This is a genomic window from Aquitalea sp. (assembly GCF_030150775.1).
Taxonomy (GTDB): domain Bacteria; phylum Pseudomonadota; class Gammaproteobacteria; order Burkholderiales; family Chromobacteriaceae; genus Aquitalea; species Aquitalea denitrificans.
Genome location: NZ_JASLFG010000057.1, coordinates 55,401 through 111,385, shown reverse-complemented (window position 1 = coordinate 111,385; position 55,985 = coordinate 55,401). Strand labels below are relative to the sequence as shown.

56 protein-coding genes and 1 riboswitch (1 of these 57 only partly in view) are annotated in these 55,985 nt (G+C 59.8%); of the genes, 17 read left to right on the top strand and 39 right to left on the bottom strand.

What is annotated here, in order from left to right; all coding sequences use genetic code 11:
- Positions 1–978, top strand: the 3' portion of a protein-coding gene (locus QVF59_RS19610) for an SLC13 family permease (RefSeq protein ID WP_287882078.1). The gene continues 147 nt to the left of window position 1, outside the view; the window shows 978 of its 1,125 coding nt (coding positions 148–1,125); its start codon lies beyond the left edge, outside the window; the stop codon is at positions 976–978.
- Between the two features lie 59 nt (positions 979–1,037).
- Here QVF59_RS19610 and QVF59_RS19605 read toward each other — a convergent pair whose 3' ends face one another.
- The 9 genes from QVF59_RS19605 to hutC all read right to left on the bottom strand — a co-directional run bounded on the left by QVF59_RS19605 (position 1,038) and on the right by hutC (position 12,424).
- Positions 1,038–1,868: a phytanoyl-CoA dioxygenase family protein gene (locus QVF59_RS19605; protein WP_287882076.1), complete on the bottom strand. Its 831-nt coding sequence runs from the start codon at positions 1,866–1,868 to the stop codon at positions 1,038–1,040.
- A 24-nt stretch (positions 1,869–1,892) separates the two neighbouring features.
- Positions 1,893–3,236, bottom strand: coding sequence for an MFS transporter (locus QVF59_RS19600; RefSeq protein WP_287882074.1), 1,344 nt, complete (start codon positions 3,234–3,236; stop codon positions 1,893–1,895).
- 44 nt (positions 3,237–3,280) lie between these two features.
- Entirely contained in the window at positions 3,281–4,459 is a 1,179-nt protein-coding gene (locus tag QVF59_RS19595; RefSeq protein WP_287882072.1) for a M20 aminoacylase family protein, read from the bottom strand.
- 180 nt (positions 4,460–4,639) lie between these two features.
- Positions 4,640–6,172, bottom strand: coding sequence for a histidine ammonia-lyase (gene hutH, locus QVF59_RS19590; RefSeq protein WP_287882070.1), 1,533 nt, complete (start codon positions 6,170–6,172; stop codon positions 4,640–4,642).
- Positions 6,173–6,395: 223 nt separating this feature from the next.
- Complete coding sequence (hutU, locus tag QVF59_RS19585) at positions 6,396–8,078, bottom strand: urocanate hydratase (RefSeq protein WP_287882068.1); 1,683 nt, start codon at positions 8,076–8,078, stop codon at positions 6,396–6,398.
- A 131-nt stretch (positions 8,079–8,209) separates the two neighbouring features.
- Complete coding sequence (gene hutG, locus QVF59_RS19580) at positions 8,210–9,145, bottom strand: formimidoylglutamase (RefSeq protein WP_287882066.1); 936 nt, start codon at positions 9,143–9,145, stop codon at positions 8,210–8,212.
- A complete protein-coding gene (gene hutI, locus QVF59_RS19575) occupies positions 9,142–10,392 on the bottom strand; it encodes an imidazolonepropionase (protein WP_287882064.1) in 1,251 nt (416 codons plus the stop codon). Before hutI ends, hutG begins: the two co-directional genes overlap by 4 nt.
- 198 nt (positions 10,393–10,590) lie before the next feature.
- On the bottom strand, positions 10,591–11,415 hold the full coding sequence (locus tag QVF59_RS19570) for an undecaprenyl-diphosphate phosphatase (protein ID WP_159880581.1): 825 nt from the start codon (positions 11,413–11,415) through the stop codon (positions 10,591–10,593).
- A gap of 292 nt (positions 11,416–11,707) precedes the next feature.
- A complete protein-coding gene (gene hutC, locus QVF59_RS19565) occupies positions 11,708–12,424 on the bottom strand; it encodes a histidine utilization transcriptional repressor HutC (RefSeq protein ID WP_240902553.1) in 717 nt (238 codons plus the stop codon).
- A 209-nt stretch (positions 12,425–12,633) separates the two neighbouring features.
- On the opposite strand from hutC, the gene QVF59_RS19560 reads away from it, so the two are divergent.
- Positions 12,634–13,479, top strand: coding sequence for a D-hexose-6-phosphate mutarotase (locus QVF59_RS19560; protein ID WP_287882061.1), 846 nt, complete (start codon positions 12,634–12,636; stop codon positions 13,477–13,479).
- An 85-nt stretch (positions 13,480–13,564) separates the two neighbouring features.
- A complete protein-coding gene (locus tag QVF59_RS19555; protein WP_287882059.1) occupies positions 13,565–14,140 on the top strand; it encodes a hypothetical protein in 576 nt (191 codons plus the stop codon).
- A 414-nt stretch (positions 14,141–14,554) separates the two neighbouring features.
- Here QVF59_RS19555 and QVF59_RS19550 read toward each other — a convergent pair whose 3' ends face one another.
- Positions 14,555–15,283, bottom strand: a complete 729-nt coding sequence (locus QVF59_RS19550; protein ID WP_287882057.1) for a 16S rRNA (uracil(1498)-N(3))-methyltransferase — start codon at positions 15,281–15,283, stop codon at positions 14,555–14,557.
- A gap of 254 nt (positions 15,284–15,537) precedes the next feature.
- Here QVF59_RS19550 and QVF59_RS19545 point away from each other — a divergent pair, with 254 nt between their 5' ends.
- Positions 15,538–16,329, top strand: a complete 792-nt coding sequence (locus QVF59_RS19545; RefSeq protein ID WP_502866818.1) for an inositol monophosphatase family protein — start codon at positions 15,538–15,540, stop codon at positions 16,327–16,329.
- Between the two features lie 69 nt (positions 16,330–16,398).
- On the opposite strand, the gene gmhA is transcribed toward QVF59_RS19545, so the two are convergent.
- The 7 genes from gmhA to rarD all read right to left on the bottom strand — a co-directional run bounded on the left by gmhA (position 16,399) and on the right by rarD (position 21,695).
- Positions 16,399–16,983 carry a D-sedoheptulose 7-phosphate isomerase gene (gmhA, locus tag QVF59_RS19540; RefSeq protein WP_062788943.1) on the bottom strand — a complete coding sequence of 195 codons (585 nt, stop codon included), beginning with the start codon at positions 16,981–16,983 and terminating at the stop codon, positions 16,399–16,401.
- Between the two features lie 129 nt (positions 16,984–17,112).
- Positions 17,113–18,000 (bottom strand): DMT family transporter, encoded by an 888-nt coding sequence (locus tag QVF59_RS19535; protein WP_287882054.1) that lies wholly within the window; start codon positions 17,998–18,000, stop codon positions 17,113–17,115.
- 56 nt (positions 18,001–18,056) lie between these two features.
- Complete coding sequence (locus QVF59_RS19530; protein WP_287882052.1) at positions 18,057–18,452, bottom strand: GFA family protein; 396 nt, start codon at positions 18,450–18,452, stop codon at positions 18,057–18,059.
- Positions 18,446–19,099 (bottom strand): alanyl-tRNA editing protein, encoded by a 654-nt coding sequence (locus QVF59_RS19525; protein WP_287882050.1) that lies wholly within the window; start codon positions 19,097–19,099, stop codon positions 18,446–18,448. Before QVF59_RS19525 ends, QVF59_RS19530 begins: the two co-directional genes overlap by 7 nt.
- Entirely contained in the window at positions 19,096–20,028 is a 933-nt protein-coding gene (locus QVF59_RS19520) for a class I SAM-dependent methyltransferase (RefSeq protein ID WP_159880572.1), read from the bottom strand. Before QVF59_RS19520 ends, QVF59_RS19525 begins: the two co-directional genes overlap by 4 nt.
- Positions 20,029–20,030: 2 nt before the next feature.
- On the bottom strand, positions 20,031–20,498 hold the full coding sequence (locus QVF59_RS19515; protein ID WP_287882048.1) for a GNAT family N-acetyltransferase: 468 nt from the start codon (positions 20,496–20,498) through the stop codon (positions 20,031–20,033).
- A 282-nt stretch (positions 20,499–20,780) separates the two neighbouring features.
- Positions 20,781–21,695, bottom strand: a complete 915-nt coding sequence (rarD, locus tag QVF59_RS19510; protein ID WP_287882046.1) for an EamA family transporter RarD — start codon at positions 21,693–21,695, stop codon at positions 20,781–20,783.
- 391 nt (positions 21,696–22,086) lie between these two features.
- Between rarD and QVF59_RS19505 the strand changes: the two genes are divergently transcribed.
- Positions 22,087–25,563 carry an indolepyruvate ferredoxin oxidoreductase family protein gene (locus QVF59_RS19505; RefSeq protein WP_287882044.1) on the top strand — a complete coding sequence of 1,159 codons (3,477 nt, stop codon included), beginning with the start codon at positions 22,087–22,089 and terminating at the stop codon, positions 25,561–25,563.
- A gap of 150 nt (positions 25,564–25,713) precedes the next feature.
- On the opposite strand, the gene QVF59_RS19500 is transcribed toward QVF59_RS19505, so the two are convergent.
- Complete coding sequence (locus QVF59_RS19500) at positions 25,714–25,953, bottom strand: hypothetical protein (protein WP_045845953.1); 240 nt, start codon at positions 25,951–25,953, stop codon at positions 25,714–25,716.
- 173 nt (positions 25,954–26,126) lie between these two features.
- Between QVF59_RS19500 and QVF59_RS19495 the strand changes: the two genes are divergently transcribed.
- Entirely contained in the window at positions 26,127–27,035 is a 909-nt protein-coding gene (locus QVF59_RS19495; protein WP_287882040.1) for an NYN domain-containing protein, read from the top strand.
- A 60-nt stretch (positions 27,036–27,095) separates the two neighbouring features.
- Entirely contained in the window at positions 27,096–27,608 is a 513-nt protein-coding gene (locus QVF59_RS19490; protein ID WP_287882038.1) for a GNAT family N-acetyltransferase, read from the top strand.
- Between the two features lie 123 nt (positions 27,609–27,731).
- Here QVF59_RS19490 and pyrI read toward each other — a convergent pair whose 3' ends face one another.
- From pyrI to QVF59_RS19465, 5 genes are all read right to left on the bottom strand, one after another.
- Positions 27,732–28,190, bottom strand: coding sequence for an aspartate carbamoyltransferase regulatory subunit (gene pyrI, locus QVF59_RS19485; RefSeq protein WP_089082426.1), 459 nt, complete (start codon positions 28,188–28,190; stop codon positions 27,732–27,734).
- 18 nt (positions 28,191–28,208) lie between these two features.
- Positions 28,209–29,129, bottom strand: coding sequence for an aspartate carbamoyltransferase (gene pyrB, locus QVF59_RS19480; protein ID WP_287882035.1), 921 nt, complete (start codon positions 29,127–29,129; stop codon positions 28,209–28,211).
- Positions 29,130–29,429: 300 nt separating this feature from the next.
- Entirely contained in the window at positions 29,430–30,032 is a 603-nt protein-coding gene (locus tag QVF59_RS19475; RefSeq protein ID WP_287882033.1) for a LysE family translocator, read from the bottom strand.
- 99 nt (positions 30,033–30,131) lie between these two features.
- Entirely contained in the window at positions 30,132–32,207 is a 2,076-nt protein-coding gene (locus QVF59_RS19470) for a methyl-accepting chemotaxis protein (RefSeq protein ID WP_287882032.1), read from the bottom strand.
- A gap of 194 nt (positions 32,208–32,401) precedes the next feature.
- Entirely contained in the window at positions 32,402–32,656 is a 255-nt protein-coding gene (locus QVF59_RS19465; protein WP_287882030.1) for a YkgJ family cysteine cluster protein, read from the bottom strand.
- 178 nt (positions 32,657–32,834) lie between these two features.
- On the opposite strand from QVF59_RS19465, the gene QVF59_RS19460 reads away from it, so the two are divergent.
- Positions 32,835–34,049: a cyclic di-GMP phosphodiesterase gene (locus QVF59_RS19460; RefSeq protein WP_159880563.1), complete on the top strand. Its 1,215-nt coding sequence runs from the start codon at positions 32,835–32,837 to the stop codon at positions 34,047–34,049.
- Between the two features lie 236 nt (positions 34,050–34,285).
- Here QVF59_RS19460 and QVF59_RS19455 read toward each other — a convergent pair whose 3' ends face one another.
- The 5 genes from QVF59_RS19455 to QVF59_RS19435 all read right to left on the bottom strand — a co-directional run bounded on the left by QVF59_RS19455 (position 34,286) and on the right by QVF59_RS19435 (position 37,467).
- Complete coding sequence (locus QVF59_RS19455) at positions 34,286–35,089, bottom strand: mechanosensitive ion channel family protein (protein WP_205677469.1); 804 nt, start codon at positions 35,087–35,089, stop codon at positions 34,286–34,288.
- 93 nt (positions 35,090–35,182) lie between these two features.
- Positions 35,183–35,917: an NAD-dependent protein deacylase gene (locus QVF59_RS19450; RefSeq protein ID WP_287882027.1), complete on the bottom strand. Its 735-nt coding sequence runs from the start codon at positions 35,915–35,917 to the stop codon at positions 35,183–35,185.
- Positions 35,918–36,009: 92 nt separating this feature from the next.
- Positions 36,010–36,363, bottom strand: a complete 354-nt coding sequence (locus tag QVF59_RS19445; protein WP_287882025.1) for a nucleotide pyrophosphohydrolase — start codon at positions 36,361–36,363, stop codon at positions 36,010–36,012.
- 103 nt (positions 36,364–36,466) lie between these two features.
- The gene (gene gstA, locus QVF59_RS19440; protein ID WP_287882023.1) at positions 36,467–37,078 is read right to left on the bottom strand and encodes a glutathione transferase GstA; all 612 of its coding nucleotides are present in this window, start codon (positions 37,076–37,078) and stop codon (positions 36,467–36,469) included.
- Between the two features lie 110 nt (positions 37,079–37,188).
- Positions 37,189–37,467, bottom strand: a complete 279-nt coding sequence (locus tag QVF59_RS19435; protein WP_159880558.1) for a VF530 family protein — start codon at positions 37,465–37,467, stop codon at positions 37,189–37,191.
- Between the two features lie 214 nt (positions 37,468–37,681).
- Between QVF59_RS19435 and QVF59_RS19430 the strand changes: the two genes are divergently transcribed.
- The 3 genes from QVF59_RS19430 to QVF59_RS19420 all read left to right on the top strand — a co-directional run bounded on the left by QVF59_RS19430 (position 37,682) and on the right by QVF59_RS19420 (position 39,155).
- Positions 37,682–38,182: a Spy/CpxP family protein refolding chaperone gene (locus tag QVF59_RS19430; protein ID WP_287882021.1), complete on the top strand. Its 501-nt coding sequence runs from the start codon at positions 37,682–37,684 to the stop codon at positions 38,180–38,182.
- A 72-nt stretch (positions 38,183–38,254) separates the two neighbouring features.
- Positions 38,255–38,680 carry a hypothetical protein gene (locus QVF59_RS19425; protein WP_159880556.1) on the top strand — a complete coding sequence of 142 codons (426 nt, stop codon included), beginning with the start codon at positions 38,255–38,257 and terminating at the stop codon, positions 38,678–38,680.
- A 16-nt stretch (positions 38,681–38,696) separates the two neighbouring features.
- Positions 38,697–39,155, top strand: coding sequence for a glycine zipper family protein (locus QVF59_RS19420; RefSeq protein ID WP_159880555.1), 459 nt, complete (start codon positions 38,697–38,699; stop codon positions 39,153–39,155).
- Between the two features lie 85 nt (positions 39,156–39,240).
- Here the strand turns inward: QVF59_RS19420 and QVF59_RS19415 are convergent, their stop codons facing one another.
- From QVF59_RS19415 to QVF59_RS19400, 4 genes are all read right to left on the bottom strand, one after another.
- A complete protein-coding gene (locus tag QVF59_RS19415; RefSeq protein WP_287882019.1) occupies positions 39,241–39,705 on the bottom strand; it encodes a DMT family transporter in 465 nt (154 codons plus the stop codon).
- 52 nt (positions 39,706–39,757) lie between these two features.
- Positions 39,758–40,171 carry a YkgJ family cysteine cluster protein gene (locus QVF59_RS19410; RefSeq protein WP_159880553.1) on the bottom strand — a complete coding sequence of 138 codons (414 nt, stop codon included), beginning with the start codon at positions 40,169–40,171 and terminating at the stop codon, positions 39,758–39,760.
- Between the two features lie 10 nt (positions 40,172–40,181).
- Positions 40,182–42,158, bottom strand: a complete 1,977-nt coding sequence (locus QVF59_RS19405; protein ID WP_287882017.1) for a peptidase U32 family protein — start codon at positions 42,156–42,158, stop codon at positions 40,182–40,184.
- A gap of 245 nt (positions 42,159–42,403) precedes the next feature.
- On the bottom strand, positions 42,404–42,637 hold the full coding sequence (locus QVF59_RS19400) for a DUF2789 domain-containing protein (protein ID WP_159880551.1): 234 nt from the start codon (positions 42,635–42,637) through the stop codon (positions 42,404–42,406).
- Positions 42,638–42,843: 206 nt separating this feature from the next.
- Here QVF59_RS19400 and QVF59_RS19395 point away from each other — a divergent pair, with 206 nt between their 5' ends.
- Positions 42,844–44,055 carry a winged helix-turn-helix domain-containing protein gene (locus QVF59_RS19395; RefSeq protein WP_287882015.1) on the top strand — a complete coding sequence of 404 codons (1,212 nt, stop codon included), beginning with the start codon at positions 42,844–42,846 and terminating at the stop codon, positions 44,053–44,055.
- On the opposite strand, the gene QVF59_RS19390 is transcribed toward QVF59_RS19395, so the two are convergent.
- The 3 genes from QVF59_RS19390 to thiC all read right to left on the bottom strand — a co-directional run bounded on the left by QVF59_RS19390 (position 44,052) and on the right by thiC (position 47,249).
- Positions 44,052–44,366 (bottom strand): EthD family reductase, encoded by a 315-nt coding sequence (locus QVF59_RS19390; protein WP_287882013.1) that lies wholly within the window; start codon positions 44,364–44,366, stop codon positions 44,052–44,054. The two genes, QVF59_RS19395 and QVF59_RS19390, sit on opposite strands and share 4 nt — an antisense overlap.
- 161 nt (positions 44,367–44,527) lie before the next feature.
- Entirely contained in the window at positions 44,528–44,980 is a 453-nt protein-coding gene (locus tag QVF59_RS19385; protein ID WP_287882012.1) for a GNAT family N-acetyltransferase, read from the bottom strand.
- A gap of 358 nt (positions 44,981–45,338) precedes the next feature.
- Complete coding sequence (thiC, locus tag QVF59_RS19380; RefSeq protein WP_287882010.1) at positions 45,339–47,249, bottom strand: phosphomethylpyrimidine synthase ThiC; 1,911 nt, start codon at positions 47,247–47,249, stop codon at positions 45,339–45,341.
- 72 nt (positions 47,250–47,321) lie between these two features.
- Positions 47,322–47,469: riboswitch (TPP riboswitch) on the bottom strand.
- Positions 47,470–47,587: 118 nt separating this feature from the next.
- On the opposite strand from thiC, the gene QVF59_RS19375 reads away from it, so the two are divergent.
- The 4 genes from QVF59_RS19375 (at position 47,588) to QVF59_RS19360 (ending at position 50,863) form a co-directional block, all read left to right on the top strand.
- Complete coding sequence (locus tag QVF59_RS19375; protein ID WP_287882008.1) at positions 47,588–48,247, top strand: protein-L-isoaspartate O-methyltransferase family protein; 660 nt, start codon at positions 47,588–47,590, stop codon at positions 48,245–48,247.
- A complete protein-coding gene (locus tag QVF59_RS19370; RefSeq protein WP_287882007.1) occupies positions 48,247–48,573 on the top strand; it encodes a rhodanese-like domain-containing protein in 327 nt (108 codons plus the stop codon). Before QVF59_RS19375 ends, QVF59_RS19370 begins: the two co-directional genes overlap by 1 nt.
- Positions 48,574–48,701: 128 nt before the next feature.
- Complete coding sequence (ung, locus tag QVF59_RS19365; RefSeq protein WP_287882005.1) at positions 48,702–49,430, top strand: uracil-DNA glycosylase; 729 nt, start codon at positions 48,702–48,704, stop codon at positions 49,428–49,430.
- A gap of 113 nt (positions 49,431–49,543) precedes the next feature.
- Positions 49,544–50,863 carry a hemolysin family protein gene (locus tag QVF59_RS19360; RefSeq protein ID WP_287882003.1) on the top strand — a complete coding sequence of 440 codons (1,320 nt, stop codon included), beginning with the start codon at positions 49,544–49,546 and terminating at the stop codon, positions 50,861–50,863.
- A 35-nt stretch (positions 50,864–50,898) separates the two neighbouring features.
- Here QVF59_RS19360 and QVF59_RS19355 read toward each other — a convergent pair whose 3' ends face one another.
- Positions 50,899–52,125 (bottom strand): cation:proton antiporter domain-containing protein, encoded by a 1,227-nt coding sequence (locus QVF59_RS19355; RefSeq protein ID WP_287882001.1) that lies wholly within the window; start codon positions 52,123–52,125, stop codon positions 50,899–50,901.
- 387 nt (positions 52,126–52,512) lie between these two features.
- Here QVF59_RS19355 and QVF59_RS19350 point away from each other — a divergent pair, with 387 nt between their 5' ends.
- Positions 52,513–53,193, top strand: coding sequence for a hypothetical protein (locus tag QVF59_RS19350; RefSeq protein ID WP_287881999.1), 681 nt, complete (start codon positions 52,513–52,515; stop codon positions 53,191–53,193).
- Between the two features lie 15 nt (positions 53,194–53,208).
- On the opposite strand, the gene QVF59_RS19345 is transcribed toward QVF59_RS19350, so the two are convergent.
- The 3 genes from QVF59_RS19345 to QVF59_RS19335 form a co-directional block, all read right to left on the bottom strand.
- A complete protein-coding gene (locus QVF59_RS19345) occupies positions 53,209–53,715 on the bottom strand; it encodes a GNAT family N-acetyltransferase (RefSeq protein WP_287881998.1) in 507 nt (168 codons plus the stop codon).
- 162 nt (positions 53,716–53,877) lie between these two features.
- The gene (locus QVF59_RS19340) at positions 53,878–54,855 is read right to left on the bottom strand and encodes an NAD-dependent epimerase (protein WP_287881996.1); all 978 of its coding nucleotides are present in this window, start codon (positions 54,853–54,855) and stop codon (positions 53,878–53,880) included.
- Positions 54,852–55,610 carry a glycosyltransferase family 2 protein gene (locus tag QVF59_RS19335; RefSeq protein WP_287881994.1) on the bottom strand — a complete coding sequence of 253 codons (759 nt, stop codon included), beginning with the start codon at positions 55,608–55,610 and terminating at the stop codon, positions 54,852–54,854. Before QVF59_RS19335 ends, QVF59_RS19340 begins: the two co-directional genes overlap by 4 nt.
- Positions 55,611–55,985: the final 375 nt, after the last annotated feature.

Here is a 55,985-nt window from a genome sequence, read left to right as displayed (position 1 = left end):
TGGCCCACCATCACCACCCTGTCCGGCCTGCTGTTGCTGACCAAGGGCGTGGAAGCAAGCGGCTATCTGGCCCATCTGGGCCGCCTCATCATCAACCGGCTGGCGCGGGAAAGAACGCTGGCGCTGTTTCTGGTGGGCATGTCCGCCCTGCTGTCCACCGTGCTCACCAATGATGTGGCGCTGTTCATCGTGGTGCCGCTTACCCTCAGCCTGCGTGGCATTGCCGGGCTGCCCATTGGCCGGCTGGTGATATTCGAAGCGCTGGCAGTAAATGCCGGCTCGCTGCTCACGCCGATCGGCAACCCGCAGAACATCTTGCTGTGGCAGCTGTCCGGCCAGTCCTTTACTGCGTTTACCTGGCAAATGGCCCCGCTGGCACTGGGCAGCATGGTGCTGCTGCTACTGGCCACGGCACTGGCGTTTCCCGGTCAGCGCATTCATGCCGAACTGCACGACGACGCCAGCGGCTATCAGCCCGGTCTGCTGTGGAGCTGCGCCTTGTTGTACATCGGCTTTATCGTGGCGCTGGAATCCGGCCATGCCCTGTGGGGTCTGGCTGCAGTGCTGGCCGGTATTGCCCTGTTGCGTCCGGCCCTGCTGCTGGCGGTGGACTGGAGCCTGATTGCCGTGTTCATGCTGATGTTTGTCGACATCCGTCTGCTGACCCAGCTGCCGCTGGTGCGCCACTGGACCGATGCCGTGGCCGGGCTGAGTAGCGGCGGCCTGTACCTGACCGCCCTGCTGGGTTCGCAGCTGATCAGCAATGTGCCCGCCACCATCCTGCTGGTGAAATACAGCAGCGCCTACAAGGTGCTGGCCTATGCGGTGAATGCAGGTGGCTTTGGCTGTGTGCTGGGCTCGCTGGCCAACCTGATTGCCCTGCGCATGGCGGGCGAGCGCGGCATCTGGCTGCGTTTTCATTTGTATTCCCTGCCCGCGCTGCTGCTGGCAGGCGTGCTGGGCTACGTTCTGCTGTAAATCCCCACGAGCCCAAAAGCCCGTTCACCTCACGGTGAGCAGGCTGCAGGCCCTGGCCATCAAGTGGCTTCGGTCGGGAACAACAGCGGGAATAGCGGGTGATCAAGCGGCGCGCCAGCAGGCAAATCGGCGCTCAAGCCCGGGAACTCGGGCGAAGTCACCCAGGGACGTGGCGCATGGCGCATGTCATCCCCCAGAAAACGCACCGAAAATACCCGTCGCCGCTGCGCACCCACACCGGCCGCAGCATGCAGGGTCAACATGTGGAAGAACACGGCATCGCCCGGCTCCAGCGCCCAGCCCAGGATGAGTAGGCTGGTACGCTGGGCCTCGATGTCCGGTAGATCAACCAAGCTGCCTTCGGGAAACCACTTGGCCTGCTTGTCCATGAAACTGCGCGGCATCAGCCAGGGGCCGCAGTGTGAACCGGCGACAAACTCCAGCGTGGCGGCGCGTGGGATGGGATCAATAGGCAGCCACATGCTGCAGTTCTGCATGCCGTCCACATTGTAATAAGGCTGGTCCTGATGCCAAGGGGTCTGTTGCCGGGTATTCGGTTCTTTGACCAGCAAATGATCGTGATACAAGCGAGCCTGGCGCGAGGACATCAGTTGTGCCGCCACCTGACCCAACCGTGGCGTGAAAATCAGCGCACGGTAGGCAGGGTTTTGCTGCCAATTGCAGAAGTCCTCAAAGAACCAGCCAGGATCATCCGGCTGGCTGGCTACCTTGGCGCGCGGGCTGGGCTGCTGCAGATTGGCCTCGATGCCTTCGGCCAAGACAGCCAGCTCGGCCGGACTGAACAATTGTCGGATACAAACTGCACCATCACGCTGAAAGGCTTGGATGGTTTCTTCGGGCAGGCAGATGGAAGATGATGCTTTTTGCATGATTTCTCCTGGTATTGGCCACGGTTAGGACTGCGTTGGCAGGTCCATATCCTCGCCGGTACGGTCGCGGATGCCCAACAAGGCAAGGCTGGAAATGGCTACCGTCACCATCATGGTCCAGGCCGGCGCATAGGGGCTGGCAGTCTGTTGAATCAGCCAAGTGACAAAAAACTGGGCAAAACCACCAAACACCGATACGCCCAATCCATACGCCACCGACATACCGGTCGTCCTGACCGCCTTGGGAAACAGCTCGGGCAGCATGGTGATGCCCGGCACTACCTGCATCACCAACAATACCGACAGCAGGCTGATCACCACCAGCAGGTTGCCGACCGTAGGTGTATGGATCAGCAACAGATAACAAGGCAGGATGGCCAGCAGCATCAGCAACCGCGACCACAGGATGACTGGCTTGCGCCCTACCCGGTCTGCCAGCATGCCCACAAACGGTGCCAGCACGAAACCAATCCCGCCCACCAGCACGCTGGCCAGCAGACTCATGCCAGTGGGCAAGCCCAACTCACGCGCGGCAAAGGACGGCATGTAAAAAGCAATGATCTGGGTACACACCACGATGCTGAGCAAAAGCAGCACGCTGAGCAGCAACTGGCGACGGTAATGTCGCAACAGCATGCGCAGCGGCTGCTGGCTGGCTGCTTGTCTGGCCAGTTGCTGCTGCGCTTCCAGTGTCGGAGCCAGGATCAGGCTTTCCTCCAGATGTCGCCGCACATACAGGCCTACCGGCACTGTCAGCATGCCGATGACGAAAGGTACGCGCCACCCCCATTCTGCCATGTCCTGCACCGGCAACCAGGCGACCAGTCCCATCACCGCCAAGGCTCCCAGCATGACCCCTAGGTTCTGGCTACCCGGCTGCCAGCTTGAGTAATAGCCACGCTGGGCCGGTGCCGCCTGCTCCACCAGCAAGGTGGTGGAGGCACCAACCTCTCCACCGGCGGCAAAGCCCTGTATCAAGCGTGCCAGCACCACGATGCATGGCGCAGCCACCCCGATCTGGGCATAGCTGGGTACCACGGCCAGTATGCCGCAGCCCAGCCCCATCAGTACTAGGGTCAGGGTGAGCGCAGCACGGCGGCCATGGCGGTCGGCATAAGAACCAATCAGCATGCCGCCCACCGGGCGCATCAGGAATCCGACGCCAAAGGTGGCGGTGATCAGCAGCAACTTGCCATACTCACTGGCTGTCGGGAAAAACACCGGCCCCAGAAACAGCATCAGAAAGCTGAATACGGTGAAATCGAAGAACTCCAGCGCATTACCTATGGTGCTGCCAATGATCAGTCTTTGCTTGGCCTGACGGGAAACCAGGCGCTGCGAAGTGACACTGCTTGCCACGCTATTCATTGCCGACCTCTCTTTGCTTGGGATTGCGCTTGCGCGCCTGCAGATCAGTGCAGATAGGCGACAACTAGACGCTGCCAGTATTCAGCGGCATAAGGCAGCGCCTGGTCATTGAAGTCGTATGCCGGGTTGTGCAGCATGCAGCCGCCTTCCAACGGGCCATTACCCAACAACAGATAGCAGCCTGGACAGTGTTGCAGCATGAAGGCAAAGTCTTCGCTGCCGGTCAGGGGTTTGACCTGGCTGTAAATGCCCTGCTCCCCCAGCCAGTCCAGCACCACCTGGCGGGCAAAAGCAGTGTGCTCGGCATGATTGAGCAGCACAGGAAAGTGGCAGGGATCCACCGTGACTTCGGCACTGGCACCAAAGCTGGCCGCCTGTTGCTGTGCCAGCTGGGTGATGCGCGCCAGCAGCATGTCGCGCACCCCCTGACACATGGCCCGGACCGTCAGCGCCATTTCCAGCTGATCGGGAATCACCGAAGACAGGCTGCCGGCATGTACCGAACCCACGGTAATCACCGCCACATCCAGCGGGTCGACATTGCGTGCCACCACACTTTGCAAGGCCAAGGTGAGGGCCGCACCAGCCAGGATGGGGTCGACCGACAGATGCGGCATGGCACCGTGGCCACCACGACCGTGAATGCGGATGTGCACGGTATCAGTGGAGGCCATCAGCGGACCTTCCAGAAAGCCGAACTGACCCACTGGAATGCCAGGCCAGTTATGCAGGGCAAAGATGGCGTCACAGGGAAAACGCTCAAACAGGCCTTGTTCAATCATGGCCTTGGCACCAGACTGCTGGCATTCTTCGGCCGGCTGGAATATCAGGCGCAAGGTCCCATTGAAGCTATGTGGTGCCGACAGCAGCCTGGCAGCGGCCAGCAACGCCGCACAGTGGCCATCATGTCCACAGGCATGCATCACCCCCGGCTGGCGGCTGGCATGTGGGCGGTCGGCTTCTTCCTGAATCGGCAGCGCATCCATATCGGCGCGTAGCCCCAGTATCTTGTTGCCATCGCCTTGCTTGAGCGTGCCGACGACCCCGGTGCCTGCCAGACCGTGTTCAACTTGATATCCCCATTGCTCCAGCCTGGAGGCAATCAGCGTACTGGTCTGCAATTCGGCGTAGCCCAGTTCGGGGTTTGCATGCAAGTGCTGACGCAAGGCGGTCATTTCGGGCTGTACTTGCTGGATGGCTGCTGAAAAGACTGATCTGCTCACGATGACCTCGCTACTGTTTGGTTTATTTGCATATACAATAAAGTCATTTGTATATACATACATCTGGCATTGTCGGCAGGTTTGCAACAAGCAGTGGCATACAAAAAAGCCCGGCTACCGTGAGGTAGCCGGGCAATGTGTCACCCTGACCGGGTTACTGAATCGCGTGCAGGAAGGCGTTTACAAGGACGGCAGCAAACCTGCAGCCACAAAGCGGTTGTAACTGCCGCTGGCTACCAGGGTGGCCGCCTTTTCGATGTCCGGCGCGAAGTAGCGGTCCTTGTCGTAGAAGCTCACTTGTTCGCGCAGTTCGGCCTTGGCTTCTTCCAGCTTGGCGCTGGCCTTGTGCGGGGCGCGGAAGTCCACACCCTGGCAGGCGGCCAGCAGCTCCACCGCCAGAATGCCGGCGGTGTTACCCGCCATGTCACGCAGACGGCGGCCGGCGAAAGTGGCCATCGACACGTGGTCTTCCTGGTTGGCCGAGGTCGGCAGGCTGTCCACCGAAGCCGGGTGCGCCAGCGATTTGTTTTCCGAGGCCAGTGCCGCGCCGGTGACCTGGGCAATCATGAAGCCGGAGTTCACCCCGCCATTGTTCACCAGGAAGGGCGGCAGCTTGGACAGGTTGCTGTCGATCAGCAGTGCCATGCGGCGCTCGGACAGCGAGCCGATTTCGGCAATGGCCAGCGCCAGATTGTCGGCGGCAAAGGCCACCGGCTCGGCGTGGAAGTTGCCGCCGGACAGGATGTCGTTGTCGTCGGCAAACACCAGCGGGTTGTCCGATACCGAGTTGGCTTCCACTTGCAGCACGCTGGCGGAGTGACGGATCTGCGTCAGGCAGGCACCCATCACCTGCGGCTGGCAGCGCAGGCTGTACGGGTCCTGCACCTTGCCGCAGTTTTCGTGCGAGTGTTCGATTTCGCTGTGTTCCAGCAGCGCGCGGTAGGCGCTGGCGGCGTCGATCTGGCCGGCATGGCCGCGCACGGCGTGGATGCGCGCATCAAACGGGGTGCGGCTGCCTTGTGCCGCTTCCACCGACATGGAACCCGCCACCACGGCGGAGGCAAACAGGTCTTCCGCGGCAAACAGGCCTTCCAGGGCAAAGGCAGTGGAGGCCTGCGTGCCGTTGAGCAGGGCCAGGCCTTCTTTCGGGGCTAGGGTGATGGGCTGCAGACCGGCAGCCTGCATGGCTTCACGGCCATGTACGCGCTGGCCATTGACGAAGGCTTCGCCCTCGCCGATCAGCACTGCGCTCATGTGCGACAGCGGGGCCAGGTCGCCGGAAGCGCCCACCGAACCCTTTTGCGGAATCACCGGGTAGATGCCGTGGTTGAACAGCGTCACCAGCGCCTCGATCACCTGACGGCGGATGCCGGAGAAACCACGCGCCAGCGAGTTGATTTTCAGTGCCATTACCAGACGCACGGTGGAATCATCCATCGGCGCGCCGATACCGGCAGCGTGCGACAGGACGATGGAGCGTTGCAGCAGTTCCAGCTCTTCCGGGGCGATGCGGGTATTGGCCAGCAGACCAAAACCGGTGTTGATGCCGTAGGCGGTGCGGCCTTCGGACAGCACGCGCGCTACGGTGGCGGCGGAGGCATCGATGCCGGCGTGGCAGGATGCGTCCAGTTGCAGCTTGAGGCCGGTTTCACGTGAAACGCGGCGCAGGTCGGCCAGCGTCAGTTGGCCCGGTACGATATTGAGAATGCTCATGGTTTCAGTCTCTATTGATTGTCAGCTGGCCTCACGCCCGCAGGCTGGACCGGATATGTTCTTGTTGTAGTGCATGCCCTGCCAAAGCAGGCAGGGTGATGGCACTAAATAGCGTGATGCCTGCACAGAGAATGGCCGAGTCAAGGCACGCCGACGCAGACAGTACATGGAGTACGGCAAGGAGGCGCAACGCAGGATCGGGCATTCTCTATCCGGCCCCGGCTTATTTCAGCATCGGCAGGTCCAGGCCCTGCTCGCGGGCGCAGTTCTTGGCAATGTCGTAACCGGCATCGGCATGACGCATCACGCCGGTACCCGGGTCGTTGCGCAGCACGCGGCTGACGCGCTTGGCCGCTTCGTCCGTGCCATCACACACGATCACCACGCCGGAGTGCTGCGAGAAGCCCATGCCCACGCCACCACCGTGGTGCAAGGACACCCAGGTGGCACCGCCAGCGGTGTTCAGCAAGGCATTGAGCAGCGGCCAGTCGGACACGGCATCCGAACCATCCAGCATGGATTCGGTTTCGCGGTTGGGCGAAGCCACCGAGCCGGAGTCCAGATGGTCGCGGCCAATCACGATCGGTGCCTTGAGTTCGCCATTCTTCACCATTTCGTTGAAAGCTGCACCCAAACGGGCGCGGTCTTTCAGGCCCACCCAGCAGATACGTGCCGGCAAACCCTGGAAGCTGATGCGCTCACGCGCCATGTCCAGCCAGTTGTGCAGGTGCGGGTCATCCGGAATCAGTTCCTTCACCTTGGCGTCGGTCTTATAGATGTCTTCCGGGTCGCCGGACAGCGCCACCCAGCGGAAGGGGCCGATGCCTTCGCAGAACAGCGGGCGTACATAGGCCGGGACAAAGCCGGGGAAGTCGAAGGCATTCTGTACGCCCTCTTCCAGCGCCATCTGGCGGATGTTGTTGCCGTAGTCCAGCGTGGCGGCACCGCGCTCCTGCAAGGCCAGCATGGCGCGCACCTGTACGGCCATGGACTTTTTGGCAGCAGCGGTGATTTCAGCGGCGTCGGTTTTTTGCTTGGCGCGCCATTGTTCCACCGTCCAGCCTTGCGGCAGATAGCCGTGTACCGGGTCGTGAGCGGAGGTCTGGTCGGTCACCACATCCGGGGTGATGCCACGGTTCACCAGCTCGGTGAATACGTCGGCGGCATTGCCCAGCAGGCCGACGGACACCGCCTTGCCGCTTTGCTTGGCGTCTTCGATGATGGCCAGCGCCTCGTCAAGCGATGTGGCCTTGCGGTCCACGTAACGGGTTTTCAGGCGGAAATCGATACGGGTTTCATCACATTCCACGGCGATCATGCTGAAACCGGCCATGGTGGCGGCCAGCGGCTGGGCGCCACCCATGCCACCCAGACCACCGGTCAGGATCCAGCGGCCTTGCGGCTTGCCGTCAAAGTGCTGGTTGGCCACGGCAAAGAAGGTTTCGTAAGTCCCCTGCACGATGCCTTGCGAGCCGATGTAGATCCAGGAGCCGGCGGTCATCTGGCCGTACATCATCAGGCCCTTCTTATCCAGCTCGTTGAAGTGCTCCCAGTTGGCCCAGTGCGGTACCAGGTTGGAGTTGGCAATCAGCACGCGCGGCGCGTCGGCATGGGTGTTGAACACGCCCACCGGCTTGCCGGACTGGATCAGCAGGGTCTGGTCGTCTTCCAGACGCTTGAGCACATCGAGGATGGTGTCGAAACATTCCCAGTTGCGGGCGGCGCGGCCAATGCCGCCGTATACCACCAGGCTTTGCGGATGCTCGGCCACTTCCGGGTCCAGATTGTTCTGGATCATGCGGTAGACGGCTTCGGTCAGCCAGCTTTTGCAGGAAAGTTCGGTGCCACGCGGGGCGCGGATCACACGGCTGGGGTCGAAACGGCTGTCTTGTGGTGCTGCGCTCATTGTTGTCTCCTAGGTACTGCCATGTTGTCGGGCAACTGCCCTGAATTCCTTACCGGGAACCGATAACAAAACCCCGCTCCAGCGTTGCGCCGCCTTGGCCCGGGTTCGCTACGCGATTTGCTTAGCAGTTCTTACTGCGAGGCCAGATGACGGGTAATACTCCACGCCAGCCGGGCCGCCGTCTTCGCGCCGTGGCTGTCGATATCGAATTGCGGGTTCAGCTCCACCAGGTCTGCCCCGGCCAGCTTGCCGCTGGCGGCAATGGCGGTGACCAGTGCTTCCACCACCGGCAGCTCCACTCCCATGGCGGCAGGGGCCGACACGGCAGGCATCACGCTGGCGGGCAGCACATCCAGATCAATGGTGAGATAAACGATGTCCACCTGGTCGATGAAGTCCTGCACCGCATGCTGGGCACTGGCAAGGCCAGCCTGGTGCAGTGCGCTGTCCAGCAGCCACTGCACGCCCAGCTGCCCGGCACGGGCAAACAGCGCCTGGGTGTTGGATGGCTCGGCCACGCCCAGACACAGGTAATGGAAGGGACGGCCAGTCGCGGCACAGTCGGCGGCAATCTGCGCGAACGGCGTGCCGGAAGTGGCCTCGGCTGCCTCGCGGATGTCGAAGTGGGCGTCGAAATTGATGATGCCGATTGCCTTGTCCGGATGCGCTGCGGCGAGGCCGCGCCAGGTGCCGTAGGCGGTTTCGTGGCCACCACCCAGCACCAGCGGAAAGTGCCCGGCACGCGCCAGTTGCTCCACCGCCGCAGCCAGCCGCAGGTGGGCGGCGTCCAGATCGCCATCGCTACAGGCCACATCGCCGATATCACACAGCGGATAGGCCTGATGCCAGGCCAGATTGGCCAGTGCCTTGCGGATGACAGCCGGTGCTGCCGCCGCACCAACACGGCCCTGATTGCGCCGCACGCCTTCGTCGCAGGCAAAACCGGCAATGCCGATGCCTGCCGGCAGACCGGGTGCAAACGGCGTGGCCAGCTGGTGCCAGCGGCGCGCCAGCTCGCCTTCACCGGCGTCCACGCGGCCGGTCCACAGCTTCATGTCTGGAGTCATTGTGTTGTTTCCTTGCCCGGACGCTGGCCACGGAATACCCGTTCGGCCAGCGGATTGACGCCGAGTCCGTAGACGATTTCGGCAGGGTGTTCGATATCCCACAGCAGCAGGTCGGCGACATGCTCCAGCGCCAGCTTGCCGTGACTGTGGCCACGGCCCAGCGCCTGGGCGGCATGGCGGGTAGTACCGGCCAGTGCCTCTTCCGGCGACAGGCCGAACAGCACGCAGGCCTGGTTCATCGCCAGCCGGATGGAGGCAAACGGGCTGGTGCCGGGGTTCAGATCGGTGGACACCGCCATCGGCACACCGGCCGCACGCAGCAGTTCGACTGGCGGCTTTTGTGTTTCGCGCAGGAAGTAAAATGCGCCGGGCAGCAATACCGCTACCGTGCCGGCCGCGCGCATGGCCTCCACACCGGCAGCGTCCAGGTATTCGATATGGTCGGCCGACAAGCCACCAAATTCGGCCACCAGCGCCGCACCCTGCAGATTGGACAGCTGCTCGACATGGCCCTTCACCCGCAGGCCGTGCTGCTGGGCGGCTTCGAACACGCGGCGGGTTTGCGCCGGGGAAAAACCCACGCTTTCGCAAAACACATCCACCGCTTCTGCCAGTTGCTGTTCCGCCACGGCCGGCAGAATGTCGCGGATGACATGTTCGATATAGCCATCGGCATCGCCGGCAAATTCCGGCGGCAGCGCATGGGCGGACAGCAAGGTGGGGGCAATCTCCACCGGCTGGCTGTCACCCAGTTGGCGGGCCACACGCAGCTGCTTGATTTCGTCGTCCAGGTTCAGGCCATAGCCGGACTTGGATTCCAGCGTGGTGACGCCCTCGGCCATCAGCGCCTGCAAGCGCGGCAGGCTGGCAGCAGCCAGTTGCGCCTGGCTCAGTGCACGGGTGGCGCGCACGGTGGAGACAATGCCACCGCCCTGGGCGGCAATCTGCTGATACGGCACGCCCAGCAAGCGCTGTTCCCATTCCGCCGCCCGGTTGCCGCCATACACCAGATGAGTGTGGCAATCGATAAAGCCGGGGGTGATCCAGCGGCCAGCCACGTCCACCACCTCGCCATCAAAGCTGGCCGGGTTCAGCTGACCTTGCGGCAGGATGGTGGCAATACGGCCATGCTCCACCACCAGCACGTGGTCGTGCAGCGCGCCGTAGGGCGCGGGGTGCTGCGTATCCATGGTGGCCAGCCGGGCATTGAGCCACAGGCTGCGGGTGCGGTTGATTGGCGTGCTCATATTTGCTCCTGATTTGTATATACAAATAAACCCTGAACCTGCACTTGTCAACCATGGCTTTATATTGCATACAACATGCAGTTTTATAAATATTGTTATTTATCAGCGACTTGTGCAAATAAAAAAGGGAGCCAACGGCTCCCTTCGTGCATCAAAAATCCAACAGTATTTGTATAGTCAATTGCCTGACGGCTTCTTTCAGCTATCCACCCAGTTCACCCAGCCGTACTGCCAGGTCAGCAATACGATGATGCCGAACACGATGCGATACCAGGCAAACACCATGAAACTGTGGCTGGAAATGAAGCGCAGCAGCCAGCGCACGCAGAAGAAGGCCGAGACAAAGGAAAACAGCAGGCCCACCGCCCAGATGCCCAGGTCATCCGCCGCCAGCAGCGCACGGTCTTTATACAGCGAATACAGCGAGGCAATGATCAGCGTGGGAATGGCCAGGAAGAAGGAAAACTCGGTGGCCGCCTTGCGCGACAGGCCAAACAGCATGCCGCCGATGATGGTGGCACCGGAACGCGAAGTCCCCGGCACCAGCGCAAAGGCCTGGGCGCAACCCACCTTGAGCGCATCCAGCGGGCTCATTTCTTCTACTGTCTGCACCCGGATGCTGTGCTGGCGGCGCTCGGCCCACATGATGACCAGCGCACCGATGATGAACATGCTGGCCACCACCGGGGCGTTGAACAAATGGGCCTTGATGGCCTTGCTGAACAGGAAGCCCAGTGCAGCAGCCGGGCAGAAGGCAATCGCCAGATTGAGAATGAAGCGGCGGGCAGCGGCATCGTGTGTGGCTCCGCCCAGCACAGTAGCGATACGGGCACGGTATTCCCAGATCACCGCCAGGATGGCACCGGACTGGATGACGATTTCAAACAGCTTGCCGCGTTCATCGTTGAACTTGAGCAGCTCCCCGGCCAGGATCAGGTGACCGGTGGACGAGATGGGCAAAAATTCGGTCAGCCCCTCGACAATGCCGAGAATGGCTGCCTTGAGCAAAAGCAGTGTGTCCATGATGTTGTTGACTGTGTGGGCGGGTTGGTAAAAATGACATTGAAATTCTGCGACAGCATAGCCGACATGGATGACAGAATCACGGCAAACTGCGGCTTTTCCATCCAGAAACAAGAAGCTGCTGGCCAGCACGCATGAAAACGGCGGTCGGTTAACACCGCCGCCGCACATGCCTGCCCCCTCCCCAAGCTTGACTGACCCGCACCAGGCAGGCCTTGATCAAGCAAGGCTGATAAAACACGCAGAACAGTAAACCCCGGTATTGCAGGACAGGGTTTGTCAGTCACTGCTGTTATTTCTTGACCCGGCTTTGCGAGCGCAGCTTGTAACGGCCACCCGGATGCACCAGCCGGGCAAAGGTCACCAGATTCTTGTACGACCAGGTACGACGCAGCACCAGCAGGCATGGTTCCCCGGCAGCAATATCCAGCATGGCCAGCTCGCGCGCATCCGGCAAAATGGCCTCCACGCTGTGCTCGATATCGGTCAGCGGGCAGGTTTCCATCAGGTATTCATTGGGCGTGCGGCGGGTGAAGTCCTGCAGGATGTAGTCCGGTGCCCAGGCCGGATTGACATAGCGGTCTTCCAGTTGAATGGGCAAGCCGTCTTCACGGTGTACCAGGATGGAGTGATAGATGGGCGTACCCACCTTCACCCCCAGTTGCAGGGCAATCTCCTCGCCGGCGGCGATGGTTTCCAGCTGATGCACGTCGGCACTGTGGGTATGGCCGCGCGCTTCCACCTCGGCGGCGATATTGTTGATGTCCAGCAGCGGCGATTCGGCCTTGCGCTCGGCCACATAAGTACCGTCACCGGCAAAGCGCAACAGGATGCCGGCTTCGGCCAGATCACGCACCGCCTTGTTCACTGTCATGCGTGACACGGAAAACTGGCTGGCCAGCTCCAGTTCCGGCGGGATCTTGTTGCCCGGCAGGAATTCCTTCTTGCGAATGCCTTCCAGAATGTATTCCTTGATACGCAGATAGCGCGGTTGAGCTGTGGCAGGCACCTTGTATTCCATGAAAGCAGAGTGATGAATGAATGCATTCTAGACCGGCCAGCCATGCAGATGGCTGATCCAGCGCAGAATACTGTGTGCCAGCATGCCCGCATCGGACCGCGCTGACCAGCCTGCGGGTCAAAACTGTGCCGCCACAGGCAGAAGACAGGCCGGCATTGGGTTATGATCTGCCCATTTCCCTGCAAGCGAGACGCCCAATGGCCATCACCCTGCCCGCTGCGGCCCAACTGATCACACTGGGCAATGATCTTACCCTGCTGCAGCTGGACAGCGGCAGCTTCTCCGCCACCTTGTCCCTGCTGGGTGGCCAGTTGCTATCCTTTCAGCCCTACGGCCAGCAAGCTTGGCTGTACATGTCGCCGCAAGCGGTGCTACAGCCAGGCAAGGCCATCCGTGGAGGTGTGCCGGTGTGCTGGCCATGGTTTGGCCCGCATCCAAGCGACAGCAGTGCCCCGGCTCACGGCGTGGCGCGCCAGCAGCCGTGGCAATTGCGGTCCGTGGAGCAAGATGGCGACGCGTTTCACGTGAAACTGCAAGGCCCGCACTGGCAAGGACTGGACATAGAGCTGGAATACGCCCTGTCCGACCACATTGCCATGCAGCTGCATACCCATAACAACAGTACGCAAGCACACACGGTGAGCGCGGCATTGCACAGTTATCTGGCCGTCAGCGATAGCCGCACCATCAGTCTGGGCGGGCTGGAGGAGGCCGTGTTCGAGGACAAGGTAGCCTGCCGCTACAGCCGCATGCCGGCACAGCCGCTGCAATTGCAAGGCGAGTTTGATGCCATTGTCTACAGCGAAGCTGATGTGGTACTGAGCGACCCGGCCTGGCAGCGCCGCCTGCGCGTCAGCCGTGAAGGCTCGGCCAGCGTGGTGTTGTGGAACCCCTGGCAGGACAAGGCAGCCCGCCTTGCCGATCTGCCGGATGAGGGCTGGCATGACTTTATCTGCATCGAGGCCGCCAATGCCGGTGAAGATAGCCGCCTGCTACAAGCCGGTGACAGCCATACCCTGAGTTGCCGGATACAGGCAGACTGAAACCGCCTGGCCCCACCCATCCCGATGGACAGGGTATACTGCCAGGCATCCCGCCATACATGGCGTCGTAGTGGATAGATAGTCAATGGCAAGACAGAACACGATTTCCAGTTATCTCCCCGTCACCTTCCCCAATGGCAACCGGGTGCGTCGCTTCGGCAAGCACTGTCCGCATTGCCATGCCATGGTGGGGTGTGAACACATGTCCGGCCTGGCCAGCCTGCAGCAGGACAAGCTGTTTCTGGCAGCCCAGGGCAGCTGCCCGGCCTGCCATCACCGCTTTTCCGTTGCCTGCGTCATTACCGACGACAAGCGGGTGCACCGGGTAATGCTGCCTCTATGGGTGTACCGCCTGTGGCTGCAGCTGGCCACCCGCAACACGCCGCAACTGCCATCACGGGAAAACTGGTCGGTGGAGCAAGAGGAAGCTGATCCGGCACCGGTGGGTTTCATCGTCAATGATGTAGCCAGCGTGACCTGCTCGGATGAAATCCTTGGGCGTTTTCATGAACAGACCATTAGTGCCTGGGTTGAATACGAGGGACGTCGCTTCCTGTTTGAGCGTGCGGCACCGCCTGGGCAGTTTGCACTGACCGAGCAGGAGCTGCTGCTGGCCGGCACCCTGATTTACCGGCAGCAGGAAATCGCCACCACGGCTTGAGCAAGGTTACGCTCTGATCGACATCATCCAGCCCGGCCTAGCCGGGCTTTTTGTTGGCCGCGTTTACCAGCCAAGTCATACCGGGATCGCAATGCCTACGTTTTAACAGCCGGTTGTCCGCTGCGCGGTGATGTTTACATGGCGGTGCTGCCCGCCTAGGGGTGCGCGTATTTCCGCCGTATCCGCGCCGGGCAAGGCGCCGCCGAACTCGCCATTCGCTAACGTCGAATGGCTCAAACATGCAGCGGCTTAAAACCTTGCCCAACGCAGCTCCGACGGCGCGCGCCACGGGGAATGTCATGCATCGTCCGCGTGATGGCGACCACTCTTGTCGCTGCCCCGACATGTAAAAATCACCGCGAAGCGGTTCGATATATTGCCAAACACGGTAGGAATGGCGCTACCGACCAAGCTCTAGATACAGTAATCCCCCCACACCGCCTGCACGGCCGCCACCGCCGCCAGCGCAGCGGTTTCGGTACGCAAGATGCGCGGCCCCAGTTTCAGTGGTGTCCAACCTGCATCCAGCGCAGCGCCTTCCTCTCTGGCGGAATAGCCACCTTCCGGCCCGGCCATCAGCCAGGCCCGCTTGGGTGCGCTGGCAATGTCCGCCAGCTTTTGCGTCCCCAAGGGCGACAGGATCAGGCGCGCCTCGGCCTGTTGCTGCTGCTGCAGCCACTCGGTCAGGCTGAGAATGGGCAAGACCTGCGGCAGGGTATTACGGCCGCACTGCTCGCAAGCCGACTGTACGATTTCCTGCCAGCGCTGCACCCGCTTGTCAGCCCGATCGCCCGACAGCTTCACCACCGAACGCTCGGCAGCAATGGGCTGAAACAGCGATACCCCCATTTCCACCCCTTTTTGCAGGGTGAATTCCATGCGGTCGCCACTGGAAATGGCCTGTGCCAGGCCCAGCCAGATAGGCGATTCGCGGCTGATGTCGTCAAAACGGGTGATTTCACAGCTGGCATCGCGCTTTTGCAGCGACAGCAAGGTGGCCTGATACTCGCCGCCCTGGCCGTTGAACAGGGTAAGGCTGTCGCTTTCCTTCAAGCGCAGCACCTGAATATGACGGACAACTGTATCGGGCAGCGACAGGGTTTGACCTGTCGCAAGCGCTGTTTCGATAAAAAACCTTGGCATGGCGTATTGAAAGTCCGTGGTGATAACGGTATTTTGCTTTGTTTGCTGCAGTTGCAACAACCCGTCTTTGGCAAGTGGCTATTCTGACAGCTAATCACGGTTGCGCCTCCCTACCCCGGCAACGCTGACTCAGCACGGCTGTAGCCCGTCATTGCCAGTGGAAAATAGTGGCTATTCTTCACGCATGCAGGCAGCACTTCCGTATCCATAGACCAGCCAGAGCGGCCGATCACAGCAGGACCCAGGAGAACACGATGCAGGTGGTTGAACAGGTGATGCAGGTTGTCCGTGACGTGGCCCGCCAGGAGGTGATGCCGCGCTTTCTGCGCGTGGGCAAAACGCGCAAGGACGACGGCTCGCTGTTTACCGAAGCCGACATGGCCTGCCAGCAGGCGCTGGGCGAGATGCTGCCCAAGGTGCTTCCCCACCCGGTGCTGGGCGAGGAAATGACGCGCGAAGAGCAGGATGCGCTGTGGCAGGACAACCCTGACGGCCTGTGGGTGGTGGACCCGATCGACGGCACCACCAACTTCGTCAACGGCCTGCCCTACTTCGCCATTTCCGTGGCGCTGATGGTCAAGGGCGTCAGCGTGCTGGGGGTGATCTACAATCCGGTTTCCGACGAAATGTTCTATGCCCGCCGCGGCGAGGGCGCCTGGCTCAATGGCCGCCGCCTGCCGCTGAAAACCACCCGCAACAGCATGGGCGATGCCATTGCCGCCGTCGAGGTGAAATACCTGCGCTCGGGCAAGCTGGCCGCCCGCATGAGCAGCGTGGCTCCGTTTGGCAGCCAGCGCAGCATGGGCTCCAGCACGCTGGACTGGTGCTTTCTGGCCGCCGGCCGTTACGACCTTTATCTGCACGGTGGCCAGCGCCTGTGGGACTACGCCGCCGGTGCGGTGATCCTGGAGGAAGCCGGTGGCCGCCTGGCCAGTCTGAATACCGACGACTACTGGAGTGATACGGTGTGGAAGCGCTCGGTGATTGCCGCCATTGACCCGGAACTGTACTGCCAGTGGCACCGCTGGGTGCGCGCCAACCAGTAGACGCAGGCATGAGCACACAGAAAACGGCCCTCAAGGGGCCGTTTTTCATGCAGATACCAGTGACCGGAATCAGTAGTTTTCCGGGCAAAAATGCCGTTCCACCAGCTCGATCAGAATGTGCAGCACCTTGATGTGCAGTTCCTGCACGCGGTCGGCATACTGGCCGCCCGGGGTGTTGACGTAGACATCAGCCAGGGGCTCCAACCGGGTGGCGGCACGGCCGGTGAGGATAATCACCTTCATGCCCAGCTCACGCGCCACCGTGGCGGCGTTGACGATGGTCTGGCTGTTGCCGCTGGTGCTGATGCCGATCAGCACATCGCCGGCCCGGCCGTGGCTTTCCAGATAGCGCGAAAACACATGTTCGTAGCCAAAGTCGTTGGCCACGCAGCTCATGTGGCTGGGGTCGGAAATGGCAATGGCCGCCATGCCGCGCCGGTTGTTGCGGTAACGGCCGGTCAGCTCTTCGGCAAAGTGCATGGCATCGCACATGGAGCCGCCATTGCCGCAGGAAAAGATGCGGCCACCGGCGGCCAGGCTGGCAATCAGTTGCTGCGCAGCGGCCTCGATGCTGGCCAGCGCCTCTGGATTGGCCAGCAGATTGTTCAGTGCAGTTTGCGCTTCAGTCAGGCTGGACTGGATATGGGAAATCATCAGCGATCCGTCTTGCATGCGGGCAACGGCACACTGCCATTGCCACCGGGAAACAGGGCTGGCACATTGGCCAGCCTCGACATCATACCCCGAGCCCGTCTGCCTCAGGAAATGGCGGACGGGTAAATTTCAGCGAAGCACGATCAGCGCGGTGCCAGCACAGCTGACAAAGGCCCCCAGCCAGGCCACCAGCGGCGGCGGCTGCTTTTGCACCAGCCACAGCATGGGCAGGATCAGCACCGGGCTAAGCGCGGAGAGCATGCCCACCGTGGCCACATTGGCATGCTGCAGCGCCAGCATGATCAGCGTCATGCCCAGGCCCAATGCCACCACCCCGTTCAGGGCGGTCTGGCCCAGGATGCGCGGGGAAAAATCACCTCGACTCCTGGCCAGCGGCAGGCCGGCATACAGCAGCAAATAATGCACGACACAGGCCACGCCCATGCGGATAGCCGAGGCGGTTACCGGTTCCAGTCCACCAGCGATAGCCGGTTTGGCAAAGAAGGTTCCCAGCGCCTGACATAGCGCCGCCGCCATGCCCAGCATCACCCCGGCCTTCAAATGCGCCGGATGCTCCCAGGCCTTGCCTTGCTGCTTGCCCCGGCCAAACGCCACCGCCAGCATCACCCCGCCAAACACCATGCAGCTGCCGAAGAAGGCAGGCAGGCTGAGCTTTTCCTGCAGAAACAGCATGCCCAGCAGCACAGAAAATACCGAGTGCGTGGCAAACAACAGGCCGGAACGGCGCGGCCCCAGCCGGTTCATTGCGGAAAAATACAGGGTGTCACCCAGAAAGATACCGGTCAGGCCGGACAGCAGCGCCGGCAGCACATTGGCCGGCTGCATGCTGTGCCAGCCGCCAGTTGCCAGGCTGATGCTACCCAGCAGCAGTGTCATCAGGCTCAAGCGCAGGCGGGTAAAGGTAAAGGGGCCAAAATGGCGGGAGGGACCGGCACCGAGGATGCCGCCCCAGGCCCAGCAGGCTGCCGCGCCAACGGCGGCAAGGTCGTACCACATGACAATCCAGTCAGTTTCCGGCACGGGGCCGGATAGGTGATGAAAAGAACGCCAGCTTACCTGTCCGGCGGCCATTCCGGCCAGCGTGGCAACGGTTCGGCTTCCAGCCAGGGGCGGGCGTGGCTGGTCCAGATATGCTGGCTGGCCTGCTGTGCTGGCGCATCGTCCAGCGTGGCGACGCGCAGGATCACATACGGGCTGCCTTCGCGCTCGGCCAGCAGATGGCTGCCGCACTGGCGGCAGAAATGGCGCAGCTTGCCGGGCGAGGAGGCAAAACTGCCCAGCTGGTCCACGCCGTGCAGCCAGCGAAAATGCTGGTGCAACACCCCGGCCGTTGGCACAAAGGGCGCGGCATGGGCTTTCTGGCAAGTGTGGCAATGACAATGGCTGATGGGCAGGTCCAGTTGATCCACTTCATAAGTGATGGCACCACACAGACAGCTGCCTAACATGACGCACCGTCCAGCAGGGTAATTTCCACCCGCTCCTTGCCCTTGCCGATATTCTTGCGTTTGAGTGCAATGCGGCCCACCTCGCCGGTGCGGTGCAAGTGCGTGCCCCCGCAAGGCACCCGGCAGTAGCCCGGCACCTCCCAGTAGCGCCGCTCGGCTTCCATGTCGGAGAAGGCGCTGACAATCTCGCTGTCGGCGTCAATCAGGCCCTGCACCTTGGCGCTGATGGCGGGCAGATGCGGGGTGATGGGTTCCGCCAGGGCAAAGTCGATGCGTGCCTTGTCCGCTGCGATGTGCGCGCCGATTTTTTCCACCCCGGCAAAGTCGCGGTAAATGGTTTCCAGCGTCAGTTCGGCGGCAAAGTGCAAGCGCATCAGGCGGTAGCGCCGTGGCCAGTCTATCTCCACCCTTACCGTGTCTCCGGCCGACAGGCCATGCTCCGGCGGCAGGGTATAGGCGATGTCCAGCCCCTGTGTTTCCGCCTGCAGCACCGGCCTGCCGCCTATCGTCCCGGCATCGCTTTCCTGTCCGCCACTGAAGGCATAGAAGATGGTGTCCTGCAGCCACAGCTGCGCGCCCTCCACCCGCGCCACCGTGGTGGTCAGCGAGGTCTGGTAGGGATCAGTCCAGAACAGTTTGCCGGTCATAACAGGCGCGACAGGTAGTCGACCAGGCTCATCGGATAGCTGAACGGCTGGCCCAGCAGCTGCTGGTACACATCGCGGTACTCGGCATGCTTGGGTTGCAATACCAGTGCCTGGGTTAGCGACTGCACGGCCGCACGCGAATCGCCCAGTTGCAGCTGGGACATGGCCAGAATGAACCAGGCTTCGTGAATACGGAAATTGAGTGATAGCGCCTGCCGTGCCAGCAAGGCGGCTTCGGCATAGCGCTCGGCCTGGAATGCCGCACCAAGCTGGCCAATGCTGTGCTCCAGCACCGGCAGATCGGCCTGCTTGCTCAGCACCAGGGTGTGGCCATTACCGACATTGCTGTCGCTTTCCTCCTGCGCTTCCAGCAGCCAGCAGCCACCCAGATCCTGCTGGTTAAACCAGTTGAGTGCGGCGAACAGGCCCTGCAGGGTAAAGATGTGATAGTGGGTGCGCCAGGGCTGCTCAGGTAGCAGGGATTGCGGCGTCACCCGTTGCCGGAATGCCTCGACATGCTCCTCCAGCCCGGTAACGGGCCGTACGCTGTCTTCCACCAGCGCATCACGCTTGGGGACAATCATGAAGCTGACACCACCGGGGCGCAGCACCCGCCACCATTCCAGCCAGGCGCTGAAGATATCCGGCAGATGCTCCAGCACATGCGAGCTGGCAACATAGTCCAACTCATCATCGGCAAATGGCAGAGCACTAGCCTCGGCAACCACATCCACCTGATCCACCCCGCGGCCATGCCGTTGTTGCTCTGCGGCATACACCTGGTAATCGATCAGGTCGCGCTCATCCACATAGCGCACCCCATCGCATGGGGCCACGCTGATGCAGTCAGCCGGGGCCAGCGGATTATGTGCGCCGCGTCCCAGCTCGATTCCCTTGCCCTGCAGCCATTGCCGCGCCAGTTCCATCATTTTTATCCTTGTGCAGCAGCAGGATGGCCGGCATTGGCGGCCAAGCGTTGATAAACCTGCTGGTCTAGTTTTTCCATCATGCGTTCCGGGTGCGCTAGCGGGGTAAAGCCGTATTGTGCATACAGGCCATGTGCATCCGCCGTGGCCAGCATCACACGCCGCAGGTTTTGCAGGCCAGGGTACGCCATGATGTGCGTCATCAGCGCTTTGCTGATACCGCGACCGCGCCAGTCGGGTAGCACGAAGACATCCGCCAGATAAGCAAAGGTGGCCTGGTCGGTAATCATGCGGGCAAAACCCACTTGCTGCCCGGCCACGTACACGCCAAAACACAGCGAACCATCCAGCGAGCGCTCGAAAATAGCACGTGGCAGACCCGCCGCCCAATAGGACTCGCCGCTGAGATAGGCATAGATCATGTCGCGATCCAGCCTGGCCGGATCGCAATCAAACTCCAGTGGCAGCGCCATCGGCAGTCTCCTGCAAATGCTGCCGACGTGGGCAGCATGGTGATTACACAAATCGCTGACGCAAGAACAAAGGCCTTGGCTGGCCGATATTCCTGCGTGATGCTGGCAGTGTCAGCCGCTTGCTATTCAGGGTCAACGGCTATTCACGAGCGGCAATGGCAAATACCGCCCGCATGCATGACGAAGTCATTATATTTCTCCATGCAGATGATGTGTCATCGGCTTGCTGCCGGGCGCAAAAAAGCCCGGCATGACCGGGCTGGGATGATTGGCAATCCTTGCTCACGCAGCCGCCGCACGCTTTTGTGCACGCATCTGCCATAACCCGGCCGCCGAATACAGCAGCAGGGCCAGCCAGATCAGACTGAAACCAGCCAGCTTGGCACTGTCGAACGGCTCGCCAAACAGCAACACGCCCAAGGCCAGCTGGATGGTGGGGCCGATGTACTGGATCAGCCCCACGGTGGCCAGCTTCAGACGGCGCGCACCGGCGGCAAACAGCAGCAGCGGAATGGCCGTCACTACCCCCGCCCCCACCAGCAACACATCGCTGCTGATGGCCTCATGCAGGAAAGCGCCCTGTCCCTGCCATGCAAACCAGCCCAGCGCCAGCAAGGCCAGCGGTGCCATCAGAAAGGTTTCCAGCGCCAGCCCTTCCAGCGAGGCCAGCGGGGCTTTCTTGCGCAGCAAGCCATACAGGCCGAAGGTGGCCGCCAGCGACAGCGCAATCAGCGGCAAGGCACCGGTACACCAGGTAATCCAGGCCACGCCAGCCGCTGCCAGCGCCACCGCCGTGCGCTGGATGGGGGTGAGCTTTTCCGCCAGAAACAGGCGCCCCAGCAGCACATTGAACAAGGGGTTGATGAAATAACCCAGGCTGGCTTCCACCACGTGGCCGGCGTTCACCGCCCAGATGTAGATCAGCCAGTTCAGCGACAGCATCAGCGAGGACAGGCCGAAAATGGCCAGCTTTTGCGGCTGGCGCACCGCCTCGCCCAGCCAGGCCCAGTTGTGCCGCACGGTGAGGATGCCGGCCACGAACACAGCAGACCAGACAATGCGATGGCACAGGATCTGCAAGGCAGGAATATGGTGCAGCGGCTTCCAGTACAGCGGAAACAGGCCCCAGATGACAAAGGCGATAAAGGTGAACAGTACGCCACGGGAGGCATCCTGACGGGACAAGGCGGAAGACATGACAGGCTCGATACGGAGAAATTCAACCTGAGAGCTTAACCGCTTGAGGGCGGTGAAGATACCGTCGCCGCCGTAACACCCTGTTCTGGATGGCAAACAATCGATGGAGTCGTGCTGTCTGGTTCATGCTGCACTGGCACAATCGCCGCAGTTGGCAAACATGTGCGTCAACACCTTTGACGTTGACGTAAACGTAAGCTACATTCCGCCACATGGACCCTGTCTGCATGCCCGCGCGAAAACACGCCGCCCGGCATGATTCCGGCCTACAACATAGAGAAAGGCGCGTGTTTTCCCCTGCTGAAAACCCGCCACCGCCACAAGCGAGAACAAGCCGCAGGCCACCCCGGCCACCTTACCGGGCAGGACCTGAGCGGCAGGAGGAGAAACCATGTCGATCCGTCATGTTGATCTGGAAGAAAAATACACTGCCGCCACCGGCCAAGTGCTGATGACCGGCATCCAGGCGCTGGTGCGCCTGCCCATGCTGCAACAAGAGCTGGACCGCGCCGCCGGGCTGAACACCGCCGGCTATGTCACCGGCTACCGCGGCTCACCCTTGGGCAATGTCGACCAGACCATGCAAAAGGCCGAGTCCTATCTCAAGGCCCACAATGTGGTGTTTCACCCCGGCCTGAACGAAGACCTGGCCGCCACCGCCGTGTGGGGCACGCAGCAGGTCAACATGTTCGAGGGGGCCAAGTACGATGGCGTCTACGCCATGTGGTATGGCAAGGGCCCCGGCGTGGACCGTTCTGGCGACGTGATCAAGCACGGCAATGTGGCCGGCACCAGCGCCAAGGGCGGTGTGCTGCTGGTGGCGGGCGATGACCACGCGGCCAAGTCCTCCACCTTTCCGCACCAGTCCGACCACATCCTGGCCGCCAGCATGATTCCGGTGCTGTCGCCCTCCGGCGTGCAGGAAGTGATCGATTTCGGCCTGCACGGCTGGGCGATGAGCCGCTACTCCGGCTGCTGGGTATCGATCAAGGCCATTTCCGATACCATCGAAAGCTCGGCGGTGGTAGACATCTCCCCCGAACGCTTCAACTTTGTCATTCCGCAGGACTTCCCCATTCCGGAAGGCGGTCTGTCCATCCGCTGGCCAGACCCGCCGCTGGTGCAGGAAAAACGCGTGCTGCACCACCGCCTGTACGCCGCGCTGGCCTATGCCCGTGCCAACAAGCTCAACCACATCACGCTGGACTCGCCCAAACCACGGCTGGGCATCATTACCTGTGGCAAGAGCTATCTGGACGTGATGCAGGCACTGGACGACCTGGGCATCGACGAAAGCCTTGCCGCCGACATCGGCCTGCGCATCTTCAAGGTGGGCATGGTGTGGCCGCTGGAACCGGAAGGCGTGCGCCACTTTGCCGAAGGGCTGGATGAAATCCTGGTGGTGGAAGAAAAACGCCAGATCATCGAATACCAGTTGAAGGAACAGCTATACAACTGGCGTGACGACGTGCGCCCGCGCGTGGTGGGCAAGTTTGCCGAAAAAGGCGAATGGGCGCTGCCGCACGGCGACTGGCTGCTACCGGCTGCCGGCGAGCTGACCCCGGCCATGATTGCCCGCGCCATTGCCAGCCGCCTGGCGCTGATTTTCGACAGCCCGGTGATTCACGACCGGCTGAAGTTCTACGACGAAAAAGAAGCCCAGCTGGTGAAACCGCGCGAATCCATTGCCCGCGTGCCGCATTACTGCTCGGGCTGCCCGCACAACACCAGCACCCGCGTGCCGGAAGGCAGCCGCGCCGTGGCCGGTATCGGCTGTCACTACATGGCGCACTGGATTGAAGGCGACAGCACCAAAACCTTCACCCAAATGGGTGGCGAGGGCATCACCTGGGTAGGTCAGGCACCGTTCACCAACACCAAGCACATTTTCACCAATCTGGGCGATGGCACTTACTTCCACTCCGGCTTGCTGGCCATCCGCGCCGCCGTGGCGGCCAAGGTCAACATCACCTACAAGCTGCTGTACAACGACGCAGTGGCCATGACTGGTGGCCAGCATGTGGATGGTTATCTGGACGTGCCGATGATTACCCGCCAGCTGGCAGCCGAAGGCGTGCAACGCATCGTGATCACCAGCGATGAGCCGGACAAGTATCAGGGCATGCAGGGACTGGCACCGGGCGTGGATGTGTTCCACCGCCGCGAACTGGACCGTCTGCAAAAAGAACTGCGTGAAACCGAAGGCACCACCGTGCTGATTCACGACCAGACCTGTGCCGCAGAAAAGCGCCGCCGCCGCAAACGCGGTGAATTCCCCGACCCGGCCAAGCGCGCCTTCATCAACGAAAAAGTATGCGAAGGTTGTGGCGACTGCAGCAAGAAATCCGGCTGCCTGTCGGTGCTGCCGGTGGAAACGCCGCTGGGGCGCAAACGCAAGATCGACCAGTCCAGCTGCAACAAGGACTACTCCTGTGTGGAAGGATTCTGCCCCAGCTTTGTCACCGTGGAAGGCGGCACGCTGAAAAAACAGAGCAGTGCCACCGCCACGCTGGAATCCATGCCCGCCCTGCCCGCGCCGCAGATTCCGGCCCTGCACGACCCGTTCAGCATCATGATTACCGGTGTGGGTGGTACCGGTGTGGTCACCATCGGCCAGGTACTGGGCATGGCCGCCTATCTGGACAACAAGGGCGTCACCGTGCTGGACATGGCCGGCCTGGCGCAAAAAGGCGGCTCGGTGTGGTCGCACGTGCGCATTGCCAACAGCCAGCAGCAACTGCACGCGGTGCGCATTGCCGCCGGCGATGCCAACCTGGTGCTGGGTTGCGACCTGGTGGTCACCGCCGCGGAAGAAGCGCTGGCCAAGATGCGCGAGGGCTTCAGCAACGCCATCGTCAACAGCTACGAATCCCCTACCAGTGCCTTCCTGAAAAACCCGGACGTGCGCTTCCCCAGCCGAGCGATGAAAGATGCAGTGATCGAATCGGTGGGTGCCGGCCGCTTCTGGGAAGTCAACGCCACCCGCCTGGCCACCGCGCTGATGGGCGATGCCATTGCCAGCAATATGTTCATGTTGGGTTATGCCTGGCAGAAGGGTTTGGTGCCAGTCAGCGAAGAAGCGCTGATGGAGGCCATCCGCCTGAACGGTGCCGCAGTGAAATTCAACCAGCAGGCTTTTGTCTGGGGCCGCCACGCCGCCCATGACCCGGGCCGGGTGGAGGCACTGACCAGCCCGTCTTCGGTGGTGCAGTTTGTTCCACGTGAAACGCTGGACGGCGTGCTGCATCACCGCGCCAAGGAACTGCTGAACTACCAGAACCAGGCACTGGCCGAGCGTTACAAAGCGCTGGTGGGTAAGGTACAGGCTGCCGAACAGGCACTGAACCCGGCCAGCACGGCGTTGGCACTGGCGGTGGCACGCGCCTACTTCCACGTGCTGGCCTACAAGGACGAGTACGAAGTGGCCCGCCTGTATACCGACGGCGACTTCCTGCGCGAGCTCTCAAGCCAGTTCGAGGGTGATTACCACTTGCGCTTCCATATCGGTGCCAGCTGGGTAACCGGTGGTGCGGCCAAGAAAATCGCTTTCGGCCCCTGGCTGTTCAAGGGCATACAGTTGCTGGCCAAAATGCGCTTCCTGCGCGGCACTGCGCTTGACCCCTTTGGCTGGCAGGCCGACCGCAAACTGGAACGCCGGCTGATTGGTGAGTTCGAGCAACTAGTGACCACGCTGCTGGGTGGGCTGAGCCTGGACAACCTGGCCACTGCCAGCGAGCTGGTAAAGATTTATGAGGGGATTCGCGGCTTTGGCTACATCAAGGATGCGGCATACCGCCAGGCTGGTGACAAACAGAAAACCTTGCTGGAGCAGTTTCGCCAGCAGGCGGGCAAGCGCAAGGTGGCTTAAGGGTTTGTGAGTGTTGTAGCAGTAAAGAGAGGGTGGTTCAGGCGCGGATGACAACATCCGCGCCCTTTTTTTGATCATAAAATCCCGGTTCTGGTGAAATGCTGCACTGTTTCAAGGCAGCCTGCTGAGGGCGAGAAACGCGCTGCGCCATCAGGACAGCATCAAGCTCAGGCGGCGCGCTTCATCCAGCGCCTGGTCTACCCCATTGTATTCATCCTGCCATACCCAGATGCCGTGTACCGCATCCAGCGCCTCCACCAGCCACAGCCGGCCATTGCTGCCCAATGCCACCTGGCGGGCACGTACCGGACGACGGTAGTTGAACATCACGATATCACTGGTTTTTTGCACAGCCGGGGTATGCTTGCGCGGGCTCGAAAAGAAAGGCATGGCGAAACCTCCTGTTGGGCGATATGCCACTGTTGATACAGCAAATGCCATGCCAGCTTTGTGCAAGGCAACATGAAAAGCCGTGGCAGCCGTCTGATCACAAGCTGCACAGATTTTGACGCCAGCTGGCGCGCGGCTTAGCATGGCCGCATCCCTCCACTGGAAGCGCCTGCATGGAAAACCGCAAACTCGCTGTTCTGATTGATGCCGACAACGCCCAGGCCAGCCTTACCGCCGAGTTACTGGCCGAAGTGGCCAAGTACGGTACGGCCATCGTCAAGCGCGCCTATGGCGACTGGACCACCACCCAGCTAAAGGGCTGGAAAGAAGTGCTGCACAAACATGCCATCCATCCCATCCAGCAGTTTGCCTACACCAGTGGCAAAAATTCCACTGACTCGGCCCTCATCATCGATGCCATGGACCTGTTGTACACCGGCAATTTCGATGGCTTCTGCCTGGTGTCTTCCGACAGCGACTTCACCCGGCTGGCCACCCGCTTGCGCGAAGGCGGACTGACCGTCATCGGCATCGGGGAAAAATCCAAGACCCCGCGTCCCTTCATTGCCGCCTGCGACAAGTTTGTGTTCACCGAAATCCTGCGCCCGGAAAAAGTGCCGGAAGCGGCTGTCACCAGCGAAAAACCCAAGACGCGCAGCAGCCGCCAGAACAAGAGCAAACCGGCAGTACAAAAGGAAATTCACCCGCTGCAGGCCATGTTCACCTCGGCCATCGATGCGGTGGCACGCGAAAGCGGCTGGGCCGAGCTGTCGGCCGTTGGCTCCTATATTGCCAAGAACGACCCCTCCTTCGACCCGCGTAATTACGGCCATTCGCGCCTGTCCCAGATGGTGAAAAAGCTGGATTTTCTCAGCGTGCAAGAGCAGCGCAACGGCTCCAAGCTGCACAGTGAAATCCGCCTGAAAGAAGCAGACAGCATCGATGCCCTGCCGGTGCCGGTGGCCACCAGCAAGCCGGTTTCCGCTCCCGTTGCAGAAGCGCCCGTAGCGCCAGCCGCTACCGCACCGCGCAAGAAACGCACTCCGCGTAAAAAGGCCGACATCCCGGCAGCCAAGGGCTGAACCATAACAGCATCCGGCGCGCCAAGACGCAGCGAAGACCCGATTGCAACAGGAGACAACATGCCGATACGTGATGCCAAGCTGGAAGACCTGGCTGTCATTCTGGATATCTACAACGAGGTGATCGCCACCTCCACCGCCATCTACAATGACGACCCGCTCAACCCGGGCGAGTTTGCCGTCTGGTTCCAGGACCGGCTGGCTGCCGGCTACCCGGTGCTGGTGGCCGAAGAAAACGGCGAGATTCTGGGCTTTTCCAGCTTTGGTGATTTCCGCCCACGTCCCGGTTTTCGCTTTACCGTGGAACACAGCGTACATCTGACACCGGCAGCGCGCGGCAAGGGCATAGGCAGCGCGCTGGTCAGCGCCCTGTTTCCGCGGGCGCAGGCGCTGGGCAAACACACCATGCTGGGCGCCGTTGATGCTGCCAATGAGGCCTCGATCCGCTTTCACCAAAAGCTGGGTTTCATCCAGGTGGGAGTGCTGCCACAGGTAGGCTTCAAGTTTGGCCGCTGGCTGGACCTGGTCTACATGCAGAAATTCATAGCCGGCCAGAGCGACGGCCCGGTGTAAAGCACACAAGATATTGATGAAAAAGAAAAACGCCGCAGTTTCCTGCGGCGTTTTCTGTTCTGCTACTGCGCTGTTGAAACAGCGTCCGTTCTTGAAGTTCTCTATTCTCTTCCTCTGCACGACTTAGCGCACGACTGCAACAATATCCTTACTGAACACCTTTTCGCAATACTTGCATTTCATTTTGATGTCCTTGGCGTGCGCACGCACGGAGAAAAAGCTCTTAACCGGTTCGGCATGTGAAATGCAGTTGGAGTTGGGGCAGGCAAAAATGCCTTCAATGCTTTCCGGCAATTCCAGCTTGTGCTTCTTCACCACTTCGAAGTTGTCGATCACATTCACCGTGGCCTTGGGCGCAAACAGGGCCAGCTCGTTGGCCTGCTCTTCGGTCAGCGCCACGTTTTCCACCTTGATGATGTCCTTGGCCCCCATATGGCGCGAGGACAGGTTCAGGCCCACGGTGATGCGTTCGCCGGTTTCGGCCAGCTTGAACAGGCGCAGGATGTTGACGCCCTGCCCGGCCGGGATGTGATCGATAACGGTGCCTTGTTTCAGGGCTTCTACGGTACGGGTGTATTGCATGATGTTTCCTTCCCTGATTTAGACGGTTTCGTTCAGTACCAGCGACAGCAGCGCCTGACGGGCATACACACCATTCTTGGCCTGCTCGAAGTAATAGGCATGCGGGGTAGCATCCACATCCACGGTGATTTCATCCACGCGTGGCAGCGGGTGCATCACCTTCATATTGGTGCGTGCGCTCTTGAGCATGTCTGCGCGCAGCACGAACTGGCCCTGGATCTTCTTGAACTCGGCTTCGTCAAAACGCTCGCGCTGCACGCGGGTCATGTACATGATGTCCACCAGCGGAATCACATCATCCAGGCTGTCCACTAGGGTGTACTCGATGCCCTTCTCGTCCAGCTCTTCGCAAATGTAGTCCGGCATAGCCAGCTGTTCCGGTGCCACAAAGTAGAAGCGAGCACCAAACAGCGACAGCGCCTGGGTCAGCGAATGCACGGTACGGCCATATTTCAAATCGCCGACAAAGGCGATGGTGAGATTTTCCAGCGTGCCCTGGGTTTCACGGATGGTGAACAGGTCCAGCAGGGTTTGCGTGGGGTGCTGGTTGGAGCCGTCGCCACCGTTGATCACCGGTACGCTGGAAAATTCGCTGGCCAGCCGCGCTGCACCTTCCTTGGGGTGACGCATGACCACAGCATCGGCGTAGGAGCTGATGATCTTGATGGAGTCAGCCAGGGTTTCGCCCTTCTTGGCACTGGTATTGCCACCGTCGGCAAAGCCGATGATGTCGCCACCCAGGCGCTGTACCGCGGTTTCGAACGACAGCCGGGTACGGGTGGACGGTTCAAAGAAGCAGCTGCCCACCAGCTTGCCTTGTAGCAGGTCGTTGCGCGGGTGGCGTTTAAGCTTGCCCGCCGTTTCCACCACGAGCTCAAGCTCCTCTCGTGAAAAATCGGGGATGGAAATGATGTGTTTCCGATAAAGCGGGTTTGCCATGATAGGGGTCCTTGATTCTGCGAATTATTTTTTGCCCATAAAAAAAAAGCCCCTGAGCAATCAGGAGCTTTTTTTCTGGAATAGCTGGGGTTCGGGAACGGTCGGTCCTTGCAGCAACGCTTCTGCGCCACCGTAACGGGTGGTGGTGAGGCGGGTGACAACAACTGCAAATGGCGACAAGACAGCTCCTCCGAACAAACCCCGAGATTCTAATCCCAAACCACCCGGCTTGATAAGAGCAGTGTCGCATTTTGCCAATTCCATGACCCCAACAACACTGCTGATGCACGCTAGCCCGTCTCAGGCTGGCTGGCGCTGCCACCACAAACGTACGCCTAGCAATACAAACATCAAGCCGCAGACACGCTGTCCCCAGCGAGCCAGCCCTTGGCTGGCAAAGCGGGAAACCCGACCACCCAGCCACAACATACCGCTCAAATAGAGCAGATTACACAGACAGAACACCGTGCCAAGTTGTACAAACCCGGCCAATACCGGCTGTTGTGGGGACAGGAATTGCGGGAAGAATGCCATGAAGAACACTAGAGCCTTGGGGTTTCCCACGGTTACCAGCCAACTACTCCAACACGCATGCGGGCCAGACAACGGCGCGTCCCCGGTCTGTGTCGCTGCGGCAGTCCAGCAGCGGCAACCCAAGCAGATCAGATAGGCAGCACCACCGTAACGCAGCAGATCAAACCAGGCAGGATGGGCAGCCAGCAACGCAGCCATGCCCAGTGCCGACAAGGCAACCAACAACATATCGCCCAGTATTAGGCCAAGCAACGCCCAAGCGGCATGACGCCAGCCACCTCCACTGTAAGCACGCCATACGCTGAGCGTACCCGCGCCCGGTGTCACAACCAACAACAACGCTGCTGGCAAGAAATGAGACCAATTCATGTGAATGTTCTCCAATTCAGGGGACATATAATCTTGCCGCATCTGGCAAGTAAAACGCCACCCCGCAGGGTGGCGTTGGCTTGTGCTGCCGGGGATGGCCTACAGCTTGAAGTTGCTGACCAGGTTTTCCAGGTTGGCCGACAGTTCGCGCAACTGGGACACCGAATCGGACACCTGCTGCACCACATCGCTATTGCTTTGGGCCATGGCACTGATGCGTTCCACATTCTGTGCGATTTCCTGGCTGGCCGAGGACTGTTCGCGGGTAGAGGCGGCAATATCCACAATGCTGGCCACCAGTCCCTGGCTACGGCCCAATACCGTGTTCATCGCCTCATTGGCTTCCGCAGCAATGGCCACGCTCAGATTGACCTGATCACGGCTGTTTTTCACATCGTCCACCGCGTCTCGCGTTTCACTGCCGATGGCATTGACGATGCGGGTGATCTGCACCGTGGCTTCAGCCGTGCGGCCGGCCAGATTACGCACTTCGTCCGCCACCACCGCAAAGCCGCGTCCCATTTCACCGGCACGCGCCGCCTCGATGGCGGCATTGAGCGCCAAGAGATTGGTCTGGTCGGCAATGTCCTTGATCACCCGCACAATGGTGCTGACTTCCTCCGAGCGCTCGCCCAGCCCGTTCATACGCTCGGCCAGTGCCTGCATGCTGCTGGTCATGCGTTCGATTTCGCCGGTAATGCGCGTGACTGTGGCCACACTTTGCGCGGTGAGTTCGCCGGTTTCGCGTGCAGTATGTTCGGCTTCTTCAGCGGTATCGGCAATGTGGTGCACGCTTACCGTTACCTGCTCCACCCCGGCTGCGGTGGCACTGGCGGCATCGGACTGGCTGGAGGATGCCTGTTGCACCTGGATGGCCGATTCAGCCAGGCTGGCCGCTGCCACGCTGACGTCATGGCTCTGCTGGCGCACGTCCACAAACATGTCGCGCAGGCTGCCGATGAAGCGGTTGAAGGCATCGGCGGTGCGGCCGATTTCGTCACGGTTGGTAATCTGCATGCGTACGGTCAGGTCACCACGTCCAGATGCCAGCTGGTCCATGGTATCGGCCAGCCGGTTGAGCGGCCTGGTCAGCGCCCGTACCACAGCCGTGAGTACCAGCAGGATCACCACCAGCGCCACGGCACCAATCAGGATGGCGGTCAGGCACTGTTTTTTTGCATCTGCCGTAATGGCGGCGGTGGGAATGGATACGCCCAGCGCCCAAAACTGGCCGGTATCAGCCACCTTCACCGGATGGAAAAAGTGGGTGAAGCCGCCGTCTTCATAGATAAAGGACTCGCCCTTCTTGATTTGTTCCAGATGGGATGCCAGGGCATCGTCCTTGGGTACCGGCTTACCCAAGAGCTCGGCCTTGGCCGTTACCACGTACAGCCCGCCTTCGGACACCATGCGGATATAGCCGGTATCGTTCAGATGAATGGCCCCAAAGCGTTTTTGCAGCTGGTCCAGCGCCACATCGGTAGCAGATACGCCCAGCATCTTGCCGGCAGCATCCTTCATCACCACCGCCAGCGAGCTTTCCAGCACCATCTTGCCCTGCACCTCGTAGGGATAAGGTTCGGTAATGGTGTCGCGGCCACGCTGTTTGGGCACATAGTAAAAATCACCCCAGCCGGTTTTTTCGTAGTCAGGCTGATAGGTTTCCGGGTGATCCTTGAACTTGGGGAATTCCTTCACCCGGTCAGCCGACATCATCACATCCATCTGGGCTTTGCCCTGGGCATTCTTGGTGATGTAAGGCTGGTAGCGGCCAGTAGGGTCGTGACGCGGCCAGTCCATCCGGAAGGCATTGTCGTTGCCGTCAAAGGCATTGGGCTCCCACAACATCCACAGCCCGACTGATTGCGGTGCGGCGTCCAGCAGTTGCTGGATCATATTGTCGGCATGCTTGCGATCCGGTGCAGCAACCCGCTTGATACCGAGAATGGCATCTGCCAGGTGATGCGGCAGGGTGAAACCCTTGTCAAAATCGCTTTGCGCATCCTTGGCATAGCTGCTGGCCTGTTCCGATGCCAGCCTGTAACCGACATCCACTGCCGCCGAATAGCTTTGCCAGGCAATCAAGCCAATCATCACGGCAAAACCCACCGCGATGGCAGCGGCTGCCACCACGATGATCCGCGTACTCAGATGACCCCATTTTTCCGTTGCCATTGCCATTTCCCCGAGCGCTGTTTTTATGCATGAGTCTGGCGCAGGCCAGCCCTGTCTTGACACAAACTCTTTAACATATTGGGGGATATCGTTAAGCGACGGCCAGTTTGTGATCAAAAAACATGCAAGAGCACAAGCGGGGAAAACACTGAGTCAATTTATGACAAATATATTGTCTTTTAAATAACAATATCTTATGGAGCGGTTCTGGCTTCCAGATCGCTCAGCCACTGCATTGCATGACTGTTGCTTTCACCGCACATTTCCATAGCAGGTTTCAAGCCGGCACAGACTGCAGGCCGCTCGGCATGCCCAAACAACAGGCACAAATTATTGCTGTCCAGCTGGATGCAGCGCACACCAGCGGGCTTGCCTTCTGGCATGCCCGGAATGGGAGAAGAAATGGAAGGGGCGATGCAGCAGGCACCACAGTGAAGGCGGCATTCCATGGTGTCAGGCCTGAAGGCAGCAGAAAAAGTGCGCCACCATACCACAAAGCCGGCATTTGCCAGCACGGCTTGCCTGCCAAGCGGACCTAGATAATTTACAATAAGACATTATGTCTTGCCTTCATACTCATAAAACCGTGCAGCACCGTCCCACTGCCAACAAGTCAGAGCTCAAGTAATGATCAAGTGCATCGACGTGTCCGACCTCAGGGTGGGCATGTACATCCACGACCTGAACTGCGACTGGATGTCACATCCGTTTTTGCTGAAACGCTTCCTGGTCAAGGATGAAAGCGCCATTCACAAGATAGCTGATGCCGGCATTCACGAAGTCTACATCGATACCGAAAAAGGCATGGACTTAGCCCATGCCCCGACGATTTCCGAAGTCAAACACAAGCTGGAACAGGAAATCATCGACCTGGCCAGCCGCGAAGCCCCGGCAGAGCGTCAGGTGGACGCAGCAGCTGAATTCGGCCGCGCCCAGCTGATTCACAACGAAGCCAACCTGATTGTGCGCAGCATCCTGCAGGATGTACGGCTGGGCAAGCAAGTGCAGCTGGAAATGGTGGAACCGTCGATCGAAAAGATGACCACCTCCATCCTGCGCAATGGTGGTGCCTTGCTGTCGCTATGCCGCATCAAGGACAAGGACAATTACACCTTCCAGCATTCGGTCAGCGTGGGCGCGCTGATGGTGAGCTTTTGCAAAGCCATGAACATGAGCCGCGAGGTGATTCACCACGCCGGCATTGGCGGCATGCTGCACGATATCGGCAAGATGAAGGTGCCGGACAGCATCCTCAACAAACCTGGCAAGCTCACCGAGCAGGAGTTTGCGGTGATGAAATGCCATGTGGTGGAAAGCAAGCAGATCCTGCTCGCCACCCAGGGTATTTCCGACACAGCGGTGAAGGTGGCGGCCCAGCATCACGAGCGCCACGACGGCAGCGGTTATCCAGAAGGGCTAAAAGGTGAGGAAATCTCCCAACTGGGGCAGATGGCGGCCATTGTGGATGTTTACGATGCCCTGACTTCGGATCGCTGCTACCACAAGGGCATGCCACCTACCGATGCCTTGCGCAAGATTTTCGAGTGGTCGAAATTCCACTTCAACCCGGTACTGGTACAGGCTTTCATGCGCTGTATCGGCATTTACCCCATCGGCACGCTGGTACGGCTGGAAAGCGGGCGGCTGGGCGTGGTGATCGAACAGAACGATAATAATCTGGTATCGCCCAGGGTAAAGGTGTTCTTCAGCACCAAAAGCAATACCTACATTCCCCCGGAAGTGGTGGACCTGTCACGCGGCATGGGTGCTGGCGGCGGCGACAAGATCGTCAGCCATGAATCACCCGGCAAATGGCGCATCGACCCGCTACGCTTTCTCTAGTCGCAAAAAAAGCCCTGAATCATCAGGGCTTTGCAGGTTGCGGACAAATTAAGTAGTGCGATTATACTGGACCCGGCAAAGCCGGGCATTTCGACTAACTTATTGATTATACAGAATTTTTATCTATTCCCCTATCCCCCCGCCCTTGCCCTGCCAATTGAAGAAGGGAGCCTCGCCGTCCTTTCAGAAAGCGAGAAGGGTTTGCCAAACATCTGCAAACCCTGAACAGTCTGCATTCAACCTTGGCGCACCACCATGGCGTGCTCCGGGCTGGGGAAACCGGCCTCGGCCAGCGCTTCGCGAATAACGCGATTGCTGTCGAAATAAACCTGCCAGTAATCCGCAGGATGGCAGCAAGGACGCACAGCCAGCACCGGACCCAGAGTGCTGAATTCAAGCAGGGCCACGGTGGGAGCAGGCTCGCTCAGCACATTGGGAATGGCAGCAATCTTCTCGCGTAACAGTTTGATGGCCTGTGCATGATCGGCACTACCGGCCAGCTGTGCTTTCAGGTCGACCCGGCGATAGCCATTGGCACTGAAGTTCTGGATGTTGTCGGAAAATATCTTGTTGTTGCCAATCAGCGTCATCACATTATCCGGCGTATCAATGACGGTGGAAAACAGACCCACTTCACGCACCGTACCACTGATACCGGCCACACTCACTACATCACCCACCTTGAATGGACGTAGCACCACCAGAAAGATGCCAGCGGCAAAATTGGCCAGCAGGCCGCTCCAGGCCAGGCCAATCGCCACGCCGGCAGCACCGATGATGGCGGCAAAGCTGGCCGTCTGTACGCCAAAGAAGCCCAGCATGGCTATCACCAAAACCACGGTCAGGCTGACGGACAGGAAGGAATGCGCGTAACGGCGCAGGGTTGGGTCCAGTTTGCGGGCAACCAGCTGCTCATCCATCAGCCGCCCTGCCAAGCCAATTAACCAGCGTCCCACTACCCACAGGGCAATGGCAGAAACAATATTGATGCCGGCCTGTACCGCCAGGTCGCCCCAGTGAGTCCAATTGATGTCTGTCATGGCCATCCTATTTAAGCAATTGGTAGAAAACACTTAAAAATAGAATGGCTGCTGACAAATTGCCAGCCAGCGCGGTCTGGCACTGCGACCCGTTCAGCCCAGCAGGGTGCGCAGTTGCTGGCAGGTTTCGCCAATGCCCGCCTGTATGGTCAGATCAAACACCCGGTCCATGCGCGTGGGGGTGTAATTGATCAGCGCAGTCATCACCCCGGCGCGCGCCGCTTCCAGCGGAATCTGGTTGACCGGGGAAACCTCCAGGGAGGAACCCAGCACCAGCAGCAGATCTGCCGACACCGCCACATCAAAAGCGTGCTCGATCAGCGGCACAGGCTCACCATACAGCACTACATCCGGCTTCAGCACATCCATGCAGTGAGTGCACAGTGGCAGCACGTGGTGATTGATGTATTCCAACCCCTGGCGGCGCCCGCAGGACGGGCAGCTGGCGGTGCGCAAGGTGCCGTGCAGCTCGGAAACATGACGGCTGCCCGCCACGCCATGCAGGCCGTCGATATTCTGCGTCAGTATCGACACCTGCTTGCCGGCCTCTTCCAGCCAGGCCAGAAACCGATGCCCGGCATTGGGCTGGTAATTGCCCAGCAACTTGGTGTGAAACAACTGTTTGAAGCTGTGCCAGAAGGCTTCGGGATCGGCACGGAAGTAGTCGATGGAAACCAGTTCTTCCAGCTGCATGCCCTGCTGCCACAAGCCTTTGGCGGAACGAAAATCGGGAATGCCCGATTCGGTACTCATACCGGCACCACTCAATACCGCGATATGGCCAGCCTGCCCGATGGCAGCAGCCAGTTGCGCCATTGCCTGCTGCATTGCAGTCTCCCCCTGGAGGATTATTATTGCCGCCCAGCTTAGGCCAGGCGGTTACGGACAGCAAAAATCAGTCGCCCGGAGTTTGCCCAGTATCAAATACGCTGCGTTTCCGTACCGGGAGCGGGATACTTGCAGGCGTTTTTGACCAGCTTGTCACGCACGGCAGCATCGATATCCAGTTTCATCACGCTGGCCAGCCGCACCAGATACAGCAGCACATCGGCCACTTCTTCCTGCAAATGGGTGAAGCGGGCCGGGTCGTCTGCCAGTTGGGCCACTTCCTCATCGGTCAACCACTGGAAGATTTCTGCCAGTTCGCCTACCTCCCCGGTCAACGCCAGCATCAGATTGCGCGGCGTGTGAAAGCGCTGCCAGTTGCGCTCATCGGCAAACTGCTGCAACGCCGCTTCCAGCGCGGCGGTTTCAATCAAGGGCTGTTCAGTCATGCACGTGCTCCTGCAGCCCGGGTTTCACGTGAAACCGCGCTGCCATATCAAAACAAAACGCCCGCAGGCAATTGCGGGCGCGGTTGATGATGCTGCAGTGGATTCAGCGCAGCAAGCCTTCATCCTTCAGCGCTGACTGTACTGCCGGCAGTGCATGGACACGGTTCATGAACGCGCTGATGGCCGGGAAATCCGCCAGCGAGCGCTGCACCATCTCTGCCCAGTTAAGGCAGGTAAACAAATAGGCATCCGCTACCGAGAAATCATCGCCCAGCAGGTAGGGCGTTTGGGCCAGCTGAGCCTCGATCACGCCAAAACGGCTACACAGCTTGTCCCAGGCGGCATTCTTCACCTCATCCGTACCCGGGTAGAACAAAGGGGAGAAACTCTTGTGAATTTCGGTAGCAATGTAATTCAGCCACTCTTGCAAACGGTAACGCGCCAGCGTGCCATTGGTCGGGGCCAGCTTGCGTTCCGGCACCAGGTCGGCCAGGTATTGCACAATGGCCACCCCTTCGCTCAGCACCGTGCCGTCTTCCAGCTGCAAGGCCGGTACATAACCCTTGGCATTGATACTGGCAAATTCGACACCGCTGGCGGTCAGGTGCGGATTAACGCGCAGATTCACCTTTTCCACCGAAAACGGCAGGCCGCTGGCATGCAGCACGATGTGTGGCGACAGGGAGCAAGCCCCCGGCGAGTAATAGAGTTTCATCCCATCTCCTGATCAACAGAACGTGCAACAAGGTGCCCATTGCTGCAGCGGCACCACCATCTACTGCAATTGGGGCAGCCTGGCGTCATTTTCAAGCTGCCATGCCGGCATCACTTCTGCCGCGCAGAAAACAGTCTGGGCCGCATGTCCTTGCCGGCTACGCTTGCCGGGCGGTTTTTCATTTCAACAAACAAGGCTTCCACCTGGCTGCGCGCCCACGGCGTGCGGCGTAAAAACACCAGGCTGGACTTGATGCTGGGCTCATGATTGAAACAGCGGATGGCAATCCGTCGGCCCAACTCCGGCCAGCCGAAGTGCTCCACCAGCGCCTGCAGAATCTTTTCCAGCGTCATGCCGTGCATCGGGTCGGCGGACTGTTTTTCACTCATGCCTATCATCCTGTTGTGGACAGCAAACACACTGCTGCCAAATAAACCGACGCAGTGTAGCCCTGCCCGCGACAAACAGCCAGCCGACTGCCTGCTTGACATGATTTTGCATGTTTCATCATTGCTAACAATTGACGCATCACCGGCAATACTTGGCAGACATCTGCCATCGATACTGCACTCATCCCCTTTTACCTGCACGAGGAAAAGCACCATGAAACTGATCAAATCGCTGTTGATTGTCGGCCTCTTGGGCGGCGCAGCCGCTACCACTGTCCATGCCATGGGCAAGGGTGATGATTGTCCCATGGGCGACAAGGGCATGTCGGCACATATGTGGCAGATGGACCCGGCCAAACGCCAGGCCATGATGGAACAGCACCTGCAAATGCTACACGACAGGCTGAAAATTCAGCCGGCGCAGGAAACTGCGTGGAAAGCCTATGTCGATGCCATGAAGTCGGCACAAGCGCCGGCCATGCCAATGGCCAAGCCGGATGCGACACTGCCAGAACAAATGGATGGCCGGGTAAAAATGATGCAGCAGCATTTGGATATGATGCAAAAGCATGTAGCAGCCACCAAGGCGCTGTACCAGAAACTGAGCCCGGAACAGCAAAAGCAGTTCGATCAGGAAGCCCGGCACATGCGTGATGGCATGCAGCACCGCATGCCACGCCACCGTCCTGCTTCGGCTCCGCTGCCGAAGAACTGATGCGGTAAACCGCAATCACCGTCTTGCATCCCGGCCAGGCAAACAGCTGGCCGGGGGCATGAGGAAACTGACATGACATCTCTTACCCGCCTGGCAGGCCTGGCACTACTGGCCATAACCGGCCTTGCCGGCATTCAGGCAGCCCAGGCCCATCCGCCAGGCTTCTTTCCCGGCCCGCCACGCTTCGAACACTGGAACGACGGCTACTGGCACCATGGCTACTACCATGGCCGTCTGGGTTGGTGGTGGGTAGCAGGTGGTGCCTGGTACTGGTACAGCGCACCGGTCTATCCCTACCCGGCCCCGGATGTACCCCCGGTGGTGATCGCTGCGCCGGTAGTGACACCGGTACCGGTAGCACCGACACAGGTGGAAGAAACAGCCAGTCCGCCGCCGGCACAAGTGTGGTACTACTGCAAGGCAGCCAAGCAGTACTACCCTTATATCAGCGAGTGTCCTGGCGGCTGGAAAACCGTTCCGGCCAAGCCCCCCCAATAACCCAGGAAGCAAGATCATGAACAAACTGCTGTGGTTGCCATTGACAGCAATCGGTCTGACAGCATGCAGTACCGTCCCGCTTGGCCCTACCGTGGCGGTAATGCCGGCTGCCGGCAAACCCTTTGACGTATTTGCCCAGGAAGAACAGCAATGCCGCCAGTATGCTGAAGCCAGCAGCGGTGGCAGCAGTGCCGATGCATCCACCAATGCGATGGCTGGCAATATGGCGCTGGGTACTGCGGTAGGTGCGGCAGCAGGTGCACTGATGGGTGGTCACCAGGGTGCCGGTGTCGGTGCCGGCATGGGCCTGATTGCCGGCACGGCGGCAGGTAGTGGCGAAGCACGCTATAGCGGCCGCGATGCCCAGTATCGCTACAATCTGGCCTACACCCAGTGCATGTATGCCAAGGGCAATCAGGTCCCTGGCCAGCAGCGCTATGCTGCACCCTACTATCCGCCGCCGCGTCTGCCCTGAGCTGCCTCATGCCCAAACACAAGGGGCTGGTCTATCAGACCAGCCCCCGTTTCATTCCGCGGCAAAATAACTAGCAGTTGAATAACTAGCGGCTGAACCACTTGTCGCCAAAGTTCACCAGCAGCACCCCTACCACCACCAGCAAGGCCCCGGCCAGCCGTGGCAGATTAACCTCGCGCAGCGGCATGGACAACCAGCCAAAGCGGTCAAACAGCAAGGACGTGCACACCTGGCCGGCGATGATCAGCGACAGCATGGCCGCCACGCCCAGCCGGGGTGCCAGCAAGGTGGTGCCGAACACGAAAAACGCCCCCAGCAGGCCGCCGATGAACATCCACCACTCGCCGCGTACCAGTTGGCCCAAGGCACTGAATTTCTGCCCGCTGAACAATGCCAGCAACAACAGGCTGACCATGCCCACGGCAAAGGAAATCATCGCCGCCAGCACCGTGCTACCTCCCAACAACAATTTGAGCTGATTGTTGACTACCGCCTGCAAGGGCACTACCACGCCAATGGCAAAGGCCATCAGGGTAAAAACGGAATTCATGCTTGTCCTTTGCTTGGGATAGCCAGCGGTTTCACGTGAAACAATACCGGCATCAGCCGCTGAGTTTGACCGGCTGCACCGGCCGGGCAGCCTTGGGGTTGCGGGTATAGGCGCAAAAGCCGGGTTTGGGGCCGACCTTGGGATGGTTGCGACAGGTATTAGGCCGCCGCTCGTAAATGATACACAGCCGGGTTTGCTGGTCCAGATACTGGCAATCGCCATTGGCGCGCCGCGCCAGGGTAAAAATGCCGTGCTTGAAATTGAAATGCTGGATCACCCGCTGCTTTTCCAGCCGCTTGGCGATGTTCTTGATCGGCTCTTCCAGCTCGAATTCGTCCACCACGCCCATGCGCACCAGATCCGGCAGCCGTACTTCCACCGGCATCGAACAGCAACTGCCCATGCAGTCGCTGCACAGGCCGTTCTTGTACTTGACCCAGGTTTCCAGTCTTTCGATATCCGCCATCTTGCCTGCCTTATTGCGGACGTTGCTTGAAGAAGGTCAGCGGTGCGGTATACGGCACTTCGCTGGGGGCCGGGGCTTTCAGGATGTGCTTTTTCATCTTGCCCATCACATGCATTTCACAGGGCCGGCACTCAAACTTCAGCGTGTAGGTTTCGTTGCCGGATTTCAGCGTCATCGGCTCGGCGCGCACCTGACCCATCACCCCCTTCACACCCTTGGCCTGCTTGGGGCACAGATTGTAGGAGAAGCGCAGGCAGTGCTTGGTAATCATCAGGCTGACTTCGCCCTCTTCCTGATGTGCCTCGTAAGCCGCCTCGATTACCTCCACCCCATGCTTGCGGTAGAACTGCCAGGCCAGCTGGTTGTAGACATTGGCCAGATAGCTGAGCGTCTGTTCCGGATACGCCACCGGCGGCTCCACCGCCAGCTTGCGCGGCGGGCGCACCCAGGCCGTCAGGCGGGCCTGTTCCAGTTGCTCGATAGCCTCGCGGCGCAGCGCATTGATGGCCGAGGCCGGCACAAACCACGGCTGGCTCAGGTTCAGTGCCACATCATTGGCCACGAACATGGTATTGCCCAGCTTGGCCAGGCTGTCACGCAGACCGCTTTCCGCCTTGGCGGCATCCTTGGCCGGCTCCAGTGCCAGCAGCGCGCTGGCGGTAGCGCTACAGCCATCTTCATCGGTCACGGTCAGGCGCAGGCCGTCGGCCTGTTCGTCCAGGGTCAGCCACACGCCTACCTTGCGCTCGGCAGACTTCTTCAGCAGCGCCAGCTCCCAGGCGTGGTCGCGGTTGCGGCACAAATCGGTTCCCGGCTTCAGGCCCTGCAACAAGGCCGGATCATTCGGCTGGCAACGCCACAGCAGGTCGCCGCCCGGCACGTGGCCGATCTGCTTCACGGTATTAAGCTGCATGCCCACCACTTCACGCTTTTTCATGAAGTTGATGCCATCGCCATTGCTCATGGTTTCCGGGGTGGCAATCTCCAGCCAGTCCGGCCCCACCTTGTGCACCACACCCAGCCCCACGCCAACAAACTTGGGCGAATCAAAGGCGCCGATGTCAATCTTGCGGCCGGTAGCAAAGTAGTCGGTGCTGCCACGGTGGAAGGTCTTGTCCGGGTCCGGCGCAAAGAAGATTTCGCTGCTGCCGCTGGACGCCGGGGCCAGTTCCGGACGACGCTCGATGATTTCATCCAGCAGCAGACGGTAGTGCGCGGTGATGTTCTTCACATAGCTCACATCCTTGTAGCGGCCTTCGATCTTGAGCGAACGCACGCCGGCATCCAGCAGCGCTTCCAGGTTCTTGCTCTGGTTATTGTCCTTCATCGACAGCAAATGCTTGTCGAAGGCCACCACACCACCGTCCTTGTCAGTCAGGGTGTACGGCAGGCGACAGGCTTGCGAACAATCGCCACGGTTGGCGCTGCGGCCGGTATCGGCATGGCTGATATAGCACTGGCCGGAGAAGGCCACGCACAGCGCGCCGTGGATGAAGTATTCAATGGTGGCGGCATCACCCACGCGGGCGGCAATGCGCTTGATGTCGGGAATGCTCAGTTCGCGCGCCAGCACCAGCTGGGACAGGCCGGCATCGGCCAGAAAGCGCGCCTTGTCGGCATCGCGGATATCACACTGGGTGGAGGCATGCAGCTGGATGGGCGGCAGGTCCATCTGCAGGATGCCCATGTCCTGGATGATCAGCGCGTCCACCCCGGCATCGTACAGCTGCCAGATCAGCTTGCGCGCCGCTTCCAGCTCGGCGTCATGCAGGATGGTGTTGAGCGTGGCAAAAATGCGCGCATGGTAGCGGTGGGCAAACTGCGTCAGCCCGGCAATGTCTTCCAGACTGTTGCTGGCATTGTGCCGGGCACCGAAACCGGGGCCGCCGATATACACCGCATCCGCGCCATGCAGGATGGCTTCACGGCCGATTTCGGCAGTTTTGGCGGGGGACAGCAGCTCGATCTGGTGCGACAGCAGACTCATGACAATTCCTGACTTGTAAAAAGGGCTTTCCTGCTAGAAATGCCAGTCGCAGGAAGGGGCGGAATTATAACGTAATCAGTAGCTTATAGATAGCCACAACCAAAGATCGCACCGCATTTTCCAGGCTTGGCATCCACTGATTTCCCTACATTAGGCAGGACGGCCCCAGCGGCGGCGACAAGCATGCAAAAAGCGCGAACAGTGCCAATGGCAACTGCCCGCGCTTTCATCAACCCCGCCCAATACTATTTCTGGCTCAGCAATACCGCCAGCTCATCCACGGCCTCAGCCCATTCGGCATCGCTAGCCAGGGCCTGACGCAGGAAATCCGCCTGCGCCGGCTTCCAGAAAGCGGCATCCGGCAAGGCCTGGCCCGGTTCCAGCCAGTGACGGGCCAGAAATACCTTGATTGCAGTAACATCGTTATCCAGTCCTAGCTGGGCGAATAGTTGTTCCAGCTGATGTTTGCCGGTATCCATGATTTTGTTTTCCTCTTGCTCCTGATGCAGATGAGCAGCATGGCCCTATTACCTGCTGCTGTGCAATCCTCAAATGCAGAGTGTGCCCCGGCAATGACCCGGGTGTTGCCTGACACCGACAGATCTAGCGCTACCGGCTGCGTTACAGTCCCGACCAGGCAGCTGCCTTGCTATAGTCTGGCCACCTGCCCTTACAGCCGCCCATCATGACCTTGCATCTTTCGCTTCCCCAGGCCCGGCTGCTGCACCTGGCTGCCCAGGGCCTGCAGACCCCGCCGCGACGGAAGGCCACACCAGCCGATGTGCTGGCCACCATCCGCCGCATGGCCTTGCTGCAGATCGATACCATCAGCGTGGTGGCACGCAGCCCCTATCTGGTGCTGTACAGCCGACTGGGTCATTACGACCAGACCTGGCTGGATACCACACTGGCCAGCGGTGCCGTGTTTGAATACTGGGCGCACGAAGCCTGCTTCGTGCCACGGGAAGACTACCGCCTGCTACGCCACCGCATGCTGGACCCGGCGCAGATGGGCTGGAAATATCCGCAGCGCTGGCTGGAACTACACCAGCCGGCAGTAGAAGAACTGCTGCAGAAAATCCGTACACACGGCCCGGTGCGCTCTGCCGACTTCAAACGCAGTAGTGGCAAGGGGGATGGCTGGTGGGACTGGAAGCCGGAAAAACGCCATCTGGAAGTGCTGTTCACCCTGGGCCAACTGATGGTGAAGGAGCGACGCAGCTTTCAGCGCGTCTACGATGTGGCAGAACGGGTGATGCCGGATTGGGACGATGCGCGCGATCTGCCCAGTCTGGAGGCAACGCAACGCGACATGGTGCGCAATAGCTGCCGGGCGCTGGGCGTGGTCAAGGCCGGCTGGGTGGCCGATTACTACCGGCTGCGTCGGGGCAAGTACGACGCTTTGCTACACCAGCTGGCGGATGAGGGGGAGCTGATTCCCGCCCGCATCGAAGGCTGGCAGCACGATGTTTTCGTCCATCACGGCCTGCAGGCCGAATTGCAACAGGCTGCGGCAGGGAAGCTCAAATCCACCCATAGCGCTACGCTGTCACCGTTTGACCCGGTGGTGTGGGACCGCAAACGCGCCAGCGAGCTGTTTGGCTTTGATTACCGCATTGAGTGCTATACCCCGGCGGCCAAGCGCCGCTTCGGCTATTTCGTGCTGCCGCTGCTCAGCCGTGGCCGGCTGGTGGGACGCATGGATGCCAAGGCCCACCGTCAGCAAGGCGTGTTTGAAATCAAGAATCTGTATCTGGAGCCTGGCATCAAGCCCACCGGCCAGCTGTGCCGCGATCTGGCCGCCATGCTGCACAAGCTGGCCGCCTGGCACGGCACGCCACAGCTGGTGTTACAGCAGGGGCCAAGCGAACTGGCCGCTCACCTTGAAACAAACTAGCCCAGCAAGATTTCACTGTACTGGATCTGCGGCGTGATATCGGTGTAATTGGCGATATCACCCTGCAATTGCGCTGCGATCGGCATGAAGGCGGCAAGAAACGACTCCACCGATTCAAACTGCAACTGGCACAGCGCAGTGAAATGGGGCTTACTGCCCGGCTCGCTGCCGCTGACGCCCTTCTCCACCCGCATGTCCAGCAAGGCCGGAGCCAACAGCTTGCTGGCCAGCGGCATGTGTTGTTGCAGGTAGTAGTCGAAATCGAAACGGGCAGTAGCGCTATACGGATAGAGAATGCTGACGTTGATCATGACCATGTCCTTGGTGGCGAGGCCATCAGCATAATCGCATCCCGGCCGGTACTCCAGCCTCAAAACCGCTGATACATGCTCGCCTGGCAGCTGGCTAAGGCATGCCCGGGCAGACGGAAACAGGGCGGCGCAGCACTGCAACAACACCCTGTCCACGCCACTTAACCCACCTGCTTGCGGTACTGGATAAAACCCAGGTTGTCAGCCAGCCTGTCATACAGCTGACGGGCCGTGGCATTGCTTTCATGGGTGAGCCAGTACACCCGGCTGCAGCCGGCATCTGCCGCATAGGCATACACCTGCTCGATCAGCGCCCGTCCGGCCCCCGTGCCGCGCACATCAGGCTGTACATACAAATCCTGCAGATAACAGTAATTGCCCGGCGTCCAGCTACTGCGATGCAATACCGTATGCACCAGGCCCACCGCGCGCTCGCCCTGCCAGGCCAGCCAGGCCTGCATCGGCTCGGCCGCATCGAGAAAGCGCTGCCAGGTAATGGCGGTATCTGCTTTGCTCTGGCTGCTGTGATAGAAATCCAGATAGCCCTGCCACAAGGGCAGCCAGGCAGCAAAATCGTCGGCGGCAAGCGGGCGGATGAATATGGCTTGGGTCATGGCACTCTCCTGTGGATAAGCGTCCATGCTGCACGGCTTATGGCTCTACGGGCAGAGCCAGTGAACACAATAGGGATGGAACCACTTTGCCAAGTGGCAAGCTGCTTATCCACAGCAAGATGCAGAGCTGTCATTTATCCACAGTCAGCCTTAATTCATCAAGACATTGAAATTAAAAGGATCTGATTCTGCACGTCAGCAAGTCCAGCAATTCCGACTCTTTCTTGCAATGCAGATTGAACACCAGCAGCAGGCTGCGCGCATCGCCGATGGTTGTGGATAAAACCCGGACACAAAAAACGGCAGCCGCAGCTGCCGTTTTTTCCAGACCTGTGGATAAGTCAGGTGATGAACAAGATCAGATCTTGTCGTACAGCTTGGCCCCACCCTTCACAAACTCCACCGACTTCACTTCCATGCCCTTCCGCAGCGCAGCTTCATCGCTGATGCCCTGCTGGGCGGCGAATTCGCGCACGTCCTGGGTAATCTTCATCGAGCAGAAATGCGGGCCGCACATGGAACAGAAGTGCGCCACCTTGGCGCTGTCCTTGGGCAGGGTTTCGTCGTGGAAGCTGCGCGCCTTGTCCGGGTCCAGGCCCAGATTGAACTGGTCTTCCCAGCGGAATTCGAAACGTGCCTTGGACAGGGCGTTATCGCGAATCTGCGCGCCGGGGTGGCCCTTGGCCAGGTCGGCGGCGTGGGCGGCCAGCTTGTAGGTGATGATGCCTTCCTTGACGTCATCCTTGTTGGGCAGGCCCAGGTGTTCCTTCTGGGTGACGTAGCACAGCATGGCAGTGCCATACCAGCCGATCTGCGCCGCGCCGATGGCGGAAGTGATGTGGTCGTAACCCGGAGCGATGTCGGTGGTCAGCGGGCCCAGGGTGTAGAACGGCGCTTCGTGGCACCACTCCAGTTCCTTGTCCATGTTTTCCTTGATCAGCTGCATCGGCACATGGCCGGGGCCTTCGATCATCACCTGCACATCGTGTTTCCAGGCAATCTGCGTCAGCTCGCCCAGGGTTTTCAGTTCACCCAGCTGCGCCGCATCGTTGGCATCCCACACACTGCCCGGACGCAGGCCGTCGCCCAGGCTGAAGGCCACGTCGTAGGCCTTCATGATTTCGCAAATCTCTTCGAAATGCGTGTACAGGAAGTTTTCCTGATGATGCGCCAGACACCACTTGGCCATGATGGAACCACCGCGCGACACGATGCCGGTCATGCGGTTGGCAGTCAGCGGCACATAACGCAGCAGCACACCGGCGTGGATGGTGAAGTAGTCCACGCCCTGCTCGGCCTGCTCGATCAGCGTGTCCTTGAAGATTTCCCAGGTGAGGTCCTCGGCCTTGCCGTTGACCTTTTCCAGCGCCTGGTAGATGGGCACGGTGCCGATGGGTACCGGCGAATTGCGCAGAATCCACTCGCGGGTTTCGTGGATATTCTTGCCGGTGGACAAGTCCATGATGGTGTCGGCACCCCAGCGGATGCCCCAGGTCATCTTGTCCACTTCTTCGGAAATCGACGACGTTACTGCACTATTGCCGATATTTCCGTTGATCTTCACCAGAAAATTACGGCCAATGATCATCGGCTCGGATTCCGGGTGGTTGATGTTGTTGGGGATGATGGCGCGGCCGGAAGCCACTTCCTGGCGCACGAATTCCGGGGTGATTTCCTCCGGCAGTGCAGCGCCATAGCTGTGACCGGCATGCTGACGCGTCATCAATTCCAGCAGCTTGGCGTTCTTGCCACCCGCCGCTTGCAGGCTCTCGATATAGGCCTTGCGGTTCAGGCTTTCGCGGATGGCAACGTATTCCATCTCCGCGGTGATAATGCCCTGGCGCGCATAGTGCATCTGGCTGACATTCTTGCCCGGCAAAGCACGACGCGGCTTGCGCGTCAGGTTGAAGCGCAGGTCGTCCAGCTTGCTGTCGGCCTCGCGGGCACGGCCATATTCACTGGACAGGCCAGCCAGCTGCTCGGTGTCGCCACGTTCGGCAATCCAGGCGGCACGCAATGCGGGCAGGCCGCTCTGGATGTCTATCTTGGCGGCCGGGTCGGAATAAATGCCGCTGGTGTCATACACATAGATGGGCGGGTTTTGCTCGCCGCCAAACTGGGTGGGGGTGTCGCTCTGGCTGATTTCGCGCATCGGCACGCGGATGTCGGCACGGCTGCCTTCAACATAAATCTTGCGGGAGTTGGGCAAGGGCTGGATGGCGGCCGAATCGACCGTCATGGCTGCATTGAGTTTGGTGGGCGCGTTCATCGGGTTTCCTCCATGCGATGAAACGGCGCAAGGAGCGAAATCCGGCAAGCCGGCTGCAGGGAAAAGGTGGGAACCATGCAGATGACGCTTCCCTACGCCGGGATTAACCGGGTCAGGTTCCAAGGGTATTTCTCACCCGTGCAACATGAAGCGGCAACATTCCACAATCAGACTGGATATGGACACCACAACACAGCGCACAGGACCCCTAGCGATGCTGTGAAGGTAAGGTAAATGTGGGATAATCGCAAGTTATCGTCATGACATGCTGTCCGGGCGGCCGGTTTTTCGGGATACCGATTGACTGCTGCTGGCAGCCAGCCCTTCGGAGTAAGCTGATGGATTTTGAAAATGCCCGTTTCAACATGGTCGAGCAGCAGATTCGTCCGTGGGACGTACTTGACCCCAAGATTCTGGACCTGCTGTTTCACGTGAAACGCGAAGATTTCGTCGCTGCCGACAAGCGCCAGCTGGCTTTTGTCGACACCGAACTGCCGTTGCCAAACGGCGGCAAGATGCTGCAACCGAAGCTGGAAGCGCGTCTGGCACAGGATGTTGCCGTACAGCCGCAGGACAAGGTACTGGAAGTTGGCACCGGCGCAGGCTACCTGACCGCGCTGCTGGCCAAGCTGGGCCGCCACGTATATAGCGTTGAGATTAATGCCGCCACCCGCGAAGCAGCTGCAGCCAGCCTGAAAAAAGCCGGCATCGGCAATGTCACCCTGGTGGAAGGCAATGGCCTGGATGGCCTGAAGGAGCAAGCCCCGTTCGACGTGATCGTAGTAGGCGGTTCGCTGCCGGTGGTGCCGGAAACCCTGAAAGCCCAGCTAGCTGTAGGTGGCCGCATGATTGTGGTGGTGGGTGACCTGCCGGCCATGAGCTGCAAGCTGATCAAGCGTGTCAGCGAAAGCGCCTTCAGCGAAACCAATCTGTTCGAAACCTGTATTTCCCGTCTGGCCAAGGCTGAAGCCATCGAGCCGGAACGTTTCGTATTCTGATGATCCGGGAAATTACTGCCCGCGACCTGGCCGCTTGGCGCGCCGACAGCACGGCAGCACAGCCGCTGTTGCTGGACGTGCGCGAGGACTGGGAAGTGCAGCTGGCCAGCATTGCCGGTTCGCTGCATATCCCGATGAACCTGATTCCGCTGCGCATGAGCGAACTGCCGGATGACAAGACCATCGTCACTGTCTGCCATCATGGCGTGCGCAGTTATCAGGTAGGCCTGTATCTGGCCAATGCCGGTTTCGAACAGGTACTGAGCCTGCAAGGTGGCGTGGAAGCCTGGGCCAATGATGTTGACCCGGGCATGGCACATTACTGAGCCGGACAGCCCGCTACTGATCGCAGCACAAGCAAGCCATTCCTGCCAGCGGGAATGGCTTTTGTTTTGGAACCGTCCCCCGTTTTCCCCATCCAAACCGGCAATCAATCGACAAAATGGAATCCGTTTTGAGTCAGCAATCCCTCCCCTACCTCGCCCCGGCCCTGGCCCCGGTACACCCGGCCTGGGAAGCTGTCCTGCATGCCCCGGACATCTTTGCCCGCCTGCGCCAGATCGACCAGCAACTGCAGCAGCAAGCCAGCCAGGGCAAAACGCTGTTTCCCCCGCAGCCGCTCATTTTCAACAGCCTGCGTACCATGGCCCCGGCCGACATCAAGGTGGTGATCCTGGGGCAGGACCCTTACCACGGCGCAGGAGAAGCCATGGGCTTGTCCTTTTCGGTTCCGCCCGGCGTACGTATCCCGCCCAGCCTGCGCAATATTTACAAGGAACTGGTGGCAGACCTGGGTGGCGGCATGCCGGCCAGTGGCGACCTGACACACTGGGCCGAACAAGGCGTGCTGTTGCTCAACAGCGTGCTGACCGTGGAAATGGACAAGGCAGGCAGCCATGGCAAGCTGGGCTGGCAAGCGGTTACCGACGCACTGATTGATGCAGTCAACCAGCACAACCCCGGCTGTGTATTCTTGCTATGGGGCAACTGGGCGCAGACCAAGGCCGAGCGTATTGATACCAGTCGCCACTTGGTGCTGACAGCGGCCCATCCCTCCCCGCTGTCGGCCAGCCGCGGCTTTCACGGCTGTCGTCATTTCTCGCAGGTGAATGCCTGGCTGGCCGCTCATGGCCGCGACACCATCCGCTGGATGCCTGCCAGCAGCCAGAACAGCCTGTTCTGATACGGAGTTGCCGCAGGGTTGCCCAGCGCAGCCCTGTAGCGCAAAACCCGGCTTTTCAGCCCGCCGGCATTGCCCTAAGCTAGCAAGGGTCATCTTCCTCCCCGCCGCCCATCGTGGATATTTTCTTTCTGTTTGTACTGATCGTACTCAATGGTGCCTTTGCCATGTCCGAAATTGCCATTGTTTCTTCACGCAAGATCCGTCTGCAGCAATGGGCAGAAGAAGGCCGCCGCGGGGCTCGCTCGGCACTGCGCCTGGCAGAGGAACCCACCCGTTTCCTATCAACGGTGCAGATCGGCATCACCAGCATCAGTATTTTCTCCGGCGTGTATGGTGAAGCTGCCCTGTCCGAACATTTGCAGGACTGGCTGGAACTGAACCTGCCGCAGCTGCATGCCTATAACAAGCCGCTGTCGGTGGCACTGATGGTGGCCGCCATCACCGCCTTGTCGCTGGTGTTTGGCGAGCTGGTGCCCAAGCGGCTGGCCATGCTGAACCCGGAAGGCATCGCCAGTACCCTGGCCCCGCCCATGCTGTTGCTCTCGCGCCTGGCTGCCCCGCTGGTACGGCTGTTGTCGCGGCTGACCGACACCCTGCTGCGGCTGATCGGTGCGCGCAAAAGCAATGAACCGTCCATTACCGAAGAAGAAATCCGGGTACTGATGGAACAGGGTGCCGACGAAGGCATTTTCGACCGCGCCGAACAGGAACTGGTGGAAAACATCTTCCGGCTGGACGATCGCAAGGTGGCCGCAGTGATGACGCCGCGCAAGGATATTGTTTCCATTGATATCGAAGACCAGCAGCACGATAACCGCCAGTTGCTGATTTCGCACGGTTACAGCCATTTCCCGGTGTGCAAGGGCGGGATGGAACATGTGCTGGGCATTTTGGACACCAAACGCATGCTGGACCGGGTGCTGGCCGGGCAAAGCGTGGATTTCATTGCCGACCTGCAAATTCCGCTGTACGTCCCGGCCACGGTATCGCTGATGCAGCTGATGGAGCAGTTCCGTCAGGCACACACCCATCTGGCGCTGGTGGTGGACGAATACGGCGAGCTGGAAGGCCTGGTAACCATGAACGACGTGCTGGAAACCGTGGTGGGCGACCTGCCCTCCATCCACGCTAACGGCGAGGACGACGACATCGTGCAGCGCGAGGACGGCAGCTATCTGGTGGACGGCATGGTGACGCCGGACGACTTCCGCCAGCATTTCGATGTCGAGCAGTCGCTGCCGGGCGAGGACACCGGCAACATCCACACCCTGGGCGGCGTGATGATGTTCCAGCTGGGGCGGGTGCCGGCGGTGACCGACCGTTTCGACTGGCAGGGCTTCAGCTTCGAAGTGGTGGACATGGACCGCACACGGGTGGACAAGATCCTGATCAGCCGCCTGCCATCCAGTTTGCTGGAGCAAAACGACAGCTGAGTGTTACTCCATATGCATGCATGAAAAAGCCGCCATCAGGCGGCTTTTCCGTTACTGGCCAGTGCCGGCTGACGCTTGCGGTAGCGCTCGGTCCACAAGAACAGCAAGGGGTTGAGCAGGATGGACAGAATGGCCCCGGCCAGAATCAGCGAATGGCTGTGCTCGCCCATCAGCCCCAGCGCAATGCCCAGCCCGGCCAGAATGAAGGAAAACTCGCCAATCTGCGCCAGGCTGGCGGCAATGGTCAGCGCCGTGGCCGGGCTACGGCCAAACAGCCGGACGATGCCATAGGCTCCCAGCGACTTGCCCACCACGATGATCAGCAAAGTACCCAGCACTTCCCAGAAGTTATGCAGCAAAACCGAGGGATTGAGCAACATGCCCACCGAGACAAAAAACAGTACCGAGAAAGCATCGCGCAGCGGTAGTGATTCTTCCGCAGCCCGGTGGCTGAGCGGTGACTCGGCCAGCACCATGCCGGCAAAGAAGGCACCCAGCGCAAACGACACATCAAACAGCAAGGACGCGCCATAAGCCACCCCCAGCGCAGTGGACAACACAGCCAGGCGAAACAGCTCACGACTGCCGGTGTAGACAATGCGCTCCAGCATCCACGGCAAAAAACGTCGGCCAAACACCAGCATCAGCGCCACAAAGGCCGCCACCTTGCCCAGCGTCAGTACAATGGTCCACAGCACGGCGCTGCCGCTGATCACCGTATCCGCTCCCTTACCGCCCAGCACTCCGGCAAAGATGGGCAGCAACACCAGTGTCAGCACCATCACCAGATCCTCCACCACCAGCCAGCCGATGGCGATCTTGCCGTCATCAGTCTGCTCCAGATTTTTTTCCTGCAAGGCCTTGAGCAGCACCACGGTACTGGCGGTGGACAAGGCCAGGCCAAACACTACGCCCTCACCCAGCGGCCAGCCCAACAGCTGCGACATGCCCAGCCCCAGCACGGTGGCCAGCAGAATCTGCCCGATGGCTCCGGGCAGGGCGATGGTTTTCACTGCCAGCAGGTCTCTTACCGAAAAATGCAATCCCACACCGAACATCAGCAAAATCACACCCATCTCCGCCAATTGTGGTGCGATCTGGCTATCTGCAGTAAAACCTGGTGTAAAAGGCCCAGCCACGATGCCGGCACACAGATAGCCGATCAGCGGTGGCAGACGCAGACGGAAAGCCAGCGTACCCAGCATGAAGGCAAACACCAGGCTGCCGACAATGGTGGCAATCAGCGGGGAATGGTGAAGCATGGCGCAGCCCTCCGAAACAGTTTCAATACATGACAGATTGCATGAAAGTGAATGTAGTTCCGTTTAATATCAAAAATTATTTAAATTAAAACAATTAATCTAAATAGCATATAAATTAATGTGGCAAGCAGTATGATAATTTGCGATTTAACATCATAGATTCATCAACTTACTGCCTGCTTAATCACAGCATCACGACAACATCACGCAGAAATGTTTGCGTAACAAAAAAATATCCCGTCCAGAGATGGCTGGTACGGAACAGGCCAGTCCAACTCTCATGCCTGCCCGTGGCCGCAATCGCGGTTTTCAGCCAGCAGCTGGCGGCGTATGCTCTGCCAGCACCCAGGCAGTCAGCTGCCATTTTTTCCCGCCACCGGAGCCTCCATGCGCTGTCTTGCCGTCTTTCCGCTACTGACTGTCCTGCTGACCAGCCTGCCCCTTCATGCTGAAGAACCGGTACATAGCCTGACGCTCAGCCTGGCTGGCAACCTGTACCAGACCGCAGCTGGCAGCGGTGCCAAACTGCAACCCAGCATGGACCTGCGGCATGACACCGCCTATGGCAGCCTGTTTGTGCAACAGGGCGAAGCCGGCATTGGTCTGCCCGCCCCCGGCGGCTGGATGACGTTGGCAGCCGCCAATGAAAGCCAGTGGGAGCTGGGTGCCAACTCCAGCCACTGGATGGGCGTGCTGCGTTATGGCGTGGATCTGCCGCAGGGCGGCTCGTTATCCATCGGCTATGCCGACCGGCTGGGTTCTGCCAGCCCGGGCAGCCTGTTGATCATGAATCTGGATCTCACCCTGGGCCACTGGCGCAATCAGCGGCTCAGTCTGCTGGGCTGGGCCAGCCTGGCCGATTCACAACGCGCTGCCAGCCTGGGACATCAGGCAGATGGCAGTGGCCGCCATCTGGAACAAAGCAATCTGCTGCTGATGCTGAATCATCCCTTCGATCCGCGCTGGTCGATGGATATCGGTGCCGGTTCGCGCTGGATGGCCGATTCAGCCAGGCAGCACAGCGCTGGCTGGCAAGCTGTGCTCAGCCTCAACTGCAAGCTGTACTGACGCCGCTTACCCCCATTAAAGCCGTCTGCCACAGACGGTGGTTTGGCGTGATCCGCTCCAGCGGTGAGCCGGATCATCATAACTGCCCAGTTCGGCAAAACCTGCCTTGCGCATCATTCCAGCCGAACCGGTATTCTGCTGATGCCTATCCGCACAGATCCAGCCACAGCCCTGCGCCCGCAGGGCATCACACACTGCCAGCAACAGGCGGCTGCCCAGTCCCAAGCCTGCACTATCGCGACTGACCACGGCCTCAATCAGAAATCCGGCCCTGTCGGCAGCCACATCGGCCGGACGGTAGGCCGGATAGCGGTCGCTGACGGCAAACAGCATGATGCCCAACAAGCGGCCTTCCTGCTCCGCCAGCAGACCTTGCACAGTGCCGGCTGCCAGCTGCTGCAGGGTCAGATCCACCCCGTCCGCAGGCAGGTAATTCCAGTCATTCGGACCGTGCTCCAGAATCAGCTGTTGCAGTGCCGCGCAATCCGCCGCCGTGGCAAAACGCATGTCGATGGCTGTCATTTCAGCTCGCTTCCTTCTCTTGCTAGCCTGCCAAGCAGGGTCAAACTGTCCCTCCACACGCCGTAAAGGCCAGTCAGGGCATTTTTCCGGCTTCTGGCACGCTGGGGCATGGCCAGGCCGGGAAAATGCCGCAGCGGCCCGCCATGGGCGATTAAATGGCACTCAGCACTGGTGATAAGCACGATACCAGTCAACAAACGCCTGCATGCCTGTGGTTAGCGGCGTATCCGGTGAAAAACCCACGGCAGCGCGCAAACGACTGGTATCGGCATAGGTGATGGGCACATCACCATCCTGCATCGGGTAGTACTCCTTCACCGCCTCACGCCCGCAAGCGCTTTCTATGCTGTGGATAAAATCCAGCAAAGCCACCGGATTATGATTGCCGATATTGAACAACGCATACGGTGGCTGGCCGTTTGCGGCGGATGGCAGATGCTGCATCACCCGTACCACGCCCTCCACGATATCGTCGATAAAAGTGAAATCGCGCTGCATCTGGCCATGGTTGAACACCTTGATCGGCTTGCCCTGCAATATCGCCTCGGTAAACAGCCAGGGTGCCATGTCCGGCCTTCCCCACGGACCGTATACGGTGAAAAAGCGCAGCCCGGTGCATGGCAAGCCATACAGGTGGGCATAGCTGTGCGCCATCACTTCGTTGGCTTTCTTGGTGGCGGCATAGAAGCTGACCGGCGCATCCACCCTGTCGTCTTCGGCAAACGGCACCTTGGCATTCTGGCCGTACACGCTGCTGGAACTGGCATAGAGCAGATGTTTTACCTGGTATCGACGACATGCTTCCAGCACATTGGTCATGCCGACCAGATTGCTTTGGGCATACACATGCGGATTATCGATGGAATAGCGCACACCAGCCTGCGCAGCCAGGTGAATCACGTAATCGAAGCCTTGTACCGCACACAGCGCGTTCAGCGCATCCCAGTCTGCCAGGTCCAGTTGCACGAAACGAAAGCCGTCACGGCCCTCCAGCGTGGCAAGACGGGCCTGTTTCAGGCTCACCGGGTAATAGCTGTTGAGATTATCCACACCAATCACATTGCAATCACCAGCCTGCAGCAGACGTTCACATACCGCCCGGCCAATGAAACCGGCAGCGCCGGTTACCAGTATGTTCATGATTTCTTTTCCAGCCTGTGCAGCTCGTTGAGCTTGGCGTATTTGATATAGCTGTTGAAGCAACCGATGCTGATGTGGACAAGCCCGGGCAAACCATCCAGAAAACCACGGCGTAACAGGTAAAACTTGGCAAAGCGCAGCAATGGACTGGACACCAGCTTGCTCCATCCCGCCTTTTTCCCGCGTTTATACAGTAGCTGCGCCTGCAGGCTGGTATAGCGGTTCTGCTTGTCCAGGTATAACGCGATGTCTTCGCCGGACTCATGCATCAGATCGCCAGTTAGCTTTTCCACAGGGCTTTCGGTCTGCACATACTCGTGAACCAGATCGTCCGACCAGCGTGCATGGCGTCGGTCAAACAGCCGCAGGCTCCAGTCCGGGTAGCCTTCGCCATGTTTCAGAAAACGACCCATAAAACGGTTACTGCGGGCAAACCGGTAAGCACGGGCTTGTGGATTGTTCAGTATCTGCTTGATTTGCAATACCAATTCTTCCGATGGCCATTCGTCTGCATCCAGACATAGCACCCAGTCATGACTGGCTGCCTGAACGGCAAACTGCTTTTGTGGACCGAATCCTAGCCAGCTCTGGTGGATAACTTTCGCCTTATAGGCAGAAGCTATGGCAACCGTATTGTCTGTACTACCCGAATCCACCACCACGATTTCTTCTGCCCACTGAATGCTTGCCAAGGTTTTTTCCAGCTGTAAGGCCGCATTTTTGGTGATGAGCACAACGCTGAGTGGTTCTCGCATCTTTTCTTGTTATTCCCATATGTATATAGAAGAAACTAGTAGAAGGCAGTCCAAATCTGTGGATAAGTGTCTTTTTACTTGTTTATTCAATAATTTAAGAGATATCAAAACATGTTGAGCAGCCTGCTTCCTGCATGCTGAGCATTTGTGGATAACTTTAGCCTTTCTGGCTGGACCTGGTTTATCCACATGCTGTCAGTGACTTGAACACGCCTGCCTGTTAGTGGCCATTTTTGTGCAGTTACCTTGTTTATCTTAAACTGAATTTTATTATGAAGAGACTAATGAGAGCCGTGGTTTTCTGTTGATAACCATAAAAAACACATGCGTGATCAGTAACTTGCCCTGTTGATGGCACTGGGATTAATCCGGTGG

Coding starts and splice junctions, on each gene's coding strand:
- QVF59_RS19605 (WP_287882076.1), bottom strand. CDS start 1,868: ATGCAAAAAGCATCATCTTCCATCTGCCTGCCCGAAGAAACCATCCAA.
- QVF59_RS19525 (WP_287882050.1), bottom strand. CDS start 19,099: ATGACCGGCAAACTGTTCTGGACTGATCCCTACCAGACCTCGCTGACC.
- QVF59_RS19410 (WP_159880553.1), bottom strand. CDS start 40,171: ATGGCGGATATCGAAAGACTGGAAACCTGGGTCAAGTACAAGAACGGC.
- QVF59_RS19495 (WP_287882040.1), top strand. CDS start 26,127: ATGGAAAACCGCAAACTCGCTGTTCTGATTGATGCCGACAACGCCCAG.
- hutU (WP_287882068.1), bottom strand. CDS start 8,078: ATGAGCGCAGCACCACAAGACAGCCGTTTCGACCCCAGCCGTGTGATC.
- QVF59_RS19460 (WP_159880563.1), top strand. CDS start 32,835: ATGATCAAGTGCATCGACGTGTCCGACCTCAGGGTGGGCATGTACATC.
- QVF59_RS19560 (WP_287882061.1), top strand. CDS start 12,634: ATGGCCATCACCCTGCCCGCTGCGGCCCAACTGATCACACTGGGCAAT.
- hutI (WP_287882064.1), bottom strand. CDS start 10,392: ATGAGCACGCCAATCAACCGCACCCGCAGCCTGTGGCTCAATGCCCGG.
- hutG (WP_287882066.1), bottom strand. CDS start 9,145: ATGACTCCAGACATGAAGCTGTGGACCGGCCGCGTGGACGCCGGTGAA.
- QVF59_RS19535 (WP_287882054.1), bottom strand. CDS start 18,000: ATGTGGTACGACCTTGCCGCCGTTGGCGCGGCAGCCTGCTGGGCCTGG.
- QVF59_RS19475 (WP_287882033.1), bottom strand. CDS start 30,032: ATGAATTGGTCTCATTTCTTGCCAGCAGCGTTGTTGTTGGTTGTGACA.
- QVF59_RS19375 (WP_287882008.1), top strand. CDS start 47,588: ATGGATTTTGAAAATGCCCGTTTCAACATGGTCGAGCAGCAGATTCGT.
- QVF59_RS19570 (WP_159880581.1), bottom strand. CDS start 11,415: ATGGACACACTGCTTTTGCTCAAGGCAGCCATTCTCGGCATTGTCGAG.
- QVF59_RS19465 (WP_287882030.1), bottom strand. CDS start 32,656: ATGGAATGCCGCCTTCACTGTGGTGCCTGCTGCATCGCCCCTTCCATT.
- QVF59_RS19600 (WP_287882074.1), bottom strand. CDS start 3,236: ATGAATAGCGTGGCAAGCAGTGTCACTTCGCAGCGCCTGGTTTCCCGT.
- QVF59_RS19415 (WP_287882019.1), bottom strand. CDS start 39,705: ATGAATTCCGTTTTTACCCTGATGGCCTTTGCCATTGGCGTGGTAGTG.
- QVF59_RS19435 (WP_159880558.1), bottom strand. CDS start 37,467: ATGAGTGAAAAACAGTCCGCCGACCCGATGCACGGCATGACGCTGGAA.
- QVF59_RS19355 (WP_287882001.1), bottom strand. CDS start 52,125: ATGCTTCACCATTCCCCGCTGATTGCCACCATTGTCGGCAGCCTGGTG.
- pyrB (WP_287882035.1), bottom strand. CDS start 29,129: ATGGCAAACCCGCTTTATCGGAAACACATCATTTCCATCCCCGATTTT.
- QVF59_RS19470 (WP_287882032.1), bottom strand. CDS start 32,207: ATGGCAACGGAAAAATGGGGTCATCTGAGTACGCGGATCATCGTGGTG.
- QVF59_RS19505 (WP_287882044.1), top strand. CDS start 22,087: ATGTCGATCCGTCATGTTGATCTGGAAGAAAAATACACTGCCGCCACC.
- QVF59_RS19335 (WP_287881994.1), bottom strand. CDS start 55,610: ATGCGAGAACCACTCAGCGTTGTGCTCATCACCAAAAATGCGGCCTTA.
- QVF59_RS19490 (WP_287882038.1), top strand. CDS start 27,096: ATGCCGATACGTGATGCCAAGCTGGAAGACCTGGCTGTCATTCTGGAT.
- QVF59_RS19340 (WP_287881996.1), bottom strand. CDS start 54,855: ATGAACATACTGGTAACCGGCGCTGCCGGTTTCATTGGCCGGGCGGTA.
- QVF59_RS19425 (WP_159880556.1), top strand. CDS start 38,255: ATGACATCTCTTACCCGCCTGGCAGGCCTGGCACTACTGGCCATAACC.
- pyrI (WP_089082426.1), bottom strand. CDS start 28,190: ATGCAATACACCCGTACCGTAGAAGCCCTGAAACAAGGCACCGTTATC.
- QVF59_RS19520 (WP_159880572.1), bottom strand. CDS start 20,028: ATGATGGAACTGGCGCGGCAATGGCTGCAGGGCAAGGGAATCGAGCTG.
- QVF59_RS19450 (WP_287882027.1), bottom strand. CDS start 35,917: ATGCAGCAGGCAATGGCGCAACTGGCTGCTGCCATCGGGCAGGCTGGC.
- QVF59_RS19390 (WP_287882013.1), bottom strand. CDS start 44,366: ATGATCAACGTCAGCATTCTCTATCCGTATAGCGCTACTGCCCGTTTC.
- QVF59_RS19555 (WP_287882059.1), top strand. CDS start 13,565: ATGGCAAGACAGAACACGATTTCCAGTTATCTCCCCGTCACCTTCCCC.
- gstA (WP_287882023.1), bottom strand. CDS start 37,078: ATGAAACTCTATTACTCGCCGGGGGCTTGCTCCCTGTCGCCACACATC.
- rarD (WP_287882046.1), bottom strand. CDS start 21,695: ATGTCTTCCGCCTTGTCCCGTCAGGATGCCTCCCGTGGCGTACTGTTC.
- QVF59_RS19370 (WP_287882007.1), top strand. CDS start 48,247: ATGATCCGGGAAATTACTGCCCGCGACCTGGCCGCTTGGCGCGCCGAC.
- QVF59_RS19530 (WP_287882052.1), bottom strand. CDS start 18,452: ATGTTAGGCAGCTGTCTGTGTGGTGCCATCACTTATGAAGTGGATCAA.
- QVF59_RS19445 (WP_287882025.1), bottom strand. CDS start 36,363: ATGACTGAACAGCCCTTGATTGAAACCGCCGCGCTGGAAGCGGCGTTG.
- QVF59_RS19455 (WP_205677469.1), bottom strand. CDS start 35,089: ATGACAGACATCAATTGGACTCACTGGGGCGACCTGGCGGTACAGGCC.
- QVF59_RS19405 (WP_287882017.1), bottom strand. CDS start 42,158: ATGAGTCTGCTGTCGCACCAGATCGAGCTGCTGTCCCCCGCCAAAACT.
- QVF59_RS19550 (WP_287882057.1), bottom strand. CDS start 15,283: ATGCCAAGGTTTTTTATCGAAACAGCGCTTGCGACAGGTCAAACCCTG.
- QVF59_RS19545 (WP_502866818.1), top strand. CDS start 15,538: ATGCAGGTGGTTGAACAGGTGATGCAGGTTGTCCGTGACGTGGCCCGC.
- QVF59_RS19430 (WP_287882021.1), top strand. CDS start 37,682: ATGAAACTGATCAAATCGCTGTTGATTGTCGGCCTCTTGGGCGGCGCA.
- gmhA (WP_062788943.1), bottom strand. CDS start 16,983: ATGATTTCCCATATCCAGTCCAGCCTGACTGAAGCGCAAACTGCACTG.
- QVF59_RS19385 (WP_287882012.1), bottom strand. CDS start 44,980: ATGACCCAAGCCATATTCATCCGCCCGCTTGCCGCCGACGATTTTGCT.
- QVF59_RS19345 (WP_287881998.1), bottom strand. CDS start 53,715: ATGACAGCCATCGACATGCGTTTTGCCACGGCGGCGGATTGCGCGGCA.
- thiC (WP_287882010.1), bottom strand. CDS start 47,249: ATGAACGCGCCCACCAAACTCAATGCAGCCATGACGGTCGATTCGGCC.
- QVF59_RS19400 (WP_159880551.1), bottom strand. CDS start 42,637: ATGGATACCGGCAAACATCAGCTGGAACAACTATTCGCCCAGCTAGGA.
- QVF59_RS19515 (WP_287882048.1), bottom strand. CDS start 20,498: ATGGCGCTGCCACTGGAGTTTGATTGCGATCCGGCCAGGCTGGATCGC.
- QVF59_RS19420 (WP_159880555.1), top strand. CDS start 38,697: ATGAACAAACTGCTGTGGTTGCCATTGACAGCAATCGGTCTGACAGCA.
- hutH (WP_287882070.1), bottom strand. CDS start 6,172: ATGAGCATTCTCAATATCGTACCGGGCCAACTGACGCTGGCCGACCTG.
- QVF59_RS19500 (WP_045845953.1), bottom strand. CDS start 25,953: ATGCCTTTCTTTTCGAGCCCGCGCAAGCATACCCCGGCTGTGCAAAAA.
- QVF59_RS19350 (WP_287881999.1), top strand. CDS start 52,513: ATGCGCTGTCTTGCCGTCTTTCCGCTACTGACTGTCCTGCTGACCAGC.
- QVF59_RS19395 (WP_287882015.1), top strand. CDS start 42,844: ATGACCTTGCATCTTTCGCTTCCCCAGGCCCGGCTGCTGCACCTGGCT.